General features: G+C 70.4%; 41 protein-coding genes and 1 tRNA gene. 33 read left to right on the top strand and 9 right to left on the bottom strand.

Annotated features, from left to right (window positions below; genetic code table 11):
- Positions 1-292: 292 nt before the first annotated feature.
- Positions 293-364 (bottom strand) — tRNA-Arg (locus tag IE255_RS38170).
- A gap of 59 nt (positions 365-423) precedes the next feature.
- Here IE255_RS38170 and IE255_RS38165 point away from each other — a divergent pair.
- The 25 genes from IE255_RS38165 to IE255_RS38045 all read left to right on the top strand — a co-directional run bounded on the left by IE255_RS38165 (position 424) and on the right by IE255_RS38045 (position 26,684).
- Complete coding sequence (locus IE255_RS38165; RefSeq protein WP_190055034.1) at positions 424-987, top strand: response regulator; 564 nt, start codon at positions 424-426, stop codon at positions 985-987.
- Positions 988-1,151: 164 nt separating this feature from the next.
- A complete protein-coding gene (gene nrtL / locus IE255_RS38160) occupies positions 1,152-2,315 on the top strand; it encodes an ArgS-related anticodon-binding protein NrtL (protein WP_190055032.1) in 1,164 nt (387 codons plus the stop codon).
- Between the two features lie 13 nt (positions 2,316-2,328).
- Complete coding sequence (lysA, locus tag IE255_RS38155; RefSeq protein WP_190055031.1) at positions 2,329-3,720, top strand: diaminopimelate decarboxylase; 1,392 nt, start codon at positions 2,329-2,331, stop codon at positions 3,718-3,720.
- A 155-nt stretch (positions 3,721-3,875) separates the two neighbouring features.
- The gene (locus IE255_RS38150; RefSeq protein ID WP_190055030.1) at positions 3,876-5,168 is read left to right on the top strand and encodes a homoserine dehydrogenase; all 1,293 of its coding nucleotides are present in this window, start codon (positions 3,876-3,878) and stop codon (positions 5,166-5,168) included.
- Between the two features lie 6 nt (positions 5,169-5,174).
- On the top strand, positions 5,175-6,233 hold the full coding sequence (gene thrC / locus IE255_RS38145; protein ID WP_190055029.1) for a threonine synthase: 1,059 nt from the start codon (positions 5,175-5,177) through the stop codon (positions 6,231-6,233).
- Positions 6,234-6,551: 318 nt separating this feature from the next.
- Positions 6,552-7,469, top strand: coding sequence for a homoserine kinase (gene thrB / locus IE255_RS38140; RefSeq protein ID WP_190055028.1), 918 nt, complete (start codon positions 6,552-6,554; stop codon positions 7,467-7,469).
- Between the two features lie 399 nt (positions 7,470-7,868).
- Positions 7,869-9,893, top strand: coding sequence for a transcription termination factor Rho (rho, locus tag IE255_RS38135; protein WP_190055027.1), 2,025 nt, complete (start codon positions 7,869-7,871; stop codon positions 9,891-9,893).
- Positions 9,894-10,264: 371 nt separating this feature from the next.
- Positions 10,265-11,401 (top strand): LCP family protein, encoded by a 1,137-nt coding sequence (locus IE255_RS38130; RefSeq protein ID WP_190055026.1) that lies wholly within the window; start codon positions 10,265-10,267, stop codon positions 11,399-11,401.
- Positions 11,402-11,572: 171 nt separating this feature from the next.
- Positions 11,573-11,794: a 50S ribosomal protein L31 gene (gene rpmE, locus IE255_RS38125; RefSeq protein ID WP_010040182.1), complete on the top strand. Its 222-nt coding sequence runs from the start codon at positions 11,573-11,575 to the stop codon at positions 11,792-11,794.
- A 106-nt stretch (positions 11,795-11,900) separates the two neighbouring features.
- Entirely contained in the window at positions 11,901-12,968 is a 1,068-nt protein-coding gene (prfA, locus tag IE255_RS38120) for a peptide chain release factor 1 (protein WP_190055025.1), read from the top strand.
- Between the two features lie 30 nt (positions 12,969-12,998).
- Positions 12,999-13,844, top strand: a complete 846-nt coding sequence (gene prmC / locus IE255_RS38115; RefSeq protein ID WP_190055024.1) for a peptide chain release factor N(5)-glutamine methyltransferase — start codon at positions 12,999-13,001, stop codon at positions 13,842-13,844.
- Between the two features lie 70 nt (positions 13,845-13,914).
- The gene (locus tag IE255_RS38110) at positions 13,915-14,562 is read left to right on the top strand and encodes an L-threonylcarbamoyladenylate synthase (protein WP_190055023.1); all 648 of its coding nucleotides are present in this window, start codon (positions 13,915-13,917) and stop codon (positions 14,560-14,562) included.
- Positions 14,559-15,239 (top strand): arsenate reductase/protein-tyrosine-phosphatase family protein, encoded by a 681-nt coding sequence (locus IE255_RS38105; protein ID WP_190055022.1) that lies wholly within the window; start codon positions 14,559-14,561, stop codon positions 15,237-15,239. Before IE255_RS38110 ends, IE255_RS38105 begins: the two co-directional genes overlap by 4 nt.
- Before the next feature lie 68 nt (positions 15,240-15,307).
- Positions 15,308-16,546 (top strand): serine hydroxymethyltransferase, encoded by a 1,239-nt coding sequence (gene glyA / locus IE255_RS38100; protein ID WP_190055021.1) that lies wholly within the window; start codon positions 15,308-15,310, stop codon positions 16,544-16,546.
- A 129-nt stretch (positions 16,547-16,675) separates the two neighbouring features.
- Positions 16,676-18,019: an MraY family glycosyltransferase gene (locus tag IE255_RS38095; protein ID WP_190055020.1), complete on the top strand. Its 1,344-nt coding sequence runs from the start codon at positions 16,676-16,678 to the stop codon at positions 18,017-18,019.
- 298 nt (positions 18,020-18,317) lie between these two features.
- Positions 18,318-18,755, top strand: a complete 438-nt coding sequence (locus tag IE255_RS38090) for a Cg1360 family ATP-synthase-associated protein (RefSeq protein ID WP_190055019.1) — start codon at positions 18,318-18,320, stop codon at positions 18,753-18,755.
- Between the two features lie 225 nt (positions 18,756-18,980).
- Positions 18,981-19,796: a F0F1 ATP synthase subunit A gene (gene atpB, locus IE255_RS38085; RefSeq protein WP_505016487.1), complete on the top strand. Its 816-nt coding sequence runs from the start codon at positions 18,981-18,983 to the stop codon at positions 19,794-19,796.
- Between the two features lie 78 nt (positions 19,797-19,874).
- Positions 19,875-20,111, top strand: coding sequence for an ATP synthase subunit C-like protein (locus IE255_RS38080; protein ID WP_010040161.1), 237 nt, complete (start codon positions 19,875-19,877; stop codon positions 20,109-20,111).
- A 39-nt stretch (positions 20,112-20,150) separates the two neighbouring features.
- Positions 20,151-20,699, top strand: a complete 549-nt coding sequence (locus IE255_RS38075) for a F0F1 ATP synthase subunit B (RefSeq protein ID WP_190055018.1) — start codon at positions 20,151-20,153, stop codon at positions 20,697-20,699.
- Positions 20,696-21,511: a F0F1 ATP synthase subunit delta gene (locus IE255_RS38070; RefSeq protein ID WP_190055017.1), complete on the top strand. Its 816-nt coding sequence runs from the start codon at positions 20,696-20,698 to the stop codon at positions 21,509-21,511. Before IE255_RS38075 ends, IE255_RS38070 begins: the two co-directional genes overlap by 4 nt.
- Positions 21,512-21,635: 124 nt before the next feature.
- Entirely contained in the window at positions 21,636-23,225 is a 1,590-nt protein-coding gene (gene atpA / locus IE255_RS38065) for a F0F1 ATP synthase subunit alpha (protein WP_190055016.1), read from the top strand.
- A 20-nt stretch (positions 23,226-23,245) separates the two neighbouring features.
- Positions 23,246-24,160, top strand: a complete 915-nt coding sequence (locus tag IE255_RS38060; RefSeq protein ID WP_190055015.1) for a F0F1 ATP synthase subunit gamma — start codon at positions 23,246-23,248, stop codon at positions 24,158-24,160.
- 3 nt (positions 24,161-24,163) lie between these two features.
- Positions 24,164-25,600 carry a F0F1 ATP synthase subunit beta gene (gene atpD / locus IE255_RS38055; protein ID WP_190055014.1) on the top strand — a complete coding sequence of 479 codons (1,437 nt, stop codon included), beginning with the start codon at positions 24,164-24,166 and terminating at the stop codon, positions 25,598-25,600.
- A 129-nt stretch (positions 25,601-25,729) separates the two neighbouring features.
- Entirely contained in the window at positions 25,730-26,107 is a 378-nt protein-coding gene (locus IE255_RS38050; protein WP_190055013.1) for a F0F1 ATP synthase subunit epsilon, read from the top strand.
- Between the two features lie 130 nt (positions 26,108-26,237).
- Entirely contained in the window at positions 26,238-26,684 is a 447-nt protein-coding gene (locus tag IE255_RS38045; protein ID WP_190055012.1) for a DUF2550 domain-containing protein, read from the top strand.
- A gap of 14 nt (positions 26,685-26,698) precedes the next feature.
- Here IE255_RS38045 and IE255_RS38040 read toward each other — a convergent pair whose 3' ends face one another.
- From IE255_RS38040 to IE255_RS38030, 3 genes are all read right to left on the bottom strand, one after another.
- Positions 26,699-28,522, bottom strand: coding sequence for a glycoside hydrolase family 18 chitinase (locus tag IE255_RS38040; protein WP_190055011.1), 1,824 nt, complete (start codon positions 28,520-28,522; stop codon positions 26,699-26,701).
- Positions 28,523-28,654: 132 nt separating this feature from the next.
- A complete protein-coding gene (locus tag IE255_RS38035) occupies positions 28,655-29,296 on the bottom strand; it encodes a response regulator (protein ID WP_190055010.1) in 642 nt (213 codons plus the stop codon).
- The gene (locus IE255_RS38030; protein ID WP_190055009.1) at positions 29,293-30,477 is read right to left on the bottom strand and encodes a sensor histidine kinase; all 1,185 of its coding nucleotides are present in this window, start codon (positions 30,475-30,477) and stop codon (positions 29,293-29,295) included. Before IE255_RS38030 ends, IE255_RS38035 begins: the two co-directional genes overlap by 4 nt.
- A gap of 152 nt (positions 30,478-30,629) precedes the next feature.
- Between IE255_RS38030 and IE255_RS38025 the strand changes: the two genes are divergently transcribed.
- Together IE255_RS38025 and IE255_RS38020 are read left to right on the top strand one after the other, a co-directional pair.
- A complete protein-coding gene (locus IE255_RS38025) occupies positions 30,630-31,208 on the top strand; it encodes a hypothetical protein (protein ID WP_190055008.1) in 579 nt (192 codons plus the stop codon).
- A complete protein-coding gene (locus IE255_RS38020; RefSeq protein ID WP_190055007.1) occupies positions 31,205-31,393 on the top strand; it encodes a DUF5708 family protein in 189 nt (62 codons plus the stop codon). Before IE255_RS38025 ends, IE255_RS38020 begins: the two co-directional genes overlap by 4 nt.
- On the opposite strand, the gene IE255_RS38015 is transcribed toward IE255_RS38020, so the two are convergent.
- Entirely contained in the window at positions 31,390-31,962 is a 573-nt protein-coding gene (locus tag IE255_RS38015; protein ID WP_190055006.1) for a cob(I)yrinic acid a,c-diamide adenosyltransferase, read from the bottom strand. The two genes, IE255_RS38020 and IE255_RS38015, sit on opposite strands and share 4 nt — an antisense overlap.
- A gap of 144 nt (positions 31,963-32,106) precedes the next feature.
- On the opposite strand from IE255_RS38015, the gene IE255_RS38010 reads away from it, so the two are divergent.
- From IE255_RS38010 to IE255_RS37995, 4 genes are all read left to right on the top strand, one after another.
- Positions 32,107-33,381: an RNA-guided endonuclease InsQ/TnpB family protein gene (locus IE255_RS38010; RefSeq protein WP_229906788.1), complete on the top strand. Its 1,275-nt coding sequence runs from the start codon at positions 32,107-32,109 to the stop codon at positions 33,379-33,381.
- A 117-nt stretch (positions 33,382-33,498) separates the two neighbouring features.
- Positions 33,499-34,347 (top strand): 3-hydroxyacyl-CoA dehydrogenase family protein, encoded by an 849-nt coding sequence (locus tag IE255_RS38005; RefSeq protein WP_190055005.1) that lies wholly within the window; start codon positions 33,499-33,501, stop codon positions 34,345-34,347.
- A gap of 150 nt (positions 34,348-34,497) precedes the next feature.
- Positions 34,498-34,821, top strand: coding sequence for an STAS domain-containing protein (locus IE255_RS38000; protein WP_190055004.1), 324 nt, complete (start codon positions 34,498-34,500; stop codon positions 34,819-34,821).
- 267 nt (positions 34,822-35,088) lie between these two features.
- A complete protein-coding gene (locus IE255_RS37995; RefSeq protein WP_190055003.1) occupies positions 35,089-37,590 on the top strand; it encodes an ATP-binding protein in 2,502 nt (833 codons plus the stop codon).
- 69 nt (positions 37,591-37,659) lie between these two features.
- Here the strand turns inward: IE255_RS37995 and nucS are convergent, their stop codons facing one another.
- Entirely contained in the window at positions 37,660-38,331 is a 672-nt protein-coding gene (gene nucS, locus IE255_RS37990; protein WP_190055002.1) for an endonuclease NucS, read from the bottom strand.
- A gap of 256 nt (positions 38,332-38,587) precedes the next feature.
- Between nucS and IE255_RS37985 the strand changes: the two genes are divergently transcribed.
- Entirely contained in the window at positions 38,588-38,980 is a 393-nt protein-coding gene (locus tag IE255_RS37985) for an SCO5389 family protein (RefSeq protein ID WP_190055001.1), read from the top strand.
- Between the two features lie 132 nt (positions 38,981-39,112).
- Here the strand turns inward: IE255_RS37985 and IE255_RS37980 are convergent, their stop codons facing one another.
- Positions 39,113-40,141, bottom strand: a complete 1,029-nt coding sequence (locus tag IE255_RS37980; protein WP_190055000.1) for an LLM class flavin-dependent oxidoreductase — start codon at positions 40,139-40,141, stop codon at positions 39,113-39,115.
- Positions 40,142-40,395: 254 nt separating this feature from the next.
- Here IE255_RS37980 and IE255_RS37975 point away from each other — a divergent pair, with 254 nt between their 5' ends.
- Complete coding sequence (locus IE255_RS37975; protein ID WP_190054999.1) at positions 40,396-40,728, top strand: Rv1322 family protein; 333 nt, start codon at positions 40,396-40,398, stop codon at positions 40,726-40,728.
- Between the two features lie 6 nt (positions 40,729-40,734).
- On the opposite strand, the gene IE255_RS37970 is transcribed toward IE255_RS37975, so the two are convergent.
- Together IE255_RS37970 and IE255_RS37965 are read right to left on the bottom strand one after the other, a co-directional pair.
- Complete coding sequence (locus IE255_RS37970; RefSeq protein WP_190054998.1) at positions 40,735-41,604, bottom strand: ABC transporter permease subunit; 870 nt, start codon at positions 41,602-41,604, stop codon at positions 40,735-40,737.
- Positions 41,601-43,190 (bottom strand): ABC transporter ATP-binding protein, encoded by a 1,590-nt coding sequence (locus tag IE255_RS37965; RefSeq protein WP_190054997.1) that lies wholly within the window; start codon positions 43,188-43,190, stop codon positions 41,601-41,603. Before IE255_RS37965 ends, IE255_RS37970 begins: the two co-directional genes overlap by 4 nt.
- Between the last annotated feature and the right edge of the window lie 189 nt (positions 43,191-43,379).

The following is a 43,379-nucleotide window of genomic DNA, read 5'->3' as shown; positions in this document are numbered from 1 at the left end:
CGATGGTCACCCTCGCCTGCCTACAACTCTGGCTCCCCTGACATTGCGGACACGACCTAAGGCATGTCCGGCCGGTCGGCGTTTCGATGATCGGCCTTGAGGCCCCTGGACTCGTCCGGGGGCCTTGCTGTTTGTCGCGGCTGACCAGGGAAGATGCCTCAAGCTCCTGTCCACGAATAGTCCACAGACCCCGACATACAGCCGCTCCGAGCGGCACATGCCTGCACATACGCGAAGACCCCGGCCTCAGCGTTTCCGCTGGTGACGGGGTCTTTGGGCACCTAATCCAAGGTGCCCCCGGCAGGATTCGAACCTGCGCACACGGCTCCGGAGGCCGTTGCTCTATCCCCTGAGCTACGGGGGCGTGCCGTCCGCGTTGCTCGCGGCGACGGGTAGAACACTACCAGCTCCCTCGGGGTGGTCATGAATGGGTTTCTGCTGCCGGGGAGGGGTGCGGGTCGCTCGTGCGGGGTGGAAGTGGGGAAAACCCGGACGCGGTGGCCGGGGCCGACCTACTCTCGAGTTGTGCCAGGCGCGTCGGGCCGGGTGCTTGTTGTGGACGACAACAAGGTCATCCGGCAGTTGATCAGGGTCAACCTCGAGCTGGAGGGGCTGGAGGTCGTGACCGCGGCCGATGGTGCCGAGTGTCTTGATGTCGTTCATCAGGTGCGGCCCGATGTCGTGACCCTCGACGTCGTCATGCCCCGGCTGGACGGGATCAGGACCGCGGCCCGGCTGCGGGCCGATCCGCGTACCCGTGACGTACCCCTCGCCATCGTCAGCGCCTGCACCCAGTACGAGGTCGAGGCCGGGCTCGACGTGGGTGTCGACGCCTTCCTCGCCAAGCCCTTCGAACCGGCCGAACTGGTCGGCATGGTGCGGCAGTTGATGGAGCGGGCCCGGAGCCGGGGGCGACAGGGCGGCGCCGGTCCCGACGCCGGCGGCGGTGCCCAGGCGCCGGCCGTCGATCAGCCGGCCGTACCGTAGGGGCAGGCAGTCGATCATCCGGCTGTACCCAAGGGCCGGCCGTCGATCATCCCGCCGTACCGCGAGGGACCCGCAGTCGCCGGACACCACCCCCCGTCCACATCCCGGACCCTCGCTCAAACCGGCTCGCCTACCCACCCCCCTCCTCCCATACGCTTGTGCCCGTGACCCCCGTCGAGCTCTCGCGCACCGTGCTGCACGCCGTGCGTCGCGCTGTCGACGAGGGGGAGCTGAGCGTGACCGTGCCGGAGCGGGCCGTGGTCACTGTGCCGAGGCCCGGGGGGTGCGGCGACTACGCCACCAACATCGCCCTCCAGCTGGCCCGCGCAGCCGGGCAGCCGCCGCGGCGCGTCGCCGAGATCCTCCGGGCGCGCCTGCTCGACGAGGACCGCGTCACCGACGTCGTCGTCACCGGGCCCGGGTTCCTCAACCTCAGCCTGGAGAGCACCGCCTCCGCCGACCTCGTCGAGGAGATCCTGAGCCGTGGGCTGCGGTACGGCCACGGAGTGGGGTTCAGCGGGACGCTCGTCCGGCTCCGGTGCCCGGCCGAGGTCCGTGCCGTCGTCGTCGCGGACACCATCGCCCGCGTGCGGCGCAGCCAGGGCGACTTCGTCCGCGTCGACTACGACGGGCGGCCCGCGCCGGAGTGGCAGGCCGTCCTCGGCGTCGACATCGATGACTCGCGCATAGGCGGCGACAGCCAGGCGGCGACCGCGTCGAGGCGCGGCCCCCGCGCTCTCGTCGACATCGACGACTCCCGCCGCCCCCGCACTCTCGTCGACATCGACATCGACATCGACATCGACATCGACATCGACATCGACATCGACATCGACCTCACCGTCCGCCCCGCGCCCGCCCCCGCCGACCCCCTGCCTCTCGGCCGGGACGCCGCCCGCTGGGCGCTGCTGTACCCGGCCGCGCACGACCGGCCCCGGATCAGCCGTGATCATCTGGTCCAGCGGGAGACCAACCCTCTCTTCCGCGTCCGCTACGCCCACGCCCGCACCCGGGCCCTGCTGCGCAACGCCGCCGACCTCGGCTTCCACCCCGAGCCCGGGCCCGTACGAGACGGGGAAGCGCTGATCGCGCTGCTCGGTGACCACCCCCGCGTCCTGGCCACCGCGCAGGACACCCCCGACCGCCTGGCCCGGCACCTCCTCGCCGTCGCCGATGCCACGCTGCCCCTGCTCCCCGCCGTGCTGCCGCTCGGCGAGGAAAAACCCTCGGCCGCCCACCGCGCCCGGCTCGCCCTCGCCGAAGCCGCCGGGACGGTGCTGGCCGGCGGCCTGTCCCTGCTCGGCATCGACGCACCCGACCACCTTTGAAAGAGCACGCAGAATGAGCCGTTCCGCCCACCCCGCCGGGCCCCGTCACGCCGATGTCCTCCCCGAGGGCCACTACTCCGCCCCGCCCGCCGACCTCAACGCGCTGGACCCCAAGGTCTGGGCCCAGACCGTGACGCGCGACGAGGACGGTGTCGTCACCGTCGGCGGGATTCCCGTCACGCGGCTCGCCGAGGAGTTCGGCACCCCCGCCTACGTCCTCGACGAGGCCGACTTCCGGGCACGCGCGCGTGCGTGGCGCACCGCCTTCGGGACCGACGCCGACGTCTACTACGCCGGCAAGGCGTTCCTCTCCCGTGCCGTCGTGCGCTGGCTGGACGAGGAGGGGCTGAACGTCGACGTCTGCTCCGGCGGCGAACTGGCCACGGCCCTGTCCGCGGGCATGCCCGCCGAGCGCATCGCCTTCCACGGCAACAACAAGTCCGTCGACGAGATCACCCGGGCCGTCGAGGCCGGCGTCGGCCACATCGTGCTCGACTCCTTCCAGGAGATCGTCCGCGTCGCCCACATCGCGCAGGGTCTGGGGAAGCGGCAGAAGGTGCTCATCCGGATCACCGTCGGCGTCGAGGCCCACACCCACGAGTTCATCGCCACCGCCCACGAGGACCAGAAGTTCGGCATCCCGCTGGCCGGCGGGCAGGCCGCCGAGGCCGTACGCCGTGTCCTGAAGCTCGACGGGCTGGAGCTGGCCGGCATCCACAGCCACATCGGCTCGCAGATCTTCGACATGTCCGGGTTCGAGGTCGCCGCCCACCGGGTCGTCTCGCTGCTCAAGGACGTCCGCGACGAGCACGGCGTCGAACTGCCCGAGATCGACCTCGGCGGCGGGCTCGGCATCGCGTACACGAGTGACGACGATCCGTGCGAGCCGCACGAGATCGCCAAGGCGCTCAGCGAGATCGTCAGCCGCGAGTGCGAGGCCGCCAAGCTGCGCACGCCCCGCATCTCCGTCGAGCCGGGGCGGGCCATCGTCGGGCCGACCGCCTTCACCCTCTACGAGGTGGGCACCATCAAGCCCCTGGACGGGCTGCGGACCTACGTCTCCGTCGACGGCGGCATGTCGGACAACATCCGCACCGCGCTCTACGACGCCGAGTACAGCGTCGCGCTGGTCTCCCGCACCTCCGACGCCGAGCCGATGCTCGCCCGCGTCGTCGGCAAGCACTGCGAGAGCGGGGACATCGTGGTCAAGGACGCGTTCCTGCCGGGCGACCTGGCACCGGGTGACCTCATCGCCGTCCCCGCCACCGGCGCCTACTGCCGCTCCATGGCCAGCAACTACAACCACGTGCTCCGCCCGCCGGTCGTCGCCGTGGCGGGGGGAGAGGCGCGCGTGATCGTCCGCCGGGAGACGGAGGAGGACCTGCTGCGTCTCGACGTCGGCTGAGCGCGGCGCCGCACGCCACAGGGGGCGGAAGATCTCCTGTCTTCCGCCCCCGTACAAATGAAATAGATATCTCACGATCCGGACCGGGGGCAGAAAGTCCCGTCCGGTGAGTGAGACTGGTTCCACCGTAGACGGTAATGAGGAAACGAGGTCGGATGATGCGTACGCGTCCGCTGAAGGTGGCGCTGCTGGGCTGTGGAGTGGTCGGCTCAGAGGTGGCGCGCATCATGACGACGCACGCCGACGACCTCACCGCCCGGATCGGAGCCCCGGTGGAGCTCGCGGGCGTGGCCGTACGGCGGCCCGACCGGGTGCGTGAGGGCATCGCCCCGGAACTCATCACCACCGACGCCACCGCCCTCGTCAAACGCGGCGACATCGACGTCGTGGTCGAGGTCATCGGCGGGATCGAGCCCGCCCGCACCCTCATCACCACCGCCTTCGAGTACGGCGCCTCCGTCGTCTCCGCCAACAAGGCGCTGCTCGCCCAGGACGGGGCCGCCCTGCACGCCGCCGCCGAGGAGCACGACGAGGACCTCTACTACGAGGCCGCCGTCGCCGGTGCCATCCCGCTGATCCGGCCGCTGCGCGAGTCCCTCGCCGGCGACAAGATCAACCGGGTGATGGGCATCGTCAACGGCACGACCAACTTCATCCTCGACAAGATGGACTCCACGGGCGCCGGCTACCAGGAGGCCCTCGACGAGGCCACCGCCCTGGGATACGCCGAGGCCGACCCGACCGCCGACGTCGAGGGCTTCGACGCCGCCGCCAAGGCCGCCATCCTCGCCGGCATCGCCTTCCACACGCGCGTGCGCCTCGACGACGTCTACCGCGAGGGCATGACCGAGGTCACCGCCGCCGACTTCGCCTCCGCCAAGGAGATGGGCTGCACCATCAAGCTGCTCGCCATCTGCGAGCGGGCCGCGGACGGCGGCTCCGTCACCGCGCGCGTGCATCCCGCGATGATCCCGCTGAGCCACCCGCTGGCCTCCGTGCGCGGCGCCTACAACGCCGTGTTCGTCGAGTCCGACGCCGCCGGGCAGCTGATGTTCTACGGGCCCGGAGCGGGCGGTTCCCCCACGGCCTCGGCCGTGCTCGGCGACCTCGTCGCCGTCTGCCGCAACCGCCTCAGCGGCTCCACCGGACCCGGCGAGTCCGCCTACGCCGCCCTGCCCGTGTCGCCGATGGGGGATGTGGTCACGCGTTACCACATCAGCCTCGACGTGGCCGACAAACCGGGCGTTCTCGCCCAGGTCGCGACCGTCTTCGCCGAGCACGGCGTCTCGATCGATACGGTTCGCCAGCAGGGGAAGGACGGCGAGGCGTCCCTCGTCGTCGTCACGCACCGCGCGTCCGACGCCGCCCTCACCGGGACCGTCGAGGCGTTGCGCAAGCTCGACACCGTGCGTGGTGTCGCCAGCATCATGCGGGTTGAAGGAGAGTAACCAGCAATGACCCACCAGTGGCGCGGAATCATCGAGGAGTACCGGGACCGGCTGCCGGTATCCGACACCACGCCGGTCGTGACGCTCCGCGAGGGCGGCACGCCCCTCGTGCCCGCGCAGGTGCTCTCCGAGCGCACGGGCTGCGAGGTCCACCTCAAGGTGGAGGGCGCGAACCCCACCGGGTCCTTCAAGGACCGCGGCATGACCATGGCCATCACGCGGGCCAAGGAGGAGGGCGCGAAGGCCGTCATCTGCGCCTCCACCGGCAACACGTCGGCCAGTGCCGCCGCGTACGCCGTCCGCGCGGGCATGGTCTGCGCCGTGCTCGTGCCGCAGGGCAAGATCGCGCTCGGCAAGATGGGCCAGGCCCTCGTGCACGGCGCGAAGATCCTCCAGGTCGACGGCAACTTCGACGACTGCCTCACGCTCGCGCGCGGCCTCAGCGACAACTACCCCGTCGCCCTGGTCAATTCGGTCAATCCGGTGCGCATCGAGGGCCAGAAGACGGCCTCGTTCGAGATCGTGGACATGCTCGGCGACGCACCCGACATCCACGTCCTGCCGGTGGGCAACGCGGGCAACATCACGGCCTATTGGAAGGGCTACACGGAGTACGCCGCCGACGGCGTCGCCACGAAGACCCCCCGTATGTGGGGATTCCAGGCCTCCGGTTCCGCGCCCATCGTGCGCGGCGAGGTCGTCAAGGACCCCTCGACCATCGCCACCGCGATCCGCATCGGCAACCCGGCCTCCTGGCAGTTCGCGCTCGCCGCGCGGGACGAGTCGGGCGGGTTCATCGACGAGGTGACGGACCGTGAGATCCTGCGCGCCTACCGGCTGTTGGCCTCGCAGGAGGGCGTCTTCGTCGAGCCCGCGTCCGCCGCGTCCGTCGCCGGTCTGCTGAAGGCCGCCGAGCAGGGCAAGGTCGACCCGGGCCAGCGCATCGTCTGCACGGTCACCGGCAACGGGCTCAAGGACCCCGACTGGGCCGTCGCCGGTGCCCCGCAGCCGGTCACCGTCCCCGTCGACGCGGCGACCGCGGCGGAGCGCCTCGGCCTGGCCTGACGTGCGCCGACGCGCCGAGCGCCGGTGTAACGCTCGACACGGTCCGGCGTAAGACGGCGCTTGCCTGGGGATATTCCCTACGGCGGGTGCACAGGGGGCTTACGACACGCATCGTGCGCCTCCTGTGCGCCCTATGTCGCCACAGAACCTTCCTTCGATAGGCTGTACTGAACCCGCCCGCCGCATATGCCTCCGCATGGAGCGCGGTGCCCCGCCGTCTCCGCGGCCGGGACAGCGGCCCCCAGGGTTCTCGTACACCATCGGATGTCCATCCCACGTCATTCGACCATCACGCAGCTCAAGGAGAGTCATCGAGCGATGGCCGGTCCAGCGTTCCGCGCCGCCGCCGTCCGGGTGCGCGTCCCCGCCACCAGCGCCAACCTCGGCCCGGGCTTCGACGCCCTCGGCCTCGCGCTGGGCTTGTACGACGACGTGGTCGTCCGGGTGGCCGACTCCGGGCTGCACATCGACATCGCGGGTGAGGGCAGCGAGACGCTCCCGCGCGACGAGCAGCACCTTCTCGTACGTTCCCTGCGTACCGCCTTCGATCTGCTGGGCGGGCAGCCGCGCGGCCTGGAAATCGTCTGCGCCAACCGCATTCCGCACGGCCGGGGCCTGGGCTCCTCCTCGGCCGCCATCTGCGCCGGGATCGTCGCCGCCCGCGCCGTGACCATAGGCGCCGAGGCCAGGCTCGACGACACCGCGCTGCTGGAACTCGCCACCGAGATCGAGGGCCACCCCGACAACGTCGCGGCGTGCCTGCTCGGCGGCTTCACGCTCTCCTGGATGGAGGGCGGCGCCGCCCGCGCGATCAGGATGGAGCCCGCCGATTCCATCGTTCCGGTGGTTTTCGTGCCCGGAAAGCCGGTCCTGACGGAGACCGCGCGCGGCCTGCTCCCGCGCACCGTGCCGCACGTCGACGCGGCCACCAACGCCGGCCGGGCCGCCCTGCTCGTCGAGGCCCTGACCCGGCGCCCCGAGCTGCTGCTGCCCGCCACCGAGGACCGGCTGCACCAGGAGTACCGCGCCCCGGCCATGCCCGAGAGCGCGGCGCTGGTGGAGCGGCTGCGGAGCGACGGCATCCCCGCGGTCATCTCCGGCGCCGGGCCGACGGTCATGGCGCTGGCCGACGCGGACACCGCCGACAAGGTCGAGGCCCTGGCCGGCGCGGACTGGGCCGCGAACCGGCTGAGCCTCGATCCGCAGGGCGCGAGCGTGCTTCCGCTGGCGACCTGACACACGCTTGCCGGATTTGGAGAGGGGGAATGTTTGTTGGATCCGGTAGTGTTAACCTCAAGTCTGCACCCGACCCCACCATGGCGAGGTGCCTCGTGTCCCCGTCCGGGACAGACATTCTTCCGGGAGCCCCCCAAGCCGCACTGTGTTCCGTACGTCGGACCGTACGCCGTACACGGACACTGAGCGGTTCGCAGGGCACGCTCCGGAACCGGTGCGACCACGCCGCGTGACACTGACACTGGGTGCCACGGCTCAAGGAAGCGCCATCACCAGATTCCTCCGCCGCTTAGGCGGACCACCGCCCCGGCACGGTTCACACCACACGGACCGAAGCCGGACAGCACAACCGGTCGCCGAGCCAGACAGGCCGACGTCCGCTCCAGGGAAGGACCCTTCGTGAGCGACACCACCGATCTGATGGGCGCACGTGTCGAGGAGACCGCTGCCGCGCCCGCCACGGACGCCTCCGCGCCTGCCACCGGTGCCGGCTCCCGGCGGCGCCGTGGTACCGGCCTCGAGGGCATGGTGCTGGCCGAGCTCCAGCAGGTCGCATCCGGCCTCGGCATCAGGGGCACCGCGCGGATGCGCAAGAGCCAGCTGATCGAGGTCATCAAGGAGGCGCAGGCGTCCGGCGGCGCCGCTCCGGCCGCGAAGGCCGACGCCCCCGCCGAGACCAAGCCGAAGCGCCGCGCAACCTCCCGGGCCCGTACGGGCGACAACGCGGAGAAGGCCGAGAAGGCCGAGAAGAAGGCCGACGCGAAGGAGGCCGCCGAGGCCCCCGCGGAGAAGGCCGTGGCGCAGCAGCAGATCGAGATTCCGGGCCAGCCGGCCTCCGACGACGCTCCGTCCGAGCGCCGCCGTCGCCGCGCCACCGCCGACGCCGGAGCCCCCGCTTCCGCTCCCGAGACGGTCGCCGCCGAGGCGAAGAGCGAGCCCAAGGCCGAGACGCCGGCGCAGCCGCAGCAGTCCCAGGGCAACGACGCCAAGTCCGACTCCGGTGAGGGCGGCGAGGGCCGCCGTCGCGACCGCCGCGAGCGCGGCCGGGACCGCGACCGCGACCGTGACCGTGACCGCCGTGGCGGCAAGGGCGACGACCAGCAGGGCGGCGGCCAGCGCGGCCAGCAGCAGAGCCAGCAGGGCGGCGGCGGTCGTCCGGACCGCGGTCAGCAGGACGACGACGACTTCGAGGGCGGCCGTCGCGGCCGTCGCGGGCGTTACCGAGACCGCCGGGGCCGTCGTGGCCGCGACGACATGGCCACCGAGCCGCAGATCAACGAGGACGACGTCCTGATCCCCGTCGCGGGCATCCTGGACATCCTCGACAACTACGCCTTCATCCGCACATCCGGCTACCTGCCCGGTCCGAACGACGTGTACGTCTCCCTCGCCCAGGTCCGCAAGAACGGCCTGCGCAAGGGCGACCACATCACCGGTGCCGTGCGCCAGCCCAAGGAAGGCGAGCGGCGCGAGAAGTTCAACGCGCTGGTGCGTCTCGACTCCGTCAACGGCATGGCGCCCGAACACGGCCGCGGCCGCCCGGAGTTCAACAAGCTCACCCCGCTGTACCCGCAGGACCGCCTCCGCCTGGAGACGGACCCGGGCGTGCTGACCACCCGCATCATCGACCTCGTGTCGCCGATCGGTAAGGGCCAGCGCGGTCTGATCGTGGCCCCGCCGAAGACCGGCAAGACCATGATCATGCAGGCGATCGCCAACGCGATCACGCACAACAACCCCGAGTGCCACCTGATGGTCGTCCTGGTCGACGAGCGTCCGGAAGAGGTCACCGACATGCAGCGGTCGGTGAAGGGCGAGGTCATCTCCTCGACCTTCGACCGCCCGGCCGAGGACCACACCACGGTCGCCGAGCTGGCCATCGAGCGCGCCAAGCGCCTGGTGGAGCTGGGTCACGACGTCGTCGTGCTGCTCGACTCGATCACGCGTCTGGGCCGTGCGTACAACCTCGCCGCCCCGGCCTCCGGCCGCATCCTGTCCGGTGGTGTCGACTCGACCGCCCTGTACCCGCCGAAGCGCTTCTTCGGTGCCGCGCGGAACATCGAGGACGGCGGTTCGCTGACCATCCTCGCCACCGCGCTGGTGGACACCGGGTCCCGCATGGACGAGGTGATCTTCGAGGAGTTCAAGGGCACGGGCAACGCCGAGCTCAAGCTCGACCGGAAGCTCGCCGACAAGCGCATCTTCCCGGCGGTGGACGTGGACGCGTCCGGCACCCGTAAGGAAGAGATCCTGCTCGCCAACGACGAACTCGCCATCGTCTGGAAGCTGCGCCGGGTGCTGCACGCTCTCGACCAGCAGCAGGCGGTCGAGCTGCTTCTCGACAAGATGAAGCAGACGAAGTCGAACGCCGAGTTCCTGATGCAGATCCAGAAGACCACGCCGACGCCCGGCAACGGCGACTGAGGCAGGCACCACGCAAGAGGGCCGCTCCCCGTCAGGGGGGTGGCCCTTCGTGCTGCCGACGACCGAGCCCGCCACCGGCTCGCCGTGGCAAGGCCACCAGCGAGATCTTCGCCACAAGGGTCTTCGTCGGCACCGATTTCGAGCAGTACGGCATCTTCGGCTGAAACCGCAGGTGAGCGAGGTACACCTCGCCGTGACGAACACGCAGTGTGCCCAGCGCCGTACGCGGTGGGAACAGTCCGTTGTGCAACCCTTTCCCGAGTTTCTCCGTCTGACCAGGCGGAGCGACGATGGTGCGAGGAAGGGTTCCGGCCGACCAAGCCTGGCACTGACCGCAGGGGGTAACCGACCGTAGACGAGCTGAGGAGCCCATGTCTGCCGAGAGCACGCCGGGTCCGGGCATACCGGGCGACACCGGCACCAACGGAGCGTGTCACCGCGCCAAGGGCCGCCGCCGCAAGCCCCGCAAGCGCCACAAGGGCATGATGATCACGGCCTGGACCGCCGCCGGCATCGTCGTCCTGGGCGGCACCGGCGTGGGGTACGTGTACTTCAAGCTCAACGGCAACCTCAAGAGCGTCGACATCGACCAGGCCCTCGGCACCGACCGCCCCAAGAAGGCCGACAACGGCTCCGAGAACATCCTGGTCCTCGGCTCCGACACCCGCGCCGGCGGCAACAAGAAGCTCGGCGGCGGCACCGACGACGGCAGCGCCCGCTCGGACACGGCGATGATCGTGCACATCTACAAGGGCCACAAGAAGGCCAGCGTGGTCTCCATCCCGCGCGACACCCTCATCGACCGCCCCGCCTGCACGGACACCAAGGGCAACGAGTACCCCGCGGCCAACGGCGTGATGTTCAACTCCGCCTACTCCACCGGCGGGGCCGCCTGCGCCGTGAAGACCGTCGAGTCGATCACCGACCTGCGCATGGACCACTACCTGGAGGTCGACTTCGCCGGCTTCCAGAAGCTCATCGACGACCTCGGCGGCGTCGAGGTCACCACGACCAAGAGCATCGACGACCCCGACAGCCACCTGAAGCTGAAGGCCGGCACCCACAGACTCGACGGCGAGCAGGCCCTCGGCCTGGTCCGCACCCGGCACGGCGTCGGCGACGGCTCCGACCTCGGCCGCATCCAGCTCCAGCAGGCCTTCATCAAGGCCCTGGTCAACCAGGTCAAGAACGTCGGCGTCTTCACCAACCCCAAGAAGCTGCTCGACCTCGCGGAAACCGCGACGAAGACGGTGACGACCGACTCCGACCTGGGCTCGGTCAACAAGCTCGCGTCCTTCGCGGGCGGCCTCCAGGGCATCAGCCCGGCCAACATGCACATGGTCACGATGCCGGTCCAGTACGACCCGGCCGACCCCAACCGCGTCCTCCTCCAGAAGCAGAAGGCCGACCAGATCTGGAAGGCCCTGGCGAACGACAAGCCGATCCCGAAGAGCGCCACCGAGGGCACGGCGACCGGTGAAGCCAAGGGCGTGGTGTCGTCCTCTTAGGGGCGCGGGGAACTGTGCGAACAACCCCCACCGGCCCGCAGGGAACAAACAACGGCAACCCCCGGTTTTGGGGGATGGCCCCAGTCCTGGCAGACTGGTACGTCGGCTCCGGTTCACGCTCCCGCACCCCGCGGCAGCGACCCGGCGCCCTCCCGAAACCTAGGAGACACCTTGAAGCGCGACATCCACCCCGCGTACGTCGAGACGCAGGTCAGCTGCACCTGCGGCGCGTCGTTCACCACCCGCAGCACCATCGAGTCCGGCGCCATCCGTGCCGATGTCTGCTCCGAGTGCCACCCGTTCTACACGGGCAAGCAGAAGATCCTCGACACCGGTGGCCGCGTGGCCCGCTTCGAGGCCCGCTTCGGCAAGGCCGCCGGCTCCAAGAAGTAGCGAGCCCCAAACCGCCGGTCCGCGGACGCGCCCCCTCACCGGGCGCTCCGGGACCGGCGTTTTTGGTCGCCCGCCCTTCACCCCCGTCCCTGCACAGGAGCCCAAGATGTTCGAGGCCGTCGAGGAACTCGTCGCCGAGCACGCCGACCTGGAGAAGAAGCTCGCCGACCCGTCGGTTCACGCCGACCAGGCCAACGCGCGCAAGCTGAACAAGCGTTACGCCGAGCTCACCCCCATCGTCGCCACCTACCGCTCCTGGACGCAGACGGGCGACGACATCGAGACCGCGCGCGAGTTCGCCGCCGACGACCCGGACTTCATCGCCGAGGTCAAGGAGCTGGAGCAGCGGCGCGAGGAGCTGACGGAGAAGCTGCGCCTGCTGCTGGTCCCGCGGGACCCCAGCGACGACAAGGACGTCATCCTGGAGATCAAGGCGGGCGCGGGCGGCGACGAGTCGGCGCTGTTCGCCGGCGACCTGCTGCGCATGTACCTGCGGTACGCCGAGCGCGTCGGCTGGAAGACCGAGATCATCGACGCCACCGAGTCCGAGCTGGGCGGCTACAAGGACGTCCAGGTCGCCGTGAAGACCAGGGGGCAGACCGAGCCCGGCCAGGGCGTCTGGGCGCGGCTGAAGTACGAGGGCGGCGTGCACCGCGTGCAGCGCGTGCCGGCCACCGAGTCCCAGGGCCGCATCCACACCTCGGCGGCCGGTGTCCTCGTGACCCCCGAGGCGGAGGAGGTCGACGTCGAGATCAACCCGAACGACCTGCGCATCGACGTCTACCGGTCCTCCGGACCCGGCGGACAGTCCGTCAACACCACCGACTCCGCCGTGCGCATCACGCACATCCCGACCGGAGTCGTCGCCTCCTGCCAGAACGAGAAGAGCCAGCTGCAGAACAAGGAGCAGGCACTGCGTATCCTGCGCTCCAGGCTGCTCGCGGCGGCGCAGGAGGAGGCGGAGAGGAACGCCGCCGACGCCCGCCGCAGCCAGGTCCGCACGGTCGACCGCTCCGAGAAGATCCGGACGTACAACTATCCGGAGAACCGCATCTCGGACCACCGCGTCGGCTTCAAGGCGTACAACCTGGACCAGGTCCTGGACGGCGACCTCGACGCGGTGATCCAGGCCTGCGTCGACGCGGACTCGGCGGCCAAGCTGGCAGCTGCGTAAGGCACGAACGAGCACACTCGGAGGACTTGCGTGAATCTGCTGCTCGCGGAGGTGGCCCAGGCCACCCAGCGGCTCGCCGACGCCGGCGTGCCCTCGCCGCGCACCGACGCGGAGGAACTCGCCGCGTTCGTGCACGGCGTGAAGCGCGGCGAGCTGCACACCGTCAAGGACTTCGACTTCGACGCCCGCTACTGGGAGGTCATCGCCCGCCGCGAGGCCCGCGAGCCGCTCCAGCACATCACCGGACGCGCCTACTTCCGGTACCTGGAACTCCAGGTCGGGCCGGGGGTGTTCGTGCCACGCCCGGAGACCGAGTCCGTGGTCGGCTGGGCCATAGACGCCGTACGCGCCATGGACGTCGTCGAGCCGTGCATCGTCGACCTGTGCACCGGCTCCGGCGCCATCGCGCTCGCCCTCGCCCAGGAGGTGCCGCGCTCGCGCGTGCACGCCGTGGAGCTGTCCGAGGACGCCCTGCAGTGGACCCGCAAGAACGTCGAGGGGTCCAGGGTCGACCTGCGGCAGGGCAACGCCCTGACGGCCTTCCCGGACCTGGACGGCCAGGTCGACCTGGTCATCTCCAACCCGCCGTACATCCCGCTCACGGAGTGGGAGTACGTCGCCCCCGAGGCGCGGGACTACGACCCCGACATGGCCCTCTTCTCCGGCGAGGACGGCCTCGACCTCATCCGCGGCCTGGAGCGCACCGCGCACCGGCTGCTGCGCCCCGGCGGCGTCGTGGTCGTGGAGCACGCGGACACCCAGGGCGGCCAGGTGCCGTGGATCTTCGCCGAGGACCGCGGCTGGACCGACGCCGCCGACCACCCGGACCTGAACAACCGCCCGCGTTTCGCCACGGCCCGCAAGGCGCTGCCGTGAGCACCCAGGGCATCCCGCGTTCCTCGCGGACTCCATCCCAGCAGCACGTGTACGAGGAGGCCAGCTAAAGATGGCACGGCGATACGACACCAACGACGCGACCGACCGTGTGACCGGTCTGCGCGAGGCAGCGTCCGCCGTCCGCCGTGGCGAGCTCGTGGTGCTGCCGACGGACACGGTGTACGGCATCGGCGCCGACGCGTTCTCCTCGGAGGCGGTCGCCGACCTGCTGGAGGCCAAGGGCCGGGGCCGCAACATGCCCACCCCCGTCCTCATCGGCTCCCCGAACACGCTGCACGGGCTCGTCACGGACTTCTCCGAGCTGGCCTGGGAGCTGGTCGACGCCTTCTGGCCGGGCGCCCTGACGCTCGTCGCCAAGCACCAGCCGTCCCTCCAGTGGGACCTCGGGGACACCCGGGGCACGGTCGCCGTGCGCATGCCGCTGCACCCGGTCGCCATCGAGCTGCTCACCGAGGTCGGCCCCATGGCCGTGTCGTCGGCCAACCTCACCGGCCACCCGGCGCCGGAGGACTGCGACGCCGCGCAGGAGATGCTCGGCGACTCCGTCTCGGTCTACCTCGACGGCGGCCCGACCCCGGGCAACGTCCCGTCGTCGATCGTCGACGTCACCCGTGAAGTGCCCCTGCTCCTGCGCGCCGGTGCCCTCTCGGCGGACGAGCTGCGAAAGGTCGTACCCGACCTCGAGGTGGCGAATTGACGGCCCCTGAGGCGGGGCGTGGCATAGGCAACGGGGAAAGCGCGGCGGAGATCACGACGACCTTCGTGGGACTGCCGCGCGACAGCTTCCGCATCCTCCACGTCAGCACCGGCAACGTGTGCCGCTCGCCCATCACGGAGCGGCTGACCCGCCATTTCGTCAAGGAGCGGCTGGGCATCCTGGGCGGCGGGCTCATCGTGGAGAGCGCGGGCACCTGGGGCCATGAGGGCGCGCCCATGGAGTCCCACGCGGAGACCGTCCTGGCCGACTTCGGCGCGGACGCCTCCGGCTTCACCGGGCGCGAGCTCCTCGACGAGCACGTGATCCGCGCCGACCTGGTGCTGACCGCGACCCGGGACCACCGGGCGCAGGTCATCTCCATGGGCCACTCGGCGGGCCTGCGCACCTTCACGCTCAAGGAGTTCACCCGTCTGGTGAAGGCCATCGACCCGGCGACCCTGCCGCCCCTGGAGGAGGGCGTGGTGGTACGCGCGCGTGCCCTGGTGCGTGCCGCGGCCGCTCTACGCGGGTGGCTGCTGGCCCCGAACGCCGAGGCGGACGAGGTGTACGACCCGTACGGCGCGCCCCTGACGTTCTTCCGGTCCATCGGGGACGAGATACACCAGGCGCTCGACCCGGTGGTCACGGCGCTGACGGGCGTCCCCGCAAGGACGTAGCAGCCGAGCGGCCGAGAGGCACCGGGCCTACATTGGTCGTACGTCACCGTCGACGCCCGGAGCCCACCATGACGGTCACCCCAGCCATCGAGGCCGACGTCCTGCGCCACCAGGACCCCGAGCTCGCCGACGTCCTGCTCGGCGAACGGGAGCGGCAGGCGACCACGCTCCAGCTGATCGCCGCCGAGAACTTCAGCTCACCGGCCGTGCTGGCCGCCCTCGGCTCGCCGCTCGCCAACAAGTACGCCGAGGGCTACCCGGGCGCGCGGCACCACGGCGGCTGCGAGATCGTCGACGTCGCCGAGCGCATCGCCGTCGACCGGGCGAAGGCCCTGTTCGGCGCCGACCACGCCAACGTCCAGTCGCACTCGGGCTCTTCGGCGGTCCTGGCCGCCTACGCCGCCCTGCTGCGCCCCGGCGACACCGTCCTCGCGCTCGGCCTGCCGTACGGCGGCCATCTCACGCACGGCTCGCCCGCCAACTTCTCCGGCCGCTGGTTCGACTTCGTCGGCTACGGCGTGGAGGCCGAGTCCGGGCTCGTCGACCACGAGCAGGTGCGCACCCTGGCCCGCATGCGCCGGCCCAAGGCGATCGTGTGCGGCTCGATCGCCTACCCGCGCCACCTCGACTACGCGTTCTTCCGCGAGGTCGCCGACGAGGTGGGCGCGTACCTCATCGCGGACGCCGCGCACCCCATCGGGCTCGTCGCCGGGGGAGCGGCGCCCAGTCCGGTGCCGTACGCGGACATCGTCTGCGCGACCACCCACAAGGTGCTGCGCGGCCCGCGCGGCGGCATGATCCTGTGCCGCGCGGAGCTGGCCGAGCGGGTCGACCGGGCCGTGTTTCCTTTCACACAGAGCGGCGCGCAGATGCACACGATCGCCGCCAAGGCCGTCGCGTTCGGGGAGGCGGCAACACCGGCGTTCGCCGTGTACGCCCATCAGGTGGTCGCCAATGCGAGGGTTCTCGCGGCCCGGCTGGCGGACGAGGGCCTGGTCGTCACCACCGGCGGCACGGACACCCATCTGATCACCGCCGACCCGGCCCCGCTCGGCGTCGACGGCCGCACCGCCCGGGGCCGTCTCGCCGCGGCCGGCCTGGTCCTGGACTGCTGCGCCCTGCCGCACGGCGACGCCCGTGGACTGCGCCTCGGCACGGCCGCGGTCACCACGCAGGGCATGCGGGAGGGGGAGATGGCGCGGATCGCCAAGCTGCTCGCGGGGGTGCTCAGGGGCGTGACGGAGACCGTGAGGGCCCGTGAAGAAGTACGGGAGCTGGCCGGTGGATTTCCGCCGTATCCGCGCTGAGTCGGGGTAAGCGCACGAGGGTGCACAGCCACTCGTGCAACCATCGTCGCTACCCGGAAGTCCCCACTCGTATGCGCGCATCGCTAGGGTGTGGGGCTGTGATGGCCAGCGAGACCTGTGGGGAAGCCCGTGCGTGAATACCTGCTGACGCTCTGCATCACGGCCGCGGTGACGTATCTGCTGACAGGGCCGGTACGGAAGTTCGCGATCGTGGCCGGAGCGATGCCGGAGATCCGGGCACGTGACGTGCACCGGGAACCCACTCCGCGGCTCGGCGGGATCGCGATGTTCTTCGGCCTGTGCGCGGGTCTGCTGGTCGCCGACCACCTGACCAACCTCAACCAGGTCTTCGAGACGTCGAACGAACCCCGGGCCCTGCTGTCCGGCGCCGCGCTGATCTGGTTGATCGGCGTCCTGGACGACAAGTTCGAGATCGACGCCCTGATCAAGCTGGGCGGCCAGATGATCGCCGCGGGCGTGATGGTCGTGCAGGGTCTGACGATCCTGTGGCTGCCGATCCCGGGTGTGGGCTCGGTCGCGCTCACCCAGTGGCAGGGCACCCTGCTGACGGTGGCGCTGGTCGTCATCACCATCAACGCGGTCAACTTCGTGGACGGCCTGGACGGCCTCGCGGCCGGCATGGTCTGCATCGCGTCCACCGCGTTCTTCCTGTACGCCTACCGCATCTGGTACTCGTACGGCATCGAGGCCGCCGCCCCGGCCACGCTCTTCTCGGCGATCCTGATGGGCATGTGCCTGGGCTTCCTGCCGCACAACATGCACCCGGCGCGGATCTTCATGGGCGACTCCGGCTCGATGCTGATCGGCCTGGTGCTGGCCGCCGGCGCGATCTCCATCACCGGTCAGGTCGACCCGGACGCGCTCAACCTGTACGTCGGGTCGGAGAAGGAGGCCGTGCACCAGACGGTCCCCGTCTACATCCCGCTGCTGCTGCCGCTGACGATCATCGCGGTGCCGGCCGCCGACCTGATCCTGGCGATCGTGCGCCGCACCTGGCGCGGCCAGTCGCCGTTCGCGGCCGACCGGGGCCACCTGCACCACCGGCTGCTGGAGATCGGCCACTCGCACAGCCGCGCGGTGCTGATCATGTACTTCTGGTCGGCGCTGATCGCCTTCGGGGCGCTCGCCTACTCGGTCAACTCGGCGTCCATGTGGATCGTCCTCGGCATCGTGTTCCTCAGCGCCATCGGCCTGGTCCTGCTCCTGCTGCCGCGCTTCACGCCGCGCACCCCGCGCTGGATGGAGCGCTTCGTGCCGCCGCGCTACCGGCGCCGTGGGGTCCCCGCCCTGGCGCCGGAGGCCTCGACCCCGGCGTCCGCCGGGGAGCAGCCGGCCTCGGTCGCGCTCGAGGACCGCGCCCCGGTCGTCACCGGGGTCTCAGGAGTCAACGGGGCGACCGCCATCGGCGCCCGTTCGCGTCTGGCCGACCGGCGCAAGGCCGGGACAAGGTAAGAATCTGACTAGAGCATTGCCAAGTCGTGGGGTTGCGATGGGGGTGCGAAGCGCCCCAATACCAGACATGTCGGCTCGGTTCTCGCTCAGACGCGCATCTTCACCCTCATGTGTGACTGTCCGCACACCGTCAGGTAAAGACTGCATCAAATAGTTTGTGATACGGTTCACGAGAACCCCCCGGATAGAGCCGAAGGACCGTAGTGCGACGGTCCATTGGTGTGAGGTCTCCACTCAGCCCGGGACTACGCTCGTCCATGACGACACCCCTGCCCCCTGCGAAAGCGGAGCTGCCGCCATGCCGTCCAATGACGCCCGGAACCTTCTGCAGTGCGCTGTGCCCACAGCCGCTGCCGGTGTGGTCGCGGCCGCCGTCAGTGGCGTGGTGGTCGGAGGCAAGGGGGCCGTCGGAGCCGCCGTCGGCGCGCTGCTGGCCATCCTCTTCATGGGGGTCGGTCTGTACGTTCTCCAGTGGACGGCAAAAACGCTCCCGCAGTTGTTCCAGGCCATGGGGCTGATGCTCTATGTCGCCCAGCTGCTGCTTCTCCTGATCTTCGTCGCCCTCTTCAAGGACACCTCTCTCTTCAACGCGAAGGCGTTTGCCATCGGGCTCGTCGTCGCGACCGTCGTGTGGATGGCCGCGCAGGCACGTGCGCATATGAAGGCCAAGATCTTCTACATCGACCCGGACTCCGAGAAGAGCGAGAAGCCCGAGAAGACCGGGTCGTCGTCGTGACGAGTAGGGGCGCGATAAAGGGCACGGAGAACTCCTGCTATCGTCCGGTGCCAACTGCGGCATCGCGGGCGCGGGCATCTGAGCTGACGCCTGCTCGAACGCGAGGCTCGATGCCCCCCAGCCGCCCTCACATCCGTAACACCAGTCCGGTGCCGATCCGCGGCTGCGCGCCGCGCCGACACAACGAGGTTGCCGTACCCATGCGTCACGCCGAAGGAGCCCGTGGTGAGTGCTGACCAGACCCAGCTCGCCTTTGACTGGAGCTGTCGGATCATGTCCGACGGGTGTGGTTTTCCGGCACCGGGCCTGCACTCGTTCCTCTTCAAGCCGATTGCCACGGTTGGAGGGTTCGAGTTCAACAAGGTGATGCTGCTGGCGATCATCACCACCATCCTCGTCATCGGCTTCTTCTACGCGGCCTTCGGCAAGGCCAAGGTGGTGCCGGGCAAGCTCCAGATGGTCGGTGAAGCCGGATACGACTTCGTCCGCCGCGGCATCGTCTACGAGACCCTCGGAAAGAAGGAGGGCGAGAAGTACGTCCCCTTGATGGTCTCGCTGTTCTTCTTCATCTGGATCATGAACATCTGGTCCGTGATCCCGCTGGCGCAGTTCCCGGTGTCGTCGATCATCGCGTTCCCGGCGGTCCTGGCCGCAGTCGTCTACGTGACCTGGGTCTCGCTGACCTTCAAGCGGCACGGCTTCGTCGGGTTCTTCAAGAACATCACCGGCTACGACAAGTCGCTCGGCCCGGTGCTGCCGCTCGTGATGGTCATCGAGTTCTTCTCGAACCTCCTCGTCCGGCCGTTCACGCACGCCGTGCGACTCTTCGCCAACATGTTCGCCGGCCACCTGATGCTGGTCATGTTCACCGTCGCCTCGTGGTACCTGCTGAACAGCTGGATGATCCCGGCGGCCGGTGTCTCCTTCGTGATGACCATCGCCATGATCGGCTTCGAGCTTTTCGTGCAGGCCGTCCAGGCGTACGTCTTCGTACTCCTCGCCTGCACGTACATCCAGGGCGCTCTGGCCGAGCACCACTGAGCCCCGCCCGCCCCGCAAATCCCAAGAACGTCCGGTGGCCAACCCCCGCCGGTCCGTGAAAGAGAAGGAAGATTCAGCATGGCTGCCACTGAGACCCTCGCCGCTGTCTCCGGTTCGCTCGGCTCCATCGGCTACGGCCTCTCCGCCATCGGCCCCGGCATCGGCGTCGGCATCATCTTCGGCAACGGCACCCAGGCCCTGGCCCGTCAGCCCGAGGCCGCCGGCCTGATCCGTGCCAACCAGATCCTGGGCTTCGCGTTCTGTGAGGCGCTCGCCCTCATCGGCATCGTTATGCCGTTCGTGTTCGGTCAGTAATTTCCTGCTCACCGACACGTTTCGACGAAAGGCACTGATGTGATCGCCAACCTGGTGCAGATCGCGGCCGAGGAGGAGCAGAACCCGCTCATGCCTCCGGGCCCCGAGCTGCTCGTCGGCACCATCGCCTTCGCCATCGTGTTCTTCTTCTTCTGGAAGAAGCTGCTTCCGAACATCAACAAGGTTCTGGAGGAGCGCCGCGCGGCGATCGAAGGCGGTATCGAAGAGGCCGAGACCATGAAGGTCGAGGCCCAGAGCGTCCTTGAGCAGTACAAGGCACAGCTCGCCGAGGCCCGGCACGAGGCCGCGCGTCTGCGCCAGGAGGCGCAGGAGCAGGGTGCCGCCCTCATCGCCGAGATGCGGGCCGAGGGCCAGCGGCAGCGCGAGGAGATCGTCGCCGCGGGTCACGCCCAGATCGAGGCCGACCGCAAGGCCGCCGCGTCCGCGCTGCGCCAGGACGTCGGCAAGCTCGCCACGGACCTGGCCGGCAAGCTCGTCGGCGAGTCCCTCGAGGACCACGCCCGCCAGAGCCGTGTGATCGACCGGTTCCTCGACGAGCTCGAGGAGAAGGCAGAGGCCGGCCGATGAACGGAGCGAGCCGCGAGGCCCTGGCAGCCGCACGTGAGCGTCTCGACGCGCTGACGGACTCCACGTCCGTGGACGCAGGGAAGCTCGCCGACGAGCTGGCCGCCGTCACCGCGCTGCTCGACCGCGAGGTGTCGCTGCGTCGGGTCCTCACCGACCCGGCGCAGGCCGGTCAGGCCAAGGCCGAGCTGGCCCAGCGCCTGCTCGGCACCCAGGTCAGCGGTCCGGCCGCCGACCTGGTGGCCGGCATGGTGCGCTCCCGCTGGTCGCGCTCGCGCGACCTGGTGGACGCGATCGAGGAGCTGGCGAACACCGCCGACCTCTCCGCCGCGCAGCGGGTGGGCAAGCTCGACGACGTCGAGGACGAGCTGTTCCGGTTCGGCCGGATCGTCTCCGGCAGCACCGAGCTGCGCGCCGCGCTGACCGACCGCAAGGCCACCACGTCGGCCAAGGGCGAGCTGCTGCGCAGCCTGCTCGGGGGCAGGGCGCAGCCGGCCACCGAGCGTCTGGTGACGCGCCTTGTGACCGCGCCGCGGGGACGTAGCCTGGAGTCGGGACTGGAGTCCCTGTCCAAGCTCGCCGCCGACCGGCGCAACCGCATGGTGGCCATCGTCACCTCGGCGGTGCCGCTGAGCGACCCGCAGAAGCAGCGCCTGGGCGCCGCCCTCGCGAAGCTCTACGGCCGCCAGATGCACCTCAACCTGGATGTGGACCCCGAGGTCCTCGGCGGGATCCGGGTGCAGGTCGGCGACGAGGTCATCAACGGCTCCCTCGCGGACCGCATCGAGGACGCCAGCCGCCGGCTCGCCGGCTGAGCAGCAACTCAATAGGCACAACGTACTTACGACGGCCCTGGTTGGGCCGTGCAGAAGAATCCTGGGGGTCGCCCCCAGACCCCCTAAGAAACTTCGGGCCCAACAAGGAGAGCAGGGAACCCAGATGGCGGAGCTCACGATCCGGCCGGAGGAGATCCGGGACGCGCTGGAGAACTTCGTCCAGGCGTACAAGCCGGACGCGGCCTCGCGCGAGGAGGTCGGTACGGTCACCTTTGCCGGCGACGGCATCGCGAAGGTCGAGGGCCTGCCCTCGACCATGGCCAACGAGCTGCTGAAGTTCGAGGACGGCACCCTCGGCCTCGCCCTCAACCTCGAGGAGCGCGAGATCGGTGCCATCGTCCTCGGCGAGTTCAGCGGCATCGAGGAGGGGCAGCCGGTCAGCCGTACCGGCGAGGTGCTGTCCGTCGCGGTCGGCGAGGGCTACCTCGGCCGCGTGGTCGACCCCCTCGGCAACCCGATCGACGGCCTCGGCGAGATCGAGACCGACAGCCGTCGCGCCCTGGAGCTTCAGGCCCCGGGCGTCATGGTCCGCAAGTCGGTGCACGAGCCGATGGAGACGGGCTACAAGGCCGTCGACGCGATGACCCCCATCGGCCGTGGCCAGCGTCAGCTGATCATCGGCGACCGCCAGACCGGCAAGACCGCCCTGGCCGTCGACACGATCATCAACCAGCGCGACAACTGGCGCTCGGGCGACCCGAAGAAGCAGGTCCGCTGCATCTACGTCGCCATCGGCCAGAAGGGCTCCACCATCGCCGGCGTGCGCGGCGCTCTGGAGGAGGCCGGCGCGCTGGAGTACACGACCATCGTCGCCGCCCCGGCGTCCGACCCGGCGGGCTTCAAGTACCTGGCGCCGTACACCGGTTCGGCCATCGGCCAGCACTGGATGTACCAGGGCAAGCACGTCCTGATCATCTTCGACGACCTGTCGAAGCAGGCCGACGCCTACCGCGCCGTGTCGCTGCTGCTGCGCCGCCCGCCGGGCCGTGAGGCCTACCCGGGTGACGTCTTCTACCTGCACTCCCGGCTGCTGGAGCGCTGCGCCAAGCTCTCCGACGAGATGGGCGCCGGCTCGATGACCGGTCTGCCGATCGTCGAGACCAAGGCCAACGACGTGTCGGCGTTCATCCCGACCAACGTCATCTCCATCACCGACGGCCAGTGCTTCCTGGAGTCGGACCTGTTCAACGCCGGTCAGCGTCCCGCGCTGAACGTCGGTATCTCCGTCTCCCGAGTCGGTGGTTCCGCCCAGCACAAGGCGATCCGCCAGGTGTCCGGCCGTCTGCGTGTGGACCTCGCCCAGTTCCGTGAGCTGGAGGCGTTCGCCGCCTTCGGTTCCGACCTGGACGCCGCGTCGAAGGCGCAGCTGGAGCGTGGTCAGCGCATGGTCGAGCTGCTGAAGCAGCCGCAGTACCAGCCGATGTCCACCGAGGACCAGGTCGTCTCCATCTGGGCCGGCACCACCGGCAAGATGGACGAGGTTCCGGTCGCCGACATCCGCCGCTTCGAGAAGGAGCTGCTGGACTACCTGCACCGCAAGGAGCAGGGCCTGCTGACCTCCATCCGCGAGGGCGGCAAGATGTCCGACGACACCCTCCAGGCCATGGCCGACGCCATCGCGGAGTTCAAGAAGCAGTTCGAGACCTCCGACGGCAAGCTGCTCGGCGAGGACGCTCCGGCTGCGGGCAAGTGACGACGGAAGGGACCTGACTCATGGGAGCCCAGCTCCGGGTCTACAAGCGTCGCATCAAAACCGTCTCCGCGACCAAGAAGATCACGAAGGCGATGGAGATGATCGCCGCCTCGCGCGTCGTCAAGGCGCAGCGCAAGGTGGCGGCCTCCACGCCGTACGCGACCGAGCTCACCCGCGCGGTCACGGCGGTCGCGACCGGATCGAACACCAAGCACCCGCTGACGACGGAGGCGGAGAACCCGACCCGCGCCGCGGTCCTGCTCCTCACGAGCGACCGCGGTCTGGCCGGCGCCTTCAACTCCAACGCCATCAAGGCCGCGGAGAGGCTCACGGCGAAGCTCGAGGCCGAGGGCAAGGAGGTCGACAGCTACATCGTCGGCCGCCGTGGTGTCGCCCACTACAACTTCCGTGAGCGCAAGATCGCGGAGTCGTTCACGGGCTTCACCGACGACCCGTCGTACGCGGACGCCAAGAAGGTCGCGGCTCCGCTGATCGAGGCCATCGAGACGGAGACGGCCGAGGGCGGCGTGGACGAGCTCCACATCGTCTACACCGAGTTCGTGTCGATGATGACGCAGACGGCGATCGAGGCCCGGCTGCTGCCGCTCAGCCTCGAAGAGGTCGAGGCGGAGGCCAAGCCCAAGGGCGAGATCCTCCCGCTGTTCGACTTCGAGCCCTCGGCGGAGGACGTCCTGGACGCCCTGCTGCCGCGCTACGTCGAGAGCCGCATCTACAACGCGCTGCTCCAGTCGGCCGCCTCCAAGCACGCCGCCACGCGGCGCGCGATGAAGTCGGCGACCGACAACGCCGGAGAGCTCATCGAGACCCTCACCCGGCTTGCCAACCAGGCCCGCCAGGCCGAAATCACCCAGGAAATCAGCGAGATCGTCGGTGGCGCCAGCGCCCTGGCCGACGCGACCGCGGGGAGTGACTGACAAATGACCACCACTGTTGAGACGGCCACGGCGACGGGCCGCGTCGCGCGGGTCATCGGCCCGGTCGTCGACGTGGAGTTCCCCGTCGACGCGATGCCGGAGATCTACAACGCCCTGCACGTCGAGGTCGCCGACCCGGCGCTGGCGGGCGAGAAGAAGACGCTGACCCTGGAGGTCGCCCAGCACCTGGGTGACGGCCTGGTCCGCGCCATCTCCATGCAGCCCACCGACGGTCTGGTCCGCCAGGCCCCGGTGACCGACACCGGCGCGGGCATCTCCGTCCCGGTCGGCGACTTCACCAAGGGCAAGGTGTTCAACACCCTCGGTGAGGTGCTGAACAGCGACGAGACCCACGACGGCGAGCGCTGGCCCATCCACCGCAAGGCCCCCGCGTTCGACCAGCTCGAGTCGAAGACCGAGATGTTCGAGACGGGCCTGAAGGTCGTCGACCTGCTGACCCCGTACGTCAAGGGCGGCAAGATCGGTCTGTTCGGTGGTGCCGGTGTCGGCAAGACCGTGCTGATCCAGGAAATGATCATGCGTGTCGCCAACCTCCACGAGGGCGTCTCCGTCTTCGCGGGCGTCGGTGAGCGCACCCGTGAGGGCAACGACCTCATCGCGGAGATGGAAGAGTCCGGCGTTCTGGACAAGACCGCGCTGGTCTTCGGCCAGATGGACGAGCCCCCGGGCACCCGTCTGCGCGTGGCCCTGGCCGGCCTGACGATGGCGGAGTACTTCCGCGACGTCCAGAAGCAGGACGTGCTGTTCTTCATCGACAACATCTTCCGCTTCACCCAGGCCGGTTCCGAGGTGTCGACCCTGCTCGGCCGTATGCCCTCCGCGGTGGGCTACCAGCCGAACCTGGCCGACGAGATGGGCATCCTCCAGGAGCGCATCACCTCGACCCGTGGTCACTCGATCACCTCGATGCAGGCGATCTACGTCCCCGCGGACGACCTGACCGACCCGGCCCCGGCCACCACCTTCGCCCACCTCGACGCGACGACGGTGCTCTCCCGTCCGATCTCCGAGAAGGGCATCTACCCGGCCGTGGACCCGCTGGACTCCACGTCCCGGATCCTCGACCCGCGGTACATCTCGGCGGACCACTACAACGCCGCGATGCGCGTGAAGAACATCCTGCAGAAGTACAAGGACCTCCAGGACATCATCGCGATCCTCGGTATCGACGAGCTCGGCGAGGAGGACAAGCTCGTCGTCCACCGTGCCCGTCGCGTGGAGCGCTTCCTGTCCCAGAACACCCACGCCGCCAAGCAGTTCACCGGCGTGGACGGTTCGGACGTGCCGCTGGACGAGTCGATCGCCGCGTTCAACGCGATCTGCGACGGCGACTACGACCACTTCCCGGAGCAGGCGTTCTTCATGTGCGGTGGTCTCGAGGACCTGAAGAAGAACGCGAAGGAGCTGGGCGTCTCCTGACGCACCGGTGCTGACGGAGCCTTGTGCTCTTGGAGAGGGGGCGGGGCACGTCCCGCCCCCTCACTCACGCCTACTAGACTTGTAACCAACACCCGGCACAACCGCCGGGTGGTGACCCGAGGAGCCACCTTGGCTGCTGAGCTGCACGTCGCGCTGGTCGCGGCCGACCGTGAGGTCTGGTCCGGCCAGGCCACCCTGGTCGTCGCGCGCACCACGTCCGGCGACATCGGCGTCATGCCCGGTCACCAGCCGCTGCTCGGTGTGCTGGAGTCGGGCCCGGTGACCATCCGTACCAGCGAGGGCGGGACGGTCGTCGCCGCGGTCCACGGCGGGTTCATCTCGTTCGCGGACGACAAGCTCTCGCTGCTGGCCGAAGTCGCCGAGCTGTCGGACGAGATCGATGTCCAGCGCGCGGAGCAGGAGCTGGCACGCGCGAAGGCGGAGGACGACGCGGAGGCCCAGCGCCGCGCGGACGTCCGTCTGCGGGCTGCGACGGCGGCCCGCTGACCCTGTCCGCCGTGTGATGACGTCACTCAGCCGCGACTGGGTACCGGAGAGATCCGGACCCGGCCGCGGCTGAGCCGGATGTGGGTGTTTTTTACGTTCCGTTACCTAGGAGACGAGGAGGTCGGTGTCGATGGTCCTCGCTCTGGCTGTGTGCGGAATTGTCGTGACCCTCGTGGTGGTGGGACTGCTCGTCTTCGGCCTGCGCCGCCGGCTCATCCAGCGCTCGGGCGGCACCTTCGACGCCAGCCTGCGCTGGGACGCCCCGGAGAACGGCGACCCGAACGGCAAGGGCTGGGCGTACGGGGTGGCCCGGTACAACGGCGACCGCGTCGAGTGGTTCCGCGTCTTCTCCTACTCGCCGCGCCCGCGTCGCATCCTGGAGCGTTCCGCGATCGAGGTGGCCGGCCGCCGGGTCCCGGAGGGCGAGGAGGAGCTGGCGCTGCTCTCCGACCATGTGATCCTCGCGTGTCTGCACCGGGGCACGCGTCTGGAACTGGCGATGAGCGAGGACGCGCTGACCGGTTTCCTCGCGTGGCTCGAGGCAGCCCCGCCCGGTCAGCGTGTCAACGTCGCGTAACTCGCCGAACTTTTTTACGACAGGCCGTTGTCGATCGCGGTCACCAGCTCTCCGTTGCCGGTGTCACCGCTGAACTCCCAGAAGAACGCGCCGCCGAGTCCCTGGTTCTTCGCCCAGGTCATCTTCCCGGCGATCGTGGCGGGAGTGTCGTAGGACCACCAGTTGCTGCCGCAGTGCGCGTACGCCGTGCCGGCGACGGTGCCGTTCGCGGGACAGGAGTTCTTGAGGACCTTGTAGTCCTCGATGCCCGCTTCGTACGTACCGGGAGCCGCGCCGGTCGCCGAGCCGCCGGGGGCGGACTGGGTGACGCCGGTCCAGCCGCGGCCGTAGAAGCCGATGCCGAGGAGCAGCTTGGCGGACGGGACGCCCTTCGCCTTCAGCTTGGCGATGGCGTCGGCCGAGTTGAAGCCCGCCTGCGGGATGCCGGGGTACGAGGTGAGCGGGGAGTGCGGGGCGGTCGGGCCGTCCTTGTCGAAGGCGCCGAAGTAGTCGTACGTCATCACGTTGTACCAGTCGAGGTACTGCGCGGCGCCGCCGTAGTCGGCCGCGTCGATCTTGCCGCCGGAGGAGCCGTCGGCGGTGATGGCCGCGGTGACCAGGTAGTTCGGCCCGAACTCCGTGCGCAGCGCGGACATCAGGTTCCTGAAGGCCGCGGGTCCTGAGGTGTCGCAGGTCAGGCCGCAGGCGTTCGGGTACTCCCAGTCGATGTCGATGCCGTCGAAGACATCCGCCCAGCGCGGGTCCTCCACGACCGCCTTGCAGGACTTGGCGAACGCGGCCGCGTTCTGCGCCGCCTGGCCGAAGCCACCCGAGTAGGTCCAGCCGCCGAAGGAGTACAGCACCTTGATGTGCGGGTACTTCGCCTTGAGCTGGCGCAGCTGGTTGAAGTTGCCGCGCAGCGGCTGGTCCCAGGTGTCGGCGGTGCCGCTGACGGACTGGTCGGCGGTGTAGGCCTTGTCGTAGGCGGCGTAGGTGTCGTCGACGGTGCACTGGCCGTTCTTGACGTTGCCGAACGCGTAGTTGATGTGCGTGATCTTCGACGCCGAGCCCGAGGTCACCAGGTTCTTGACGTGGTAGTTGCGGCCGTAGACGCCCCACTCGGTGAAGTAGCCGAGCTTGACCTTGTCGCCGGTGGGCGGCTCGGTGGTGCCGCCCGTGGTGCGGACCCGTACGGCGCCGCTGACCGGGCCGGTCTGGTCGGCGGTGTCGCGGGCCTGGACCGAGTAGGAGTAGTCCGTGCCCTTGGTCAGGCCGGTGTCCGTGTACGAGGTCGTCGTCACGGTGGCGACCTTCGTGCCGTCGCGCAGGACGTCGTAGTTCTTGACGCCCTTGTCGTCGGTGGCGGCGGACCAGGTCAGCTTCACCGAGGTGTCGGTGACGCCGGAGGCGGTGGGGGTGCCGGGGGCGCTCGGTGCGCTGTCGCCGGGTTCCGTGCTGCCGCCGTCGCAACTGCCGCCGTTGAGCTTGCAGTTGGCGGGGGAGCCGGAGCCGGTGCCGTTGAAGCCGAAGGTGACGGAGGCGCCGGGGGCGAGGGTGCCGTTCCAGGACTTGTTCTTCGCGGTCCAGCGGGTGCCGGAGGACGTGACGTCGGCGTCCCAGGCGGAGGTGACGGAGGTGCCGGAGGGGAAGTCCCACGCGACGGTCCAGGAGCTGATCGTCGTGGTGCCGGTGTTCTTCACCGTCCACTTGCCCTCGAAGCCGGAGCCCCAGTCCTGGGTCTTGGCGTAGGTCGCGGTGGCGGACGTGGCCGCCTGGGCGGGGGTGGCGAGGCCGACCAGCCCGGCCAGCGGGAGCAACAGGGTCGCGAAGCCTGCCACGGCTCTGTGTCTGAAGCGCATGCTGCGCCTCCTCGATGGAGTTGTGGGGGCGTGACTGAGCCTCACGCCACTCATGGTGCCGTGAGAATAGAAAGGTCTGGACCACCGGTCAATGGGTCTGGACCACCGTGACCTGTCGCGATCCGCGCCGGGTCAGACGCCCAACTCCTGCGCCAGCACCGCGGCTTGCACCCGGCTGCGCAGCTCCAGCTTCCCCAGCAGCCTGCTGACATGGGTCTTCACGGTCGCCTCGGCCATGTCGAGGCGCTCGGCGATACCCGCGTTGGACAGCCCCTCGCCCAGGCAGGACAGCACCTCGCGCTCGCGCCGGGTCAGACGGTCCAGGACGGCCGGGTCGGCGGCGGGCTCCCGGGCGGGCTTCGCGGCGAACTCCGCGATCAGCCGCCGGGTGACCGCCGGGGCGATCAGCCCCTCCCCGCGCGCGACCGTCCGCACGGCCTCCAGCAGATCCCGCGCCTCGGTGTTCTTCAGCAGGAAGCCGGACGCGCCCGCCCGCAGCGCCCCGAAGACGTACGCGTCGAGATCGAAGGTGGTCAGCACGAGCACGTCCGCGAGCCGCTCCGCGACGACCTGCCGGGTCGCCGACACCCCGTCCAGGCGCGGCATCTGAATGTCCATCAGCACCAGATCCGGCCGCAGCTCGCGGGCCAGCGCCACCGCCTGCTCGCCGTCCGCCGCCTCGCCGACCACCTCGATGTCGGGGGCGCTGCGCAGGATGAGGACCAGCCCTGCGCGGACGGCGGACTGGTCCTCGGCGACCAGGACGCGGATCATTCGGGTTCTCCTTCGGTCACGGGCAGGGTCGCGCGTACGGCCCAGATCTTGCCGTCCGGCGAGTCCTCGGGGCCGGCCTCGAACGTGCCGTCCAGCAGCGCGGCGCGCTCCCGCATGCCGACCAGGCCGGCGCCCGAGCCGGGGGCGCCGGGTCCGTCCCGGTCGCCGTACGGGCTGGTCACCGCGACGGTCAGCAGGCCATCGCGCTGGGCGAGGGACACGGCGACCCGGCCGGGGCCGGCGTGCTTGAGGGCGTTGGTGAGGGACTCCTGGACGATGCGGTAGGCGGCGAGCTCCACGGGCGCCGGGACCGTGCCCCAGGTGGCGTCCAGGGTGACGTCGAGGCCGTTGGAGCGCGCGCCCTCGACCAGGGCGCCGAGTCCGTCGAGCGTGGGCGCGGCGACCGGCTCGGTGTCACCGCTGGAGTCCCGGAGGATCCCGATCAGCCGCCGCATCTCGGCGAGTCCTTCCACGCTGTTCTCGCGGATGACGGACAGGGCGTCCTGGGAGGTCTTCGGGTCGTCGAGGGAGAGCGCGGCCGTGGAGTGGATGGCGATCGCGGAGAGGTGGTTGGCGACCATGTCGTGCAGTTCGCGGGCCATCCGGGCGCGCTCGGCGGTGACGGCCTGGGCGCGGTCCATCTCGGCGAGCAGCGCGGTCTGCTCGGCGCGCAGCCGGGCCGCCTCGGCGGCGTCGCGGTGGTTGCGCACGATCAGGCCGGTGGCGGCGGGCCCGAAGGTGACCAGGCCGGTGAGCACGCCGATGAGCAGCGCCTCCGGCTCGCGCCACACCGCGAACGGCACCACGGTCCCGGCCACCGTGAGCAGCCCGGTGATCCTCGGGATGCGGTGGGCCGAGGAGGGCGGCCCGTACAGGACGGCCGCGTACATCAGGTCGGTGTACATCAGGAACGTGACCAGGTTGCCCTGGGTGACGAGGTCCAGCACCAGCGCGGGCGTGCCGATCAGCAGGGCGACGCGGGGGGCGCTGCGGCGCAGCAGTTCGCAGCCCGCCATCACGACGAGCGGCAGCAGCAGGGGCCAGCGTCCGGGCAGGATGACGTACGGCTCGGTGTGCGGGCGGGTGGCCAGGCCGACGCCCCACAGCAGCAGTCCGCCGAGCAGCCCGCCCAGCGCGACGTACACGTCGAAGCGGCGGGGGCGGGGGAGTCGTACGGCCATGGCACCATCCAACACGGCCGTCGGGCCGTGCGCGTGGACCCCGCGGAGGGTCCCCCGCTGCATCTTTCGATGTACCGCGGATTCGTCAGCCGCGACGACGATTCCGGCCGCGCCGACCGGGAGCCTTGAAGGGTGACCGAGAGGAGCGAACCGTGATCGTCGCCTTGATCGCCGCCTGCGAGATCGGCTTCTGGGTGCTGCTGGCGGCCGGACTGGCCTTCCGCTACCTGCTGCGCATGCCGCGCACGGGGCTGGTGCTGCTGCTGTGCGAGCCGCTGCTGGAGGTCGTCCTGCTGGTCGCCACCGCGCTGGACCTGAAGAACGGCGCGGAGCCGAACTGGACGCACGGCCTGGCCGCGCTGTACATCGGCTACACCGTCGGCCACGGCCACCGCACCGTGAAGTGGCTCGACGGCCATGCCGCCCACCGGTTCGGCGGCGCGCCGCCGCCGCTGAAGCCGCCGCGGTACGGCATGGCCCGGGCCCGTCACGAGGGCAAGGTCTGGACGGGCACGCTGACGGGCGCGGTCGTCGCGACCGTGCTGCTCCAGCTCGCCATCTGGTACGTCGACGACCCGAGCCGCGTCTCCTCCCTGGAGAGCTGGCGCTATGTGGCCTGGCGGGCGGCCGGGATCCACGGCCTCGTCGCCCTGAGCTATGCGATCTGGCCTCGGAAGGCTCCCGCGGGGGAGTCCGAGGTGACGCTGGAGAAGGAGAAGGTGCACCGATGAGCAAGGCCCGCGGAAACCTGGTGGAAGGTGCCGTCACCTTCGTGATCGGCCTGGGGCTGTGGCTGTTCACCGGCGACGTGGAGATCCCCGTCTTCACCCTCACGAAGGTCGGCATCGTGATGATGTGCGTCGGCGGCGTGCTGGCCGCCGCCGGGCTGTGGCAGGAGGCGCGGCGAAAGGCCTAGCGTTCTCCGCCCGGCACCCACAGCACGTCTCCGGCCTCCTTGTTCGCCGTCCTCGCCAGGATGAACAGGAGGTCGGACAGGCGGTTGAGGTAGGTGGCCGTGAGGGGGTTCATCGTCTCGGCGTGGACCTCCAGGGCCGCCCACGTCGACCGCTCCGCCCGGCGGACCACCGTGCAGGCCTGGTGGAGCAGGGCCGCGCCCGGTGTGCCGCCCGGGAGGATGAAGGAGCGGAGCTTCTCCAGCCGCTCGTTGAAGCGGTCGCAGTCCGCCTCCAGCCGGTCGATGTAGAACTGCTCGACCCGCAGGGGCGGAAACTCGGGGTTCTCCACCACCGGCGTCGACAGGTCCGCGCCCACGTCGAACAGGTCGTTCTGGACGCGGGTGAGGACCTTGACGATCTCCTCGTCCAGGCCGCCCAGCGCGATCGCCGTGCCGATCACCGCGTTCGCCTCGTTGGCGTCGGCGTACGCGGAGATCCGCAGGTCGGTCTTGGCGACCCGGCTCATGTCGCCGAGGGCGGTGGTGCCCTGGTCGCCGGTCCTGGTGTAGATGCGCGTCAGATTGACCATGTGGCCAATCTAGACGTTCGCGTCATGGGCGCACCTCCTCACCTTTTGGTCTCGTACAAGCGCACCTGATTCGCACCCGTGTCCTGAAGGTCGGAGCGTCGTTGACGGAGGTGAGGTCATCGCGTCGCTCAGGAGGGGGGAAGCATGCTGGTCGGCAGGAGATACCGGCTCCAGTTCACGCCTGAGCAGAGAGAAGTGGCCGAGGAGTACGGCAGCATCTGCCGGGCGGTGTGGAACATCGGCCTCGAGCAACGGCGCGAGTACCGGCGCCGGGGCGCGTGGATCGACTATGTGCAGCAGGCCCGCGAAATGGCTGAGGCCAAGGTGGAGCATCCGTGGCTGAGGACCGCTCCGTCCCACATTCTCCAGCAGACTCTTCGGGACCTGGACAGAGCATGCCGTACCCATGGCACGTTCGGTGTGCGGTGGAGGGCGAAGCAGCGGTGGCAGCCATCCTTCCGGTTTCCCGACCCGCGTCACCTGTCCGTCGAACGGCTCGGGCGCAAGCGTGGCCGGGCGCGGCTGCCGAAGCTCGGCTGGGTGATCTTTCGCTGGTCTCGTCCGCTCGGCGGCACGCTGAAGTCAGCCACCGTTTCACGTGACGGCAAGCATTGGTACGTCAGCTTCTTGGTGGAGACCGGCACCGCCGGACCCGCAGTCTCGTTGGAGCGCGGTCGAGTCGGTATTGACCGCGGAGTGGCGGTGCTGGCCGCGACCAGCGATGGCCGGTTTTTCGACAGGAGCTTCATCACCCCTGGCGAAGCCCAGCGATGCCGGAGACTTCAGCAACAGCACGCTCGCACCCAGAAGGGATCGAACCGCCGAAAAGCGTGTCAAGAGAGGATGCGGGTCATCATGCGAAGGGTCCGCGACCGCCGCCGGGACTTCCACACGCAGACGGCCCGTCACGTCGTCGACGGCAATGGCCTCGTCGTCCTCGAGGACCTCAACACAGTCGGCATGACCGCTACCGCCAGAGGGACCTCAGCCGAGCCGGGAACGCGTGTCGGGCAGAAGGCCGGACTGAACCGCGCGATCCTCGACAAGGGCTGGCACTCCTTCGAACTGGCAGTCCGCAACCGTGCCCGCCATACAGGCACCGCGGTGCGCACTGTCAACCCGGCTTTCAGTTCAACAACCTGCCCTGCCTGTGGATGTGTGCATCCGGACAACCGCGAGAGCCAAGCGAGGTTCGTCTGCACCACCTGTGGTCACCGAGAGCACGCCGACACGGTCGGCGCGAAGAATGTACTGGCCCGCGGGCATACGGGTCACAGGGCGTGGAGACCTCGGCGCCAGCCGGTCTGTGAAGCGCCAACCAGCGCAAAACGCAAGGAATTAGCGCTCCGACCTCTGAGGTCGGAATCCCCTCGGCTTCGGCCGCGGGGAGGATCGCCAAGTCCGTCATGTGGGACGTGACACGGGTCTCACTCCATGAGACGTGAAACGCGTTACTAAGTCAGGCACGCGCCGCCTCACGAACGCTAGTGTCCGCCCGAGAAGCAGACATAAGCAGCGCGTCAGGGGAGTCGCACAGTGGCACGGAAGCTCGCCGTCATCGGAGCCGGCCTCATGGGATCCGGCATCGCCCAGGTCTCCGCACAGGCGGGCTGGGACGTCGTCCTGCGCGACGTCACCGACGAGGCGCTGAAGCGGGGCACCGACGGCATCAAGGCCTCGTACGACAAGTTCGTCGCCAAGGGGAAGCTGGAGGCGCACGACGCCGACGCCGCCCTCGCCCGCATCACCGCGACCACCGACCTGGACGCCGTGGCCGACGCGGACGTCGTCGTCGAGGCCGTCTTCGAGAAGCTCGAAGTCAAGCACGAGATCTTCCGCGCCCTCGACAAGCTCGTGAAGGACGAGGCGATCCTCGCCTCCAACACCTCCGCCATCCCGATCACCAAGATCGCGGCCGCGACGGAGCGCCCCGAGCGGGTCGTCGGCACGCACTTCTTCTCGCCGGTGCCGATGATGCAGCTGTGCGAACTCGTCCGCGGCTACAAGACCAGCGACGAAACCCTCGCCAAGGCCCGGGAGTTCGCCGAGTCGGTCGGCAAGACCTGCATCGTCGTCAACCGCGACGTCGCCGGCTTCGTGACGACCCGTCTCATCTGCGCCCTCGTCGTCGAGGCGGCGAAGCTGCACGAGTCGGGCGTGGCGAGCGCCGAGGACATCGACCTGGCCTGCAAGCTCGGCTTCGGCCACGCCATGGGCCCGCTGGCGACGGCGGACCTGACGGGCGTCGACATCCTGCTGCACGCCACGAGCAACATCTACACCGAGTCCCAGGACGAGAAGTTCGCGGCTCCCGAGTCGATGCGCCGGATGGTTGACGCCGGTGACATCGGACGCAAGAGCGGGCAGGGCTTCTACAAGCACTGAAACCGCACATGCCCCGGGGCCCATCACACCCCGGGGTGAATTCGGTATCGGTTCGCTTACAAGAAGCAACCTCTGCCTCCTCCACACAGTCAGAGGTTGCATCACCGGCATCAGAACGCGGAGCGCGAGACGCACGCACGGGGAGCGCATATGCACATCAGGGGCGACCACGCCGAGCTGGTCGTCGGGGGCCGCCTCGACGTCGTCAGCGCGGCGGACGCCCGTACGGTCCTGCACTCGGCCGTCGACGACGGAGTCGGCGACCTGGTGCTCGACCTGTCCGAACTGGACTCCTGGGACGCCACCGGACTGGGCGTGATCATGGGGGCCCACCGGCGGGCCGGCCGCTGCGGCCGGCGCCTGGTGCTGCGTGGCGTACCGCCGCAGATGCAGCGCCTGCTGGTGGCCACCCGCCTGCACCGGATCCTGGCGATCGAGGGGGGCATCGGGGTGGACACGCTGCCCCGCGTGTGACTCCGTGTACGGGTGTGAACCGGGCGACCGGGGAGACCCGCACGGACGTCGTCGCATCGTGCGACGCGCACAATCCTCACGAGACCGTGACGTTACGGACGGCGCGGTACCCCGGACTGTCGTAGATACTGTGCGAAGGTTTAGGGTTCGGCTGCCCGCTGCCTTGCCACCCTTCGAGCGGGCCCGGACCAGAAGCGACAGCGCGGTGTGCAGCAAGGCCGGGAGGGGCTTTTTCAGGCACACACACGCTTTTGGGGGGCTTGACCTATGGACCCGAACACCCGGGGACCCGAGGAGTACGGCCACGAGGGCGACGGCCAGGCGCCGCGCCAGCGCCCGCCCCGGGACTCCCTCACACCCGACTTCGGACAGCACGCGCCCGCGCTCGCCCGCACGGTGCAGCTCGTCTCCGGCGACTTCCTGCTGACCGTCAACCCCGTCGACGGCAGCGAGATAGAAGTCTGCCCGCCCGCCGAACGGCCCGCCCGGCCCGTGAAGCTCACCGCGGCCGAGCGCGCCGAGGCCGAGCGCGCGTCCCGGCCGCCCGTCCCGCCCGGACCCGCGCAGCCCGCCCTGCCGCTGCTGGCCCGCCAGGACGAACGCGAGCGGCTGGTGCGCCTGCTCGCCCGCGGCCGCTCCGTCCGCCTCACCGGCCCGGCCGGCTCCGGCCGCACCCGCCTGCTCGACCTCGTCGCCGAGGACTGCGCGGACCTCGCCCCCGACGGCGTCGTCCGGCTCAACGGCTTCGGCCGCACCTCCGACGACCTGCTGTACGACCTCTTCTACGCGGTGTACAACGCCCCCCTGCACCGCCCGGACCAGGACGAACTGCTCTCCTGCCTGCGTGAGATCGGCGCGGTCGTCGTCCTGGACGACCTCGAGTTCGGCGGCGCCGCGCTCGACGAACTGCTGGAGGCCACCCCCGAGTGCGCCTTCCTGCTCGGCGCCACCCCGGACGTGCCCGCCCCCTCCGCCGAGGCCGCCGTCGAGGAGGTCTTCCTCGGCGGCCTGGACCGCGCGGCCGGGCTCGACCTGCTGGAGCACGCCGTCGGCCGGCCCCTCACCGACGAGGAGTCCAACTGGGCGGGCGACCTCTGGTTCGAGTCCGAGGGCCTGCCGCTGCGCTTCGTCCAGGCCGGCGCCCTGCTGCGGCAACGCGACCGGCTGCGCGCCGGGGCGAGCGCCGCCGACGACTTCGGCGTCTTCCCGGAGGCGCCCCGGGCCGACGCGTACGACGACGCCGGCGACGAGGTGCCGCTGCCCTCGCTCGGTGAGGCCGCGGCGCCCGCATCGCTGCTCGCCTCCCGGCTGAGCGCCTCCGCCCGCGCCACCCTGCGGTTCGCCGTCGCGCTCGGCGGCGAGGTCCCGCACCAGGCGCATCTGCCCGCCCTGGTCGGCGACACCCACGCGGACGCCGCGCTCGGCGAACTGGCCGCCTGCGGCCTGGTCTCCCCGGTCGGTTCCCGCTACCGGCTCGCCGCGGGCGTCCCGGCGCAACTGGAGGTCGCCGGATACGCCGACGAGGCCGAGGCCGCCGCCCGCAGCGCCGCCCAGCACTACTCCTGGTGGGCCGGGCACCCCTCGGTCACCCCGGAGCGCGTGTGCGCCGAGGCCGACGCGCTCCTCGCCGCGCTGGCCCTCCTCGGGCCGGCCACGCGCCCGCCCGCCGAGGACGAGGAGAGCGCGGCCGTGCACCTGGCCCGCACCGCCTCGCCCGCCTTCGCCGCCGGACTGCACTGGAGCGCCTGGGAACAGGCCCTGCGGACCGGCGCCGAGGCCGCCGGACTCGCCGGGGACGTCGCCGAAGAGGCCTACTTCCACCACGAGCTCGGCATCCTCGCCCTGTGCGGCGGACAGCTCGACCGCGCCCGCGCCGAACTGGAGGCCTCCATCGGCCTGCGCGGCGCCCTCGCCGACAAGCGCGGCACCGTCGCGGGCCGCCGCGCCCTCGCCCTGGTCGCCGACCGCTCGGGCACGCCGATCGGACTCGGGCCGACCGCGGGCGAGGAGGTGCCCGACGCCAGGTACGAGGAGTCGGCGTCTCCGGCCGGCGGTGTCCCGGCGGCCTTCCCGACACTCCAGCAGCCGTCCTCCCCGGCCGTGGTCACCCACCGCAGCTCACCCATGCCCTCACGCAAGGCCCGGGGCGGTCTCAAGGGCCTGGCCCGGCGCAACCTCGTGGCCGCCGGTGCCGGTGCCCTGCTCGTCGCCGTGCTCGGCACGGTGGTGACGCTCGGCGCCACCTCCGACAACGAGCCGGGCGCGCCGTCCGACCAGGTCGGCGTCAACCCCTCGGCCAGCGAGGGCGTGAGCGACGGCAGCCTGGGCGCCGACCGGCCGGTGAAGGACCGTGACGGCGACACCGGCGCGGCGGCGACGAGCCGCCCGACCGACCCGGGCCCGGACGGCACGCTCGGCACGTCGGACGACCCGACGCCGACGGACGAGCCCAGTGGCTCGCCGGATCCCAGCGGCTCGGCCTCGTCGTCGAAGCCGCCGACGTCTTCCAAGCCGCCCACGACATCGAAGCCGCCGACGACGTCCAGGCCCCCCACGACGTCCAAGCCGCCGACGTCCGACCCGCCGACCTCGCAGCCGCCGACCTCGCAGCCCCCCACGTCGCAGCCGCCGACCTCGCAGCCGCCCACGTCGCAGCCGTCCACCTCCGACTCGGCGAGCGGCCCGGCCCCCAGCACCCCCGCGAGCACCACGGCGAGCGCGCCGGAGAGCAGCCCGGGCACGCCCAGCAACTCGGAACAGGTGATCTGACACCCGTACGCACAGCAGGGCCGGGTCCGTTCCTCGGACCCGGCCCTCTTCGTCGTGTACGGAGGTGTGTCAGAACAGCCGCAGCTTGTCGTCCTCGATGCCCCGCAGCGCGTCGTAGTCGAGGACCTGGCAGCCGATGCCGCGGTCGGTCGCGAGGACGCGGGCCTGCGGCTTGATCTCCTGAGCGGCGAAGATGCCGCGGACCGGGGCGAGGTGGGGATCGCGGTTCAGCAGCTCCAGATAGCGCGTCAGCTGCTCCACGCCGTCGATCTCACCGCGCCGCTTGATCTCCACCGCGACGGTCTTGCCGTCGGCGTCCCGGCACAGGATGTCGACCGGCCCGATGGCCGTCGGGTACTCGCGGCGGATCAGGGTGTAGCCCTCACCGAGCGTCTCGATGCGGTCGGCGAGCAACTCCTGGAGGTGCGCTTCCACGCCGTCCTTGATCAGGCCGGGATCCACGCCCAGTTCGTGCGAGGAGTCGTGGAGGACTTCCTCCATCGTGATGATGAGCTTCTCGCCCGCCTTGTTGACGACGGTCCAGACGCCCTCGTCCTCGCCGGTGCCCTCCTTCAGCGTGCAGGGCGGCGACATCCAGTTCAGGGGCTTGTAGGCCCGGTCGTCGGCGTGGATCGAGACGCTGCCGTCCGCCTTCACCAGGATCAGGCGCGGGGCCGAGGGAAGGTGGGCGGTGAGCCGCCCGGCGTAGTCGACGGAGCAGCGGGCAATGACGAGACGCATGGTCGGCAACGCTACTCGACGGGCGCCTGTCGACGCGATTCGCCCTGGAAAACACGTGTTCGGTAATGGCCGATTGTGTGCAGGATGTGCACACCGGGAGTGCATCATCTGCGCATTCTCCTGGTGCCGTCACCGTCGGTTGCTTACGGTATGAACGGGAGGTCGCGATGCGTGTACGCAGTGTGTCCGGTATCGCGAACTCCCTTATCTGTCCGGCAACCCCTGCCCGCCGGGCGGGGGTGCGAGAGGAGAACTCATGTCGCTCGACGTCTCACCGGCCCTACTCGAACAGGCCGAGCGAGGCGAGGTCGACGAAGTGGAATTCGTCGACTGCGTCCGGACCTCCCTGCCCTATGCGTGGGAGATGATCAGCTCCCTGGTGGCCCAGCTGAAGGTGGACGGCGGTGCGTTCGCCGACAACCAGACGCCTCCGCCGGACGAGCAGGCACGCGGTCAGTTGCTGCGTGCGCTTGCGAGTGACGCGATACGCGGCGCGCTGCAACGGCACTTCGGTGTGCGGCTGGCCTTCCAGAACTGCCACCGGGTGGCCGTGTTCCCGCTTGACTCCTCGGTCGACGAGACGCTGGGCCGCTTCACCTCGGCCCGCAGCCAGGTGCTGAACCAGTCGCCCGAGTTCCGGGACTGCTGACGCGGCGCCGTCCGCTTGCCGCTCCGTACGCGGGAGGTGCAGTTTTGTACCGGGGCGGCAAGCCTCCCGTGACGTCCCCGCCCACCCCGAAGTCCCGTGCGCCGCACGGCTGTTCCCCGACGCCCGGTCCGCTCATCGGAGTTGGGGGAGCACCTCGGTGCCCAGCCGCCGTACGTTCTCCTCGGTCGCCGCCAGGTCCCCGGAGCCCTCGACGAGCAGGGCGAAGCGGGAGATGCCGGTCCGCTCGCTGGTCGCCGCCAGCCGGTCGGCGCACAGCCGCGGTGTGCCCACCGGGTGCAGCCCGCAGAGCAGTTCCGTGTACGCCAGGGGGTCGCGCATCCGGCGCGTCCGCCCGTCGACCGTGACATGCGCTTCCAGTCCCTGCTTCAGCCAGCCCGGCATCGCCTTCATCAGCGTCTCCGCCGCGTCGACCCGCTTGTCCGCGATCTGGCAGACGCCGGCCGACACATGGGACGCGCCGAGAACCTCCTCGGGCGACCGGCCGCACGCCCGCGCGTGCTGCCGCCACAGGGCGACCATCTCGGCCTTCTCCTCGTCCCCCACATGCATCCCGAGCAGCATCGACAGCCCGCGCTCGGCCGCCAGGCGCACGCTCGCCGGCGAGGTGCAGGCGACGACGAGCTCGGGCCCCTCGACCTCGGTCAGGGCCTCCGACGGCCGCGGCACCACCGGGACTTCACGGAAGCGGAAGCGCTCTCCGTCGGCCGCCACGGACGGGTCGCGCAGCCAGCGCTCCAGGACGTCCAGGGCCTCCGGGAACCCCTTCTCGTACGCCTCCAGGCCCGCGCCGAACACCTCCAGGTCGACCCACGGGCCGCCGCGGCCGACGCCGAGCGTGAAACGGCCGTTGCTGGTGTGGTGCAGCAGCGCGGCCTGTTCGCCGAGGGTCACGGGGTGAGCGGTGGGCAGGACGCTGACCGCCGTACCGACCCGGATGCGGCGGGTGCGGCCGAGCAGTAAGGCGGCCAGGGTGATGGCGGACGGGCACGTGCCGTACGGCACGAAGTGGTGCTCGGCCAGCCAGACCGTGTCGAGCCCGGCCTCCTCGGCCACCTCGGCCGAGCGGACCGCGCGGTGCAGCGCCTCTCCCTCACCCTGGCCGGGGAACTGGGCCGCCAACACGAAACTTCCAACGCGCATTGCTTTCCTGCTTCCTTGGCTCCGACACGGAGCTCCCCCTACAGCGCATAACCGTCTGACACGTGCCCAGGACACGGCCGGTCGGAGTATTTTGCGGATTGTCTGCTCAATGGAGCGCTCGGCGGGGGGCTCAGGAGGGAGAGCCCGCCTCGCCCGGAGAGGGACTTATGGCGATTGGTGCCGTACGCGTACCCCCGTCCGCGCCGCGTAGGCTGGACACGGCCCGCTTCCTGTATAGCCCCGAGAGGTGTCCCGTGTCCCCGCGTCGCAACCGACCCAAGGGCGCCGGTACGTCCGGCCGGACCGCCGAGGACGACCGCCCCGGCCGCTACGGCGGCTGGCAGTCCTCGGAGCACTGGCAGGGCGAGAACTGGAGCGTGCGGCACGTGGCCGGCGCGAGCGCGCAGGGCAAGTCGTACCGCTGCCCCGGCTGCGACCAGCTGATCCCGGACGGTGTGCCGCACGTGGTGGCCTGGGCCGAGCACACGGGCGTCGACGACCGCCGGCACTGGCACAAGGCCTGCTGGAACGCGCGGGACCGCCGCACCCCGGGGGTGCGGCGGTCCCGTAACGCGCCCAGATTCTGACGGACCTCAGACGTCCCGCTTCTCCAGCAGGGCGAAGGCGGCGGCGAACGCGACGGCCGTCGCGCCGAGGATGATCCACAGCGGGTCCCAGCCGGACGGGCCGGACTGGCTGAGGGAGTTGGAGTAGAAGATGCTGAGCTGGTTCGGGATCGAGTACTCGAACAGGGCCTGGCGCACGCCCTCCAGCGACTCCGAGAACATGAACAGCGCGATCACCAGCGGGGCGAGCACGGCACCGATCATGATCGTGATGGCACCCGCCGAGTGCCGGATGATCGAGCCGACGGCGAGCGAGAGCAGGCCGAGCAGCGCGATGTAGGCCGCGATGCCGACCGTGCTCTTCAGCCACTCCCCGCCGGTGGGGGACTTGGCCCCGTCGCCCTCCAGCATCGCCACGTGCATGAAGGCGACGAGGGACGCGGACACCAGCGTCACCACGAACGCGACCAGGAAGAACACCACGGCCTTCGCCGCCAGCACCCGGCCGCGGCTCGGGCACGCGACCATCGTGGTGCGGACCATGCCGGTGCCGTACTCCGAGGCGGTGGTCAGCACGCCCAGCGTGATGATGCACATGCTGCCCAGCAGCAGTCCGAAGAAGCCCAGGCCGAGCGGGCTCTCGCCGGAGAGGGCCGGGTCGGAGTTCATCACCACCACGCCGGTCAGCGTGCCGATGCCGACGACGAGCAGGACGAACACGCCGAGCGTCCACATCGTGGAGCGCACCGACCTGATCTTCGTCCACTCGGAGGCGATGGCGTGCCCGAGGTGCGTGCGTACGACCGGGATCGGCGAGGTGTAGCCGGGGTACGGGGAACCGGGCGCCGCCTGCCAGGCGGGCGCGGCCTGCGGCATCTGGGACTGGGGGCTGCTCATCGGGCGTCCTCGGGCTTGGTCAGATCGGAGGTCGGGGCGGCGGCGGCCGGCTGCGCGGGAGCGGCGGACACCGGCGCGGCGGCGGGCTGCGCGGGGGCCTGCGGCGCGGACGGGGCGCCTGCGGCGGATGCCTGGCCCGCGGGGGCCTGCCGGCCGGGCTGGCCGGGGCCCTGCGGTGCCTGCGGCGCGGACGGGGCGGCGGCACCGGTCTGCGGCGCGGACGGGGCACCTGCGGCGGATGCCTGGCCCGCGGATGCCTGACCCGCGAGGACCTGCGGCCCGGGCTGGCCGGAGCCCTGCGGTGCCTGGGGCGCGGGCGCGGCGGCCGGCTGGCCGACGGGGGCCTGCGGCGAGGCGGGCATCGGCGGGGCGAAGCCCTGCGCGGCGGGCTGCGGGGCGTTCTGGGAACCCTGGGACGCCTGGGGTGCGGGCTGGGCGTACGGGTTGGGTGTGCCCGCGCCGGAGGCGCTCTGCGGGGCTCCCGGTGCCCCGGGGGCGTACGGGCCCGACGGGGCCTGGACCGGCGCGCCCTGCGGCGGCATCGGAAGCGACTGCCCGCCCTGCTGGGGCGGCGGCGGGGCGTACCAGCCGGGCTGGCCCTGCCCGGGCACCGGCATCGGCGGCTGCGCGCCGGGCGGCAGCGGCTGCTGGAGCCCTTCCTTCTGGTCGATGGTCGAGCGGTAGTCGACGGCGCCCTGCGTCATCCGCATGTACGCCTCCTCCAGCGAGGCCTGGTGCGGCGACAGCTCCCACAGCCGCACGTCGCTGTGGTGCGCGATGTCGCTGATGCGGGGGAGCGGCAGCCCGGTCACGCGCAGCGCGCCGTCCTGCTCGGGCAGCACGTGCCCGCCCGCCTCGGTGAGCGCGGACGACAGCTTCTCGCGCTGCTGCGGCTCGGTGTCGGGCGTACGGACCCGCGCGAAGTCGGCGGAGTTCGCGGAGATGAAGTCCGTGATGCTCATGTCGGCGAGCAGCTGCCCGCGCCCGATGACGATGAGATGGTCGGCGGTCAGCGCCATCTCGCTCATCAGGTGGGAGGAGACGAAGACCGTCCGGCCCTCCGCCGCGAGCGCCTTCATCAGGTTGCGCACCCAGAGGATGCCCTCGGGGTCGAGCCCGTTGACCGGCTCGTCGAACAGCAGCACCTGCGGGTCGCCGAGCAGCGCCGCGGCGATGCCGAGCCGCTGCCCCATGCCGAGGGAGAAGCCCTTGGACCGCTTCTTCGCCACGTCCTGGAGGCCGACGACCCCGAGCACCTCGTCCACGCGCCGGGCCGGGATGCCCGACAGCTGGGCCAGGCACAGCAGGTGGTTGCGGGCGGCCCGGCCGCCGTGCACGGCCTTGGCGTCCAGCAGGGCGCCGACCTGACGGGGCGCGTTGGGCAGCTTGCGGTACGGATAGCCGCCGATCGTGACCTGACCGCTGGTCGGGTTGTCCAGGCCGAGGATCATCCGCATCGTCGTCGACTTGCCCGAACCGTTCGGCCCGAGGAAGCCGGTGACGGCTCCGGGCCGCACCTGGAAGGAAAGGTTGTACACAGCGGTCTTGTCGCCGTAGCGCTTCGTCAGGCCGACTGCTTCGATCATGCTCCGCACCCATCGCAAGGTTCAGGACAGCGGGGCACACGCCCCCGTAAGGGTTAGGAGGATATCGAGGCGCTGACGGTTCCACCCAAGAGGAGGTAAAAGGTCGCGCCAAAACCTGTCCCGCTAGGGGCTGTCGTTTGGATCAGGTCGCAGGGAAGTGACGGTGCTGTTCAGTGCCGGTGAGCGGGG

The organism is Streptomyces lomondensis (assembly GCF_014651035.1).
Taxonomy (GTDB): domain Bacteria; phylum Actinomycetota; class Actinomycetes; order Streptomycetales; family Streptomycetaceae; genus Streptomyces; species Streptomyces lomondensis.
Note: the sequence above shows the minus strand (reverse complement) of the source record. Positions and strands in the feature narration are given on the sequence as shown.

Excerpts from the sequence above, each read along its gene's own strand:
- IE255_RS38165 (WP_190055034.1), top strand. The coding sequence starts at position 424 with ATGAATGGGTTTCTGCTGCCGGGGAGGGGTGCGGGTCGCTCGTGCGGG.
- lysA (WP_190055031.1), top strand. The coding sequence starts at position 2,329 with ATGAGCCGTTCCGCCCACCCCGCCGGGCCCCGTCACGCCGATGTCCTC.
- IE255_RS38150 (WP_190055030.1), top strand. The coding sequence starts at position 3,876 with ATGATGCGTACGCGTCCGCTGAAGGTGGCGCTGCTGGGCTGTGGAGTG.
- thrC (WP_190055029.1), top strand. The coding sequence starts at position 5,175 with ATGACCCACCAGTGGCGCGGAATCATCGAGGAGTACCGGGACCGGCTG.
- thrB (WP_190055028.1), top strand. The coding sequence starts at position 6,552 with ATGGCCGGTCCAGCGTTCCGCGCCGCCGCCGTCCGGGTGCGCGTCCCC.
- IE255_RS38130 (WP_190055026.1), top strand. The coding sequence starts at position 10,265 with ATGTCTGCCGAGAGCACGCCGGGTCCGGGCATACCGGGCGACACCGGC.
- prfA (WP_190055025.1), top strand. The coding sequence starts at position 11,901 with ATGTTCGAGGCCGTCGAGGAACTCGTCGCCGAGCACGCCGACCTGGAG.
- IE255_RS38110 (WP_190055023.1), top strand. The coding sequence starts at position 13,915 with ATGGCACGGCGATACGACACCAACGACGCGACCGACCGTGTGACCGGT.
- glyA (WP_190055021.1), top strand. The coding sequence starts at position 15,308 with ATGACGGTCACCCCAGCCATCGAGGCCGACGTCCTGCGCCACCAGGAC.
- IE255_RS38090 (WP_190055019.1), top strand. The coding sequence starts at position 18,318 with ATGCCGTCCAATGACGCCCGGAACCTTCTGCAGTGCGCTGTGCCCACA.
- IE255_RS38080 (WP_010040161.1), top strand. The coding sequence starts at position 19,875 with ATGGCTGCCACTGAGACCCTCGCCGCTGTCTCCGGTTCGCTCGGCTCC.
- IE255_RS38070 (WP_190055017.1), top strand. The coding sequence starts at position 20,696 with ATGAACGGAGCGAGCCGCGAGGCCCTGGCAGCCGCACGTGAGCGTCTC.
- atpA (WP_190055016.1), top strand. The coding sequence starts at position 21,636 with ATGGCGGAGCTCACGATCCGGCCGGAGGAGATCCGGGACGCGCTGGAG.
- IE255_RS38060 (WP_190055015.1), top strand. The coding sequence starts at position 23,246 with ATGGGAGCCCAGCTCCGGGTCTACAAGCGTCGCATCAAAACCGTCTCC.
- atpD (WP_190055014.1), top strand. The coding sequence starts at position 24,164 with ATGACCACCACTGTTGAGACGGCCACGGCGACGGGCCGCGTCGCGCGG.
- IE255_RS38045 (WP_190055012.1), top strand. The coding sequence starts at position 26,238 with ATGGTCCTCGCTCTGGCTGTGTGCGGAATTGTCGTGACCCTCGTGGTG.
- IE255_RS38040 (WP_190055011.1), bottom strand. The coding sequence starts at position 28,522 with ATGCGCTTCAGACACAGAGCCGTGGCAGGCTTCGCGACCCTGTTGCTC.
- IE255_RS38035 (WP_190055010.1), bottom strand. The coding sequence starts at position 29,296 with ATGATCCGCGTCCTGGTCGCCGAGGACCAGTCCGCCGTCCGCGCAGGG.
- IE255_RS38030 (WP_190055009.1), bottom strand. The coding sequence starts at position 30,477 with ATGGCCGTACGACTCCCCCGCCCCCGCCGCTTCGACGTGTACGTCGCG.
- IE255_RS38020 (WP_190055007.1), top strand. The coding sequence starts at position 31,205 with ATGAGCAAGGCCCGCGGAAACCTGGTGGAAGGTGCCGTCACCTTCGTG.
- IE255_RS38015 (WP_190055006.1), bottom strand. The coding sequence starts at position 31,962 with ATGGTCAATCTGACGCGCATCTACACCAGGACCGGCGACCAGGGCACC.
- IE255_RS38010 (WP_229906788.1), top strand. The coding sequence starts at position 32,107 with ATGCTGGTCGGCAGGAGATACCGGCTCCAGTTCACGCCTGAGCAGAGA.
- IE255_RS38000 (WP_190055004.1), top strand. The coding sequence starts at position 34,498 with ATGCACATCAGGGGCGACCACGCCGAGCTGGTCGTCGGGGGCCGCCTC.
- IE255_RS37995 (WP_190055003.1), top strand. The coding sequence starts at position 35,089 with ATGGACCCGAACACCCGGGGACCCGAGGAGTACGGCCACGAGGGCGAC.
- nucS (WP_190055002.1), bottom strand. The coding sequence starts at position 38,331 with ATGCGTCTCGTCATTGCCCGCTGCTCCGTCGACTACGCCGGGCGGCTC.
- IE255_RS37985 (WP_190055001.1), top strand. The coding sequence starts at position 38,588 with ATGTCGCTCGACGTCTCACCGGCCCTACTCGAACAGGCCGAGCGAGGC.
- IE255_RS37980 (WP_190055000.1), bottom strand. The coding sequence starts at position 40,141 with ATGCGCGTTGGAAGTTTCGTGTTGGCGGCCCAGTTCCCCGGCCAGGGT.
- IE255_RS37970 (WP_190054998.1), bottom strand. The coding sequence starts at position 41,604 with ATGAGCAGCCCCCAGTCCCAGATGCCGCAGGCCGCGCCCGCCTGGCAG.
- IE255_RS37965 (WP_190054997.1), bottom strand. The coding sequence starts at position 43,190 with ATGATCGAAGCAGTCGGCCTGACGAAGCGCTACGGCGACAAGACCGCT.